48 protein-coding genes and 1 tRNA gene (2 of these 49 cut by a window edge) are annotated in these 56600 nt (G+C 70.3%); 21 read left to right on the forward strand and 28 right to left on the reverse strand.

Features of this window, described 5'->3' with window-relative positions; genetic code table 11:
* From AACH11_RS01125 to AACH11_RS01165, 9 genes are all read right to left on the reverse strand, one after another.
* Positions 1 to 1293, reverse strand: partial view of an efflux RND transporter permease subunit gene (locus tag AACH11_RS01125; protein WP_341372348.1) — the 5' portion only. Its footprint begins 1878 nt before the window's first position; only the first 1293 of its 3171 coding nucleotides appear in the window; the start codon lies at positions 1291 to 1293; the stop codon falls past the left edge of the window.
* Positions 1290 to 2942 carry an efflux RND transporter periplasmic adaptor subunit gene (locus AACH11_RS01130; protein WP_341372349.1) on the reverse strand — a complete coding sequence of 551 codons (1653 nt, stop codon included), beginning with the start codon at positions 2940 to 2942 and terminating at the stop codon, positions 1290 to 1292. The genes AACH11_RS01125 and AACH11_RS01130 overlap by 4 nt, the downstream gene beginning before the upstream one ends.
* 10 nt (positions 2943 to 2952) lie before the next feature.
* Complete coding sequence (locus AACH11_RS01135) at positions 2953 to 4221, reverse strand: TolC family protein (protein WP_341372350.1); 1269 nt, start codon at positions 4219 to 4221, stop codon at positions 2953 to 2955.
* Between the two features lie 126 nt (positions 4222 to 4347).
* Positions 4348 to 4758, reverse strand: a complete 411-nt coding sequence (locus AACH11_RS01140) for a hypothetical protein (RefSeq protein ID WP_341372351.1) — start codon at positions 4756 to 4758, stop codon at positions 4348 to 4350.
* 89 nt (positions 4759 to 4847) lie between these two features.
* Complete coding sequence (locus AACH11_RS01145) at positions 4848 to 5918, reverse strand: ParB/RepB/Spo0J family partition protein (RefSeq protein WP_341372352.1); 1071 nt, start codon at positions 5916 to 5918, stop codon at positions 4848 to 4850.
* 145 nt (positions 5919 to 6063) lie between these two features.
* Positions 6064 to 6300, reverse strand: coding sequence for a hypothetical protein (locus AACH11_RS01150; RefSeq protein WP_341372353.1), 237 nt, complete (start codon positions 6298 to 6300; stop codon positions 6064 to 6066).
* Positions 6297 to 6941 (reverse strand): AAA family ATPase, encoded by a 645-nt coding sequence (locus AACH11_RS01155; protein ID WP_341372354.1) that lies wholly within the window; start codon positions 6939 to 6941, stop codon positions 6297 to 6299. Before AACH11_RS01155 ends, AACH11_RS01150 begins: the two co-directional genes overlap by 4 nt.
* 106 nt (positions 6942 to 7047) lie before the next feature.
* Entirely contained in the window at positions 7048 to 8028 is a 981-nt protein-coding gene (locus AACH11_RS01160; RefSeq protein ID WP_341372355.1) for a hypothetical protein, read from the reverse strand.
* A gap of 82 nt (positions 8029 to 8110) precedes the next feature.
* Positions 8111 to 9874, reverse strand: a complete 1764-nt coding sequence (locus tag AACH11_RS01165) for a tyrosine-type recombinase/integrase (RefSeq protein ID WP_341372356.1) — start codon at positions 9872 to 9874, stop codon at positions 8111 to 8113.
* Positions 9875 to 10042: 168 nt separating this feature from the next.
* On the opposite strand from AACH11_RS01165, the gene AACH11_RS01170 reads away from it, so the two are divergent.
* From AACH11_RS01170 to AACH11_RS24790, 4 genes are all read left to right on the forward strand, one after another.
* Positions 10043 to 10789, forward strand: a complete 747-nt coding sequence (locus AACH11_RS01170; protein WP_341372357.1) for a DUF6538 domain-containing protein — start codon at positions 10043 to 10045, stop codon at positions 10787 to 10789.
* A 1128-nt stretch (positions 10790 to 11917) separates the two neighbouring features.
* Positions 11918 to 12286 (forward strand): hypothetical protein, encoded by a 369-nt coding sequence (locus tag AACH11_RS01175; RefSeq protein ID WP_341372358.1) that lies wholly within the window; start codon positions 11918 to 11920, stop codon positions 12284 to 12286.
* A 139-nt stretch (positions 12287 to 12425) separates the two neighbouring features.
* On the forward strand, positions 12426 to 13064 hold the full coding sequence (locus tag AACH11_RS01180) for a recombinase family protein (protein ID WP_341372359.1): 639 nt from the start codon (positions 12426 to 12428) through the stop codon (positions 13062 to 13064).
* Between the two features lie 7 nt (positions 13065 to 13071).
* Positions 13072 to 13527, forward strand: a complete 456-nt coding sequence (locus tag AACH11_RS24790) for a BRO-N domain-containing protein (RefSeq protein ID WP_423228671.1) — start codon at positions 13072 to 13074, stop codon at positions 13525 to 13527.
* 587 nt (positions 13528 to 14114) lie between these two features.
* Here the strand turns inward: AACH11_RS24790 and AACH11_RS01185 are convergent.
* Positions 14115 to 14191, reverse strand: a tRNA-Met gene (locus AACH11_RS01185).
* A 215-nt stretch (positions 14192 to 14406) separates the two neighbouring features.
* Here AACH11_RS01185 and ftsY point away from each other — a divergent pair.
* On the forward strand, positions 14407 to 15798 hold the full coding sequence (gene ftsY / locus AACH11_RS01190; protein WP_341372360.1) for a signal recognition particle-docking protein FtsY: 1392 nt from the start codon (positions 14407 to 14409) through the stop codon (positions 15796 to 15798).
* 45 nt (positions 15799 to 15843) lie between these two features.
* Here the strand turns inward: ftsY and ffh are convergent, their stop codons facing one another.
* A complete protein-coding gene (gene ffh / locus AACH11_RS01195) occupies positions 15844 to 17241 on the reverse strand; it encodes a signal recognition particle protein (protein WP_341372361.1) in 1398 nt (465 codons plus the stop codon).
* 118 nt (positions 17242 to 17359) lie between these two features.
* Here ffh and AACH11_RS01200 point away from each other — a divergent pair, with 118 nt between their 5' ends.
* The 8 genes from AACH11_RS01200 (at position 17360) to AACH11_RS01235 (ending at position 27966) form a co-directional block, all read left to right on the forward strand.
* Positions 17360 to 18214 carry a cytochrome C assembly family protein gene (locus AACH11_RS01200; RefSeq protein WP_341372362.1) on the forward strand — a complete coding sequence of 285 codons (855 nt, stop codon included), beginning with the start codon at positions 17360 to 17362 and terminating at the stop codon, positions 18212 to 18214.
* 85 nt (positions 18215 to 18299) lie between these two features.
* A complete protein-coding gene (locus AACH11_RS01205; protein WP_341372363.1) occupies positions 18300 to 18554 on the forward strand; it encodes a PP0621 family protein in 255 nt (84 codons plus the stop codon).
* Positions 18551 to 20431 (forward strand): sensor histidine kinase, encoded by a 1881-nt coding sequence (locus AACH11_RS01210; RefSeq protein WP_341372364.1) that lies wholly within the window; start codon positions 18551 to 18553, stop codon positions 20429 to 20431. Before AACH11_RS01205 ends, AACH11_RS01210 begins: the two co-directional genes overlap by 4 nt.
* Complete coding sequence (locus AACH11_RS01215; protein ID WP_341372365.1) at positions 20428 to 21999, forward strand: sigma-54-dependent transcriptional regulator; 1572 nt, start codon at positions 20428 to 20430, stop codon at positions 21997 to 21999. Before AACH11_RS01210 ends, AACH11_RS01215 begins: the two co-directional genes overlap by 4 nt.
* On the forward strand, positions 21996 to 22595 hold the full coding sequence (ampD, locus tag AACH11_RS01220) for a 1,6-anhydro-N-acetylmuramyl-L-alanine amidase AmpD (protein WP_341372366.1): 600 nt from the start codon (positions 21996 to 21998) through the stop codon (positions 22593 to 22595). The genes AACH11_RS01215 and ampD overlap by 4 nt, the downstream gene beginning before the upstream one ends.
* A gap of 264 nt (positions 22596 to 22859) precedes the next feature.
* The gene (locus AACH11_RS01225; RefSeq protein WP_341372367.1) at positions 22860 to 25796 is read left to right on the forward strand and encodes a ribonucleoside-diphosphate reductase subunit alpha; all 2937 of its coding nucleotides are present in this window, start codon (positions 22860 to 22862) and stop codon (positions 25794 to 25796) included.
* Between the two features lie 200 nt (positions 25797 to 25996).
* Positions 25997 to 27232 carry a ribonucleotide-diphosphate reductase subunit beta gene (locus AACH11_RS01230; protein ID WP_341372368.1) on the forward strand — a complete coding sequence of 412 codons (1236 nt, stop codon included), beginning with the start codon at positions 25997 to 25999 and terminating at the stop codon, positions 27230 to 27232.
* 308 nt (positions 27233 to 27540) lie between these two features.
* Positions 27541 to 27966, forward strand: coding sequence for a hypothetical protein (locus tag AACH11_RS01235; protein WP_341372369.1), 426 nt, complete (start codon positions 27541 to 27543; stop codon positions 27964 to 27966).
* Positions 27967 to 27997: 31 nt separating this feature from the next.
* On the opposite strand, the gene AACH11_RS01240 is transcribed toward AACH11_RS01235, so the two are convergent.
* The 3 genes from AACH11_RS01240 to fba all read right to left on the reverse strand — a co-directional run bounded on the left by AACH11_RS01240 (position 27998) and on the right by fba (position 31412).
* Positions 27998 to 29152, reverse strand: coding sequence for a hypothetical protein (locus AACH11_RS01240; protein ID WP_341372370.1), 1155 nt, complete (start codon positions 29150 to 29152; stop codon positions 27998 to 28000).
* A 119-nt stretch (positions 29153 to 29271) separates the two neighbouring features.
* Positions 29272 to 30168, reverse strand: coding sequence for a phosphoribosylaminoimidazolesuccinocarboxamide synthase (locus AACH11_RS01245; RefSeq protein ID WP_341372371.1), 897 nt, complete (start codon positions 30166 to 30168; stop codon positions 29272 to 29274).
* A 179-nt stretch (positions 30169 to 30347) separates the two neighbouring features.
* Positions 30348 to 31412 carry a class II fructose-bisphosphate aldolase gene (gene fba / locus AACH11_RS01250; protein WP_341372372.1) on the reverse strand — a complete coding sequence of 355 codons (1065 nt, stop codon included), beginning with the start codon at positions 31410 to 31412 and terminating at the stop codon, positions 30348 to 30350.
* Between the two features lie 356 nt (positions 31413 to 31768).
* On the opposite strand from fba, the gene AACH11_RS01255 reads away from it, so the two are divergent.
* Positions 31769 to 32809, forward strand: coding sequence for an ATP-binding protein (locus AACH11_RS01255; RefSeq protein ID WP_341372373.1), 1041 nt, complete (start codon positions 31769 to 31771; stop codon positions 32807 to 32809).
* A 36-nt stretch (positions 32810 to 32845) separates the two neighbouring features.
* Here the strand turns inward: AACH11_RS01255 and pyk are convergent, their stop codons facing one another.
* From pyk to def, 9 genes are all read right to left on the reverse strand, one after another.
* Entirely contained in the window at positions 32846 to 34276 is a 1431-nt protein-coding gene (gene pyk, locus AACH11_RS01260) for a pyruvate kinase (protein WP_341372374.1), read from the reverse strand.
* A gap of 66 nt (positions 34277 to 34342) precedes the next feature.
* The gene (locus AACH11_RS01265; protein ID WP_341372375.1) at positions 34343 to 36673 is read right to left on the reverse strand and encodes an NADP-dependent malic enzyme; all 2331 of its coding nucleotides are present in this window, start codon (positions 36671 to 36673) and stop codon (positions 34343 to 34345) included.
* A gap of 204 nt (positions 36674 to 36877) precedes the next feature.
* Positions 36878 to 38074: a phosphoglycerate kinase gene (locus tag AACH11_RS01270; RefSeq protein ID WP_341372376.1), complete on the reverse strand. Its 1197-nt coding sequence runs from the start codon at positions 38072 to 38074 to the stop codon at positions 36878 to 36880.
* Positions 38075 to 38175: 101 nt separating this feature from the next.
* Positions 38176 to 38511 carry an AzlD domain-containing protein gene (locus tag AACH11_RS01275; protein ID WP_341372377.1) on the reverse strand — a complete coding sequence of 112 codons (336 nt, stop codon included), beginning with the start codon at positions 38509 to 38511 and terminating at the stop codon, positions 38176 to 38178.
* A gap of 19 nt (positions 38512 to 38530) precedes the next feature.
* On the reverse strand, positions 38531 to 39343 hold the full coding sequence (locus tag AACH11_RS01280) for an AzlC family ABC transporter permease (protein WP_341372378.1): 813 nt from the start codon (positions 39341 to 39343) through the stop codon (positions 38531 to 38533).
* A gap of 121 nt (positions 39344 to 39464) precedes the next feature.
* Complete coding sequence (locus AACH11_RS01285) at positions 39465 to 39989, reverse strand: hypothetical protein (protein WP_341372380.1); 525 nt, start codon at positions 39987 to 39989, stop codon at positions 39465 to 39467.
* A gap of 151 nt (positions 39990 to 40140) precedes the next feature.
* The gene (htpX, locus tag AACH11_RS01290) at positions 40141 to 40986 is read right to left on the reverse strand and encodes a zinc metalloprotease HtpX (RefSeq protein ID WP_341372381.1); all 846 of its coding nucleotides are present in this window, start codon (positions 40984 to 40986) and stop codon (positions 40141 to 40143) included.
* Between the two features lie 81 nt (positions 40987 to 41067).
* Positions 41068 to 42045, reverse strand: a complete 978-nt coding sequence (fmt, locus tag AACH11_RS01295; protein WP_341372382.1) for a methionyl-tRNA formyltransferase — start codon at positions 42043 to 42045, stop codon at positions 41068 to 41070.
* A gap of 19 nt (positions 42046 to 42064) precedes the next feature.
* Positions 42065 to 42601 (reverse strand): peptide deformylase, encoded by a 537-nt coding sequence (gene def, locus AACH11_RS01300; protein WP_341372383.1) that lies wholly within the window; start codon positions 42599 to 42601, stop codon positions 42065 to 42067.
* 335 nt (positions 42602 to 42936) lie between these two features.
* Here def and AACH11_RS01305 point away from each other — a divergent pair, with 335 nt between their 5' ends.
* From AACH11_RS01305 to AACH11_RS01315, 3 genes are all read left to right on the forward strand, one after another.
* The gene (locus AACH11_RS01305; RefSeq protein ID WP_341372384.1) at positions 42937 to 44136 is read left to right on the forward strand and encodes a LysM peptidoglycan-binding domain-containing protein; all 1200 of its coding nucleotides are present in this window, start codon (positions 42937 to 42939) and stop codon (positions 44134 to 44136) included.
* A gap of 31 nt (positions 44137 to 44167) precedes the next feature.
* Positions 44168 to 45454, forward strand: coding sequence for a DNA-processing protein DprA (gene dprA / locus AACH11_RS01310; RefSeq protein WP_341372385.1), 1287 nt, complete (start codon positions 44168 to 44170; stop codon positions 45452 to 45454).
* A gap of 157 nt (positions 45455 to 45611) precedes the next feature.
* Positions 45612 to 46064: a Smg family protein gene (locus AACH11_RS01315; RefSeq protein ID WP_341372386.1), complete on the forward strand. Its 453-nt coding sequence runs from the start codon at positions 45612 to 45614 to the stop codon at positions 46062 to 46064.
* A 72-nt stretch (positions 46065 to 46136) separates the two neighbouring features.
* Here AACH11_RS01315 and AACH11_RS01320 read toward each other — a convergent pair whose 3' ends face one another.
* The 5 genes from AACH11_RS01320 to AACH11_RS01340 all read right to left on the reverse strand — a co-directional run bounded on the left by AACH11_RS01320 (position 46137) and on the right by AACH11_RS01340 (position 53231).
* Complete coding sequence (locus AACH11_RS01320; protein ID WP_341372387.1) at positions 46137 to 48533, reverse strand: DUF1631 family protein; 2397 nt, start codon at positions 48531 to 48533, stop codon at positions 46137 to 46139.
* Between the two features lie 37 nt (positions 48534 to 48570).
* Positions 48571 to 49620, reverse strand: coding sequence for a protein translocase subunit SecF (gene secF / locus AACH11_RS01325; protein WP_341372388.1), 1050 nt, complete (start codon positions 49618 to 49620; stop codon positions 48571 to 48573).
* A gap of 31 nt (positions 49621 to 49651) precedes the next feature.
* A complete protein-coding gene (gene secD, locus AACH11_RS01330; RefSeq protein ID WP_341372389.1) occupies positions 49652 to 51562 on the reverse strand; it encodes a protein translocase subunit SecD in 1911 nt (636 codons plus the stop codon).
* 185 nt (positions 51563 to 51747) lie between these two features.
* Entirely contained in the window at positions 51748 to 52077 is a 330-nt protein-coding gene (yajC, locus tag AACH11_RS01335) for a preprotein translocase subunit YajC (protein ID WP_341372390.1), read from the reverse strand.
* Between the two features lie 212 nt (positions 52078 to 52289).
* A complete protein-coding gene (locus tag AACH11_RS01340; protein WP_341372391.1) occupies positions 52290 to 53231 on the reverse strand; it encodes a tetratricopeptide repeat protein in 942 nt (313 codons plus the stop codon).
* A gap of 135 nt (positions 53232 to 53366) precedes the next feature.
* Between AACH11_RS01340 and purE the strand changes: the two genes are divergently transcribed.
* The 4 genes in view from purE to AACH11_RS01360 are tightly spaced (at most 45 nt apart) and all read left to right on the forward strand, a layout consistent with a single transcriptional unit that may run on beyond the window.
* Entirely contained in the window at positions 53367 to 53921 is a 555-nt protein-coding gene (gene purE, locus AACH11_RS01345) for a 5-(carboxyamino)imidazole ribonucleotide mutase (protein WP_341372392.1), read from the forward strand.
* The gene (locus tag AACH11_RS01350; protein WP_341372393.1) at positions 53918 to 55099 is read left to right on the forward strand and encodes a 5-(carboxyamino)imidazole ribonucleotide synthase; all 1182 of its coding nucleotides are present in this window, start codon (positions 53918 to 53920) and stop codon (positions 55097 to 55099) included. Before purE ends, AACH11_RS01350 begins: the two co-directional genes overlap by 4 nt.
* A gap of 31 nt (positions 55100 to 55130) precedes the next feature.
* Positions 55131 to 56153, forward strand: a complete 1023-nt coding sequence (locus AACH11_RS01355) for an L-threonylcarbamoyladenylate synthase (RefSeq protein ID WP_341372394.1) — start codon at positions 55131 to 55133, stop codon at positions 56151 to 56153.
* Between the two features lie 45 nt (positions 56154 to 56198).
* On the forward strand, positions 56199 to 56600 hold the 5' portion of the coding sequence (locus AACH11_RS01360) for an SGNH/GDSL hydrolase family protein (RefSeq protein WP_341372395.1). The gene runs 669 nt beyond the window's last position; 402 of the gene's 1071 nt are visible here — the first part of the coding sequence; its start codon is at positions 56199 to 56201; its stop codon lies off the right edge, out of view.

A 56600-nucleotide genomic window follows, 5' to 3' on the forward strand; every position in this document is an offset into this window, starting at 1 on the left:
GTCGAGCTTCTGGCCGGGGTGGTTGTGGCTCCAGCGCTCCAGGTGCTTGTGCGCGTTCTCGATCATCACCACGGCCGCGTCGACCATGGCGCCGATGGCGATCGCGATGCCGCCCAGCGACATGATGTTGGCGTTGACGCCCTGGTGCTGCATCACGATGAAGGCCATCAAGATGCCCAGCGGCAGGCTGACGATGGCGACGAAGGCCGAGCGCAGGTGGAACAGGAAGGCGAAGCACACCAGTGCGACCACGATGAATTCTTCGAGCAGCTTGAAGCCGAGGTTCTTCACCGCACGCTCGATCAGCCCGGAGCGGTCATAGACCGGCACGATCTCCACGCCCTTGGGCAGGCTGCCCTGCAGCTGCTGGAGCTTGGCCTTCACCGCGGCGATGGTCTCCAGTGCGTTCTTGCCCGAGCGCATCACGACCACGCCGCCGGTGGCCTCGCCCTCGCCATCCAGTTCACCGATGCCGCGCCGCATCTCGGGCCCGACCTGGATGCGCGCCACGTCACCGAGCCGCACCGTCACGCCAGCCGCCGTGGTCACCAGTGGCACCTGGCGGAAGTCGTCCAGCCCCTGCAGGTAGCCGGAGGCCCGCACCATGTACTCGGCCTCGCCCAGCTCGAGCACCGAGCCACCGGCTTCCTGGTTGGCCTTCTGCAGCGCTGCCACCACCGTGGTGTGTGCGATGTTGTAGGCGGCCAGCTTGTCGGGATCGAGCACCACCTGGTACTGGCGCACCATGCCGCCGATGGACGCGACCTCGGCCACGTTGGGCACGGTCTTCAGCTCGTACTTCAGAAACCAGTCCTGCAGCGCACGCAACTGGGCCGCGTCTTGCGTGCCGCCCCGGTCGACCAAGGCGTACTGGTAGATCCAGCCGACACCGGTGGCATCCGGCCCCAGCGAAGCCTTGGCCGCGGCCGGCAGGCGGGACTGCACCTGGTTCAGGTACTCCAGCACGCGCGAGCGGGCCCAGTACAGGTCGGTGCCATCCTCGAACAGCACGTAGACGAAGCTGTCGCCGAAGAACGAGTAGCCACGCACCGTCTTCGCGCCCGGCACCGACAGCATCGTCGTCGTCAGCGGGTAGGTGATCTGGTTCTCGACGATGCGTGGCGCCTGGCCGGGGTAGGTGGTGCGGATGATGACCTGCACGTCCGACAGGTCGGGCAGCGCGTCCAGCGGCGTTCTGAGCAACGAGTACACGCCCCAGGCGCTGAGCATCAGCGTGGCCAGCAGCACCAGGAAGCGGTGGCCAATCGACCAGCGGATCAACGCGGCGATCACGGCTTGCTCCCGGGCTTGGCGGCGGAGGCCGCGGCCTGGTTGGCGGGGGCCAGCACCGTCACCGCCGTCAGCTGCGGCAGGCCCTGCGTGTCCATGTAGAACTCGAAGCCGACCTTGTCGCCGACGCCCAGGCCACGTGGCAGGCCTTTTGGCGGCGGCTTGAAGTCCATGGTCATCGCGCCCCACTTGAGTGACGGAATGGGCCCATGCGACAGCGTCATGGCATCGCGGCCGAGGCTGTCGACCGTGGCCTCGCCCTGATGGCGCGGTGCGGTGTTGGCGGCATCGGGCCGGGGCTCCTGGTTCAGTCGGGCCCCCACACCCTTCAGGCTGGCCTCCGAATCGATCAGGAACTGCGACGACACCACCACGCGCTGCCCGGCCTGCAGCCCGCGTTTGACTTCGGTCTGCCCCCCGGTTTCGATGCCGATCTCTACATCGACCGGACGGAAGCGACCGTTGCTGTTGCCTTGCTCCGCCAGCATCACCACCGTGCGCTTGCCGGTCTGGATCACGGCCTCGGTCGGAATCAGCAGCGCCTTTTCGGCGCGCATGTCCATGAACTGCATCTGCACGAACATGCCCGGCACCAGACGTGCGCCGGGGTTGGCCAGTTCGAGCCGCGCCTTCAGCGTGCGCGTGGCTGTGTTGACCTCCGGCAGGATGGCCTGCACCTTGCCGTCGAAGGCCATGCCCGGCACGGCAGGGCTCCTGGCCTGCACCTTGGCGCCAGGGCGCAGCAGCGCCGCCTGGCTTTCCGGCACCTCGGCGTTGGCCCACACGGTGCCGGTGCCATTGATGCGGAACAGCGTGGCGCCGGCGATCACGGTCATGCCCTCGCGCGCCAGCAGCTCGGTGAGCACGCCGCCGATGGGGGCCAACAGCGTGAAGCGCGGCTGGGTGCGGCCGCTGCTCTCGACTGCGTTGATCTGCGCCTCGCTCATGCCCACCTGGCGCATGCGCTGGCGTGCGCCGTCGACGAGCGATGCGAGGTCGCTGCCTTGCATGCGCCGCACCGACAGGAACTCTTCCTGCGCGGCAATCCACTCGGGCACGTACAGCTCGGCCAGTGGCTGGCCCTGAGCCACGCGGTCGAGCGTGGCGCGCACATGCAGCCGTTCGACAAAGCCGGTGGCGCGTGCCTGCACGATGACCTGGTCGCGCTCGTTCCAGGCGATGCTGCCCACGGCGGCCACCTGGGGCGACAAGCGGCCTTCCGTGACCTCGGCGGTGCGCACGCCCAGGTTCTGCTGCACACGCGGGCTGACCGTGACCTGGCTGCCATCGCCGCCACCGCTGCCGGCATAGACCGGCACCAGCATCATGTCCATGAACGGCGACTTGGCCGGCTTGTCGAACTTGTTCCCCGGCACCATGGGGTCGTGGTAGTACAAGATTTTCTGGCCCGTCGCAGGGTCGAGATCACCCGCCTTCAAGCCGGCGCGCACGTGCCGGCGCGTGGCCTCTTCGCCTTCTGCAATGCTCTGCGGCAACTTGCCGGGAGCCGCCGTCTGCGCCGGGCCGGTGGCTGGCGCTGCGGGTGTCGCCACGTCCATGCCACGCTGTATGCCGGCCCGGTAGATGCCGTAGCCACCAGCGCCGAGGGTGGCCAGTGCGGCCAGCGTGATCACAAGGGGTTTGAGTGTCATGGTCCTGGCCTCAGCGGGTGGGGGTGGCCGGGGCGGTGTCCGCCGGCATCAGGTAGCGCAGCTCGGCCCACAGGCGGGCGGTTTCCATGTCCAAGCGCAGCTGGTCCATGCGGATGTCGAGCTCGGCGCGGCGGCAGTCCAGCACCGCCGTCAGCGGTGCACTCCCGCCCCGGTAAGCCGCCAGCGCAGCCTGGGTGCGGTCGGTGGCCAGTGGCAGCAGGTCGCGCTCGTAGCGTTGCAGCCGGGCCCGGTTGGCCTGCCATTGCTGCAGCGCGCCGCGGGCTTGCGCGGTGCGCGCGCGGGTTTCCTCCTCGCGCAGGGCGCGCATCTGTTCGACCACGGCGAGGCTGGCGGCCAGGTTCCGGTCTTGCCGGTTCTTCGGGTCCCAGGGCCAGGGGATCGACACGTTGACCGACACCATGTTCGAGTAGGCCGGCCCACGCTGGCTGAACATCAGCTCGACGCTCGGGTCGGGCCGGCGTGCGGCCCGCACCGCCTCGGCCTCGGCGGCGGCAGTTGCCTCCTGGCCGCGCATCAGCCTGAGTTGCGGATGCGCTTCCATTTGCCGCTCAAGCGTGTCTTCACGCAGCTGCGTGGCCAGCATGTCAGGCGGTGCAGCCAGTCCATCGTCCACCGTCTGGCCCACCCACCGGCTGAGCGCGGTGCCGGCCGCCGCGCTGTCGCGGTCTGCGGCAGCCAGCCGGTCGTCGATCTGCAGCACCGCAGCGCGGGCGGCCAGCACATCGGCCTGCGCACCGCGGCCGCCCCGATGGGCGGCTTCGGTGGCGTCCACCTGGAGCAGCGCTTCACCACGCTGGCGCTGCAACAGACCGCGCAGGCGTTGCTGGAAGTGGCGGTCCAGCCAGGCGATGGCGGTCTCGCGCTGCAGATCGGCCAACGCGGCCTGGCGGCCGGCTTCGGCCACCTCGGCCTCGTGCTCAAAACGCGCCGCACGTGCGGCCAGCGTGGCCGGCCGGGTCCACTCCTGCATGACGCCCACCGAGCGCATGGTCATGAAATCGCGGGTCAGGCTGAAGCGGTCCTGGCCGTCGATGGGCAGGTTGTTCAGGCCGATCTTGAGCACCGGGTCAGGGCGCTGCCCGGCGGCAACAGCACGCTGGCGCGCAGCTGCTGCGGCGGCCTCCTGGGCCGGGAGTTGATACGAACGCGCCTCGGCCAGGCGCAGGGCGTCGTCGAGGCTCAAGGGGGCGGCCTGCGCCACCAGCGCAGGCATGCCCAACAGCAGCGCGGCGGCTGCACGGCAAGGGGTGGGAAGCATGAAATCTCCAGACGGACCACAGCGGGGTCGTTGGCCTGTGGCTCCGCGGGTGCGGGGGACGCAAGCCGGCCAAGTAGCACAAGCAGCGGCGCTCAGGCTCGCTGCCCTGTGCCGGATGTCAGGAGATCAAATGCGAAAGACGCAGTGCAGGATTGCGTGTGGCGGCGGAGCGGCCGCACAGGCCACCCGGTCGGGCGGCCGTGGAGAGGCATGGCGCACCTGGGTCAGCGCGGCCACCTCGTACAGCAGCGCCAGCACCGGCGGCGCCACCATCGGTGCCGGGGTCACGTCACTGCTTTGCTGCCCCACCTTGCAGTGCTCGGCGCAGAGGTTGGGCGCTTGGCTGTCCATCTGCTCGCAGCCGCTGGGCATGTCGTCCGACATGTCGACCGTAGCGGCAGCCTCGTCCATCACGGCAGCCATCACCATCTGGCCTTGGCCCGGACAGGCGTAGGCCGATATCGCCAGTTGCGCGAACAGGAACACACCGATCAGCGCGCGGCAGATCAGTGTGTTCAGGGCGCGGGGCAGTGCCATGGCGGCATCTTAGGCCAAGCTCGGGCAGGGTGTCGATCTACCGCCGCTGCGCAGGCGGGGTGGGTGTGGGGCGCCATCTGGCGGCAAGTTCAGGCGGCCAGGTCCCGAACACCGTGCAGCGCTTGCACGAAGCGCTCGACGTGCTGCCTCAATGCCGCTTGCTCGGCGGCGTCGAGCCTGGCGTTCACCCGGAGCGTCAAGCCGTCCGATCCTGATCCCTGCACTTCGACGACGGGGCTGGTCGCGAGGCCGGTCATCGGCGACGACGCGGGAAGGGCGGTGATGGAGCCTCCATCAGCGCGGGGCCCGCTGTTCAGCGTCAGCCGGGCGATTGCCTGCTTGGCGGGCAACGGTCCTTCGGTGTCCAGCAGCACATGCGTTTGACGCTGCAGGCCTTGGGCATCCCGATTCCAGGCGGCGCGCAAGCGCTTGATGTCGTCGCAGCTGATCGCCAGCGGGTTCCCGAAGATCTGGAGGAAGTCGGCAGGCAAGGACGCCAGCCACACCTTCCGGTTGACGCCCGCCTGGTCGATCCCCAAGGCTTGGGCCAGCTTGCGTTCGCTGGCAAACAGCTGCGCCTGCAGGAGCTGCTTGTAGAAGCACCCGGCCTCAAAGGCCGACAAGGGCTCACGGGCCTGGTTCTCCGCATGAATTTTCGCTACCAGGTCCCCTTCGGAGAGCTCTTCGACGATGGCCCGCACGGGCAGGCCCAATTCAATGCAGGCCTGAAGGCGCCGATGGCCATAGGCCAGCTCGTACCGGGGTTCCGGCGTGGTTCTGCCGACCGCTCGCAATGGCCGAACGAGCACAGGGATCTGATTCTTGCCGTCATGCTGGATGCTCCTTTTGAGGTCTTGGAACGCAGCACCGAGAAAGCTATCCCGGTGTCGGCTCGACCAGCGCGACACGCTGATCTGTGCGGGGTTCAACAGCTGCACCGTCCGGGCTGCGGCGGTCTGCGGCGATCGTCGGGCAGCGCCCAAGGTGATCGTGGTCCGGATCTGGACCACCTTCTCGCCCTGCTTCATGGCCGACCGGGCCACACCACGAACCGCCTGATTCAGCCGCGCGCTGCCGCGCGTGCCGGCAGCGGCTGGCGGCGGAGGCGCTGAATCTGCCGCAGCAGCGGCAGCGAGGGCGGTTGACGGTGGATCGATCATGAATGGAAGGCCGGGTGCGACATGCAGGCAGTCTGCCCAGTCGTCGCCGATTTGTCGCGCCGACCCTCGGAGCGCAAGCAGCGCGCTGCCTGCGCTGCTGACATGGCAGCGTGGCGGCATGTCATTACGTCACCAAGCGGCAGCGTCAGTCGCCTGAGAGCGGGGGCAGCCCGCGCTGCCGCAGCAGTTCGCTGAGGCCTGCCACCAACAGCCGCTGCAGCGACGTCTGCTCGCGCAACGCCAGGTCGCTGGCCCGGTACCAGTCATCCGGGCTCAGGCGCACGGCGATGCCGACCCGCCTGTTCTTGCATCGCGTCTGCTTGAGCTTGTTGTCGGCGGGCGTGTTGTCTTCCGCGGCCGGCTTGACGGCGAACTTGCTCAAGCTGCTTGCTGGATTTGCCATTGTTCATTCCTGACTTTGTCGTACAACCAGTTCCAGTACCCGCTGATCTCCTGCGCGGCCTTTGAACTGGCACGTCCCGCTTCCGTGACCGCCAGGCCGTTGGTCAGCGCCCGCGCGTAGGCCCGTCTGTCGCCGATCACCACTGGCGACACCGGCCCGCCGGCGCTCAGAGCCTCGACGGCCTGCGCCACTTCTGGTGCGCGCGCGGGCGCCCGGTTGAGCACGAACGAGAAGGGTTTGCCGGTCGCACGGGCCAGGGCGACTGACCGTGCAGTGGCCGACATGTCGGGCATCGTCGGCTGGCAGGGAATCGAGATGTGATCCGCAACGCGGAGCAGGGCCGCAGTACCTGCAGCGACATGGGGCGGGCAGTCGATCACCGCCAGGTCAAAGCCCTCCGCCCGGCCGGCGGCCAGCACCTGTTCGATGGAAGACGGCTCGGCCCGAGCGACGAACGGCGCCGGTAGCGAGCGTTCGGCCGCCCACTTGGCGACCGTGGCTTGCGGGTCGGCGTCGATCAGCAGCACCTTCATCGACGCGCCCGCCGCGACGGCGAGGTGCACCGACACGGTGGACTTTCCAGACCCGCCCTTCTGCGTGAAGACTGCGATGGTCAGCATGGCTTCCTCCGTGGCACCACGGTGATGACGTGGCGGTGTGTCGCCATGTCACCACTGTTGTTGGGTGGTCGCATCTCGGCGTCTGGGACGGCGCGAAGGCGGTGGGTCATGGGGCGTCCTTCAGGCCGGGGAGAAGGCGATTTGCGTCGCGTGCACGCAGCACGGCGGCGATGTCGGCCGGTGACGGTTCGGCATCCAGCGGCCGGCCGCCTCGGGCGTGGCGGGAGTGGGCGTAGTTCCGGCCGGCGGTCAGCGTGCTGGCATGCCCCATGAGCGCGGCCACGCCTTCACGGCTGTGGGTTGCCTTGGCACGTGCGGCGAAGCTGTGGCGGGCGGTGTAGAGCGATGGGTGACGATCACGGCCAGGGAACGTGGTGCGTGCCGTCAGGCGGATGAGGTCACGCACGCCGTCGTAGGCGGCCTTGTAGCCCTGGTCATCGAGCTGGCTCACCCAGGCGGCGAAGGATGCCACCAGGGCTCGGTCTTCCTTGACGCACCGGGCCAGGCCGATGGTCCGGGTTTCGGAATGCGACCGGCCATTGGTCGCCTTGGCGTTCACCACGACGAGCGAGGTGCCGACCACCTTGGCCCGGCGCCACTCACAGGGCCGCAGGCCGGCGATCAGGGTGGCGACGATCCACTGCTGGGCAGCCCGGGCCCACGGGTTGTGGGAGGCTTCCAGCGCCGCGGTCAGCCGTGCCCACTCCGCCATCGGCAGCCACTTCGCCTTCTGCTGGGCACCTCGCAGCGTGACCAGGTTCACCTTGCGCTGCTGGGCCAGCTCGTCCAGCCGGGCGGACTCAGCCGCACACGGCTCCGGGTCGATGAGGGCCTCTGCATCCCAGTCCCGGATGCCGGGTTCGTGTGTGATGGCGTGGCGCACGGCCGCCCGGTACAACCTGGCCGAGGCCGCCGTGATCGTGGGCTCCAGGTCGCGGTAGGCGATGGCAATGCGCACATTCCTGTCGTCGATCACCGCCATCTCGCCAGTCTCGACCAGCCGCGTGGCATGGCGTTCAAGCCGCGCCACGATGCGCAGGTAGAAGCTTTGGGTCGCCTGCGTTTGGGTGGGCTGGTCGGGTCGCATTTCTGGGTCTTCCTCTGGTCGTTAATGCGGTGCTGCGCTGGCGTTGAAATGCGACGGCTTCGTTGGGCTTGAAATGCGGCGTTCAGCCCGCAGCGGGCAGCGCGGCCGGGCTGGTCGGACGATCAGGCGCCTGGCTCGGAACTGCGGCGACCCTGGCCAGCATCTCTTTCGCGAGCACCCGGTTGTTGGTGTGCCAGCCGGACGAGAAGCTGCCATCCGGTTTCTTGATGGTCAGCTCCTGAACGATCTGTGCGGCCTCCTTCAACCGGGCGACGTCGAGCGGGTAGTGCAAGCTGCTTTCGAGGTGGGCCTTCAGGCGCTGGTACAGCGATTCCTGGCCATAGCCCGCCGCGTTGACGTAGGTCTTCAGGTGGGTCGACGACTTGCCGCCGAAGCTGCCGGAGGCGTTGCTCAGGCGCATGTGGACGTCCTGGGCGGCATGGCCGACGATCAGCTCGGCATCGCCCACGGGGGTGCCATGCACATGCAGTCGGGTGATGACCGTGTGTCGGAACGAGTGAAAAACTTTGTCTGGTGAGCTGATGCCGACATCGTCGAGGTGCGCGCCGAAGACGCGGCTGACGTGCTTCGACGGATCGTCGCGCCGGGTGTCGTTGAGCTCGCGGTGCGGGAACAGCGCGGTGGCGCCCAGCGCCTTCACATGGTCGGCGTAGGCGATCAGGCCCAGGTCGATCAGCGCTTGCGGGATGGGCACACGGCGGATGGCGTTGTTGTTCTTGCCACCCTTGATGGCCAGCACGTGCACGCCTTGTTCCGCGTCGAACTGGATGTCAGAGGCCTTGCGCGTCACCACTTCTGCCAGCCGCACCCCCAGATAGGCCGCGATCAGCGGCGACCAGAAGTCATCGGCCGCACGAAGGTTGCCAAGGTAGCGGACGGGGTCGAAGATCAAGCGCAGCTCGGCGTCGCTGAAGCCTTCGTAGCCGTTGTTGCGCTTGGCGCTGGCGGCCTTCTTGCGCAGACCCGCCGTCGATTCGTGGAAGGCGTTGTCCAGCGGGCTGGCGGCCACCCAGTTCCTGCCGAGCGCGAAGGTGTAGAAATTGTCGAGATGACTGATGGCCTTCAGGATCGTGCGCGCGGACAGCGTCTCGGCGCTTTCGCTCGCGCGGCCCTTCGGCTTCGATGCTTCGCCGTCGTTGCCCGCCTTGGCCGGCCGCTGGGCGTAGTCGGACACGAAACCGATCAGTTCGTCGCGGCGCAGGTCGTGCACATGGGTGGTGTCGGCCGGCCGGCCGTTGGCCACCAGGTAGGCTTGCAGCAGGTCCATGGTCCTGCGCTTTTCGCCGGCGGTGCTGCGGCGGTTGCTGTCCAGCGTGCCGCGCGACTGTTCATAGAGGTCGATGGCGGTTTTCAGCAGCATCGGGTTGGCGACGGCCGTAACCGCCGTCGTGGCCGTCTTGACCTGCTGCACCAGCGCGGCCATGGCTTCGGCAGGCGCGACGCCGGAGCGCACGGACTGCAGCAGGGCCTGCCGGATGTCGGGGTTGTCGCGCATCAGCTGGTCGAACAGTCGGCGGTCGTTGTCGTCCCGGATGTCCCACTTCGTCTCGCCGATGGTGACCGTCAGCGGCGTGACGCCGGCGTGGGGGTGTTTTTCTCGTGTCATCGCACGCACGCGCTCGAGCGCCAAGTTGAACTCGAGGGCCAGGATACGTGCGGTGGACGGGTCGGTCGTGCGCAGCGAGAAGCGGATCTCGCGTGGCGAGCCGTCCGCGCGCATGCCGGCAGGCACGATCCACCTGAGGCAGTAGGTGCCGTGTCTGTTCTTGGTCAGGCGGGAGGGCTTGGCGGACAAAGTGGATACCCAAGGTGGATACCCGGCCAAGAAAAAAAGCCTCGCAAGTCTTTGACTGGCGAGGCTTTTTTAGATTTTGGTGGCGCTTCAGGGAGACTAATCCCCGGCGAGCCCGCGCACAGGGAACGCCAGTATAGCAGGGACGGTTCGTCCTTCAGGTGGTTCCAAGGGTGGTTCCAAGCTCGCTATCATGACCCCATGGTCTTCAAGAAAACGCCGTCCCACCTGTGGGCCAATCGCACGGGCCTGTGGCACTTCAAGCTAGGCATCCCGGTTGCCCTTCGCCAGCACTTCCCCGCGGAGGAGGCCGGCAAGTCCCGCAGTCATGTTGTCGTGTCACTGGGCACGCACAACCGGGCGGAGGCCTTGCGCCTGAAGGTGCCCCATGAGGCGAAGTGGCGGGCGGAGTTCCGGCGCCTGGAGGGCCGGGCCCAGCTTCCGACCCCGCGCCCTGCGCAAGCCCTGGTCTCTCAGGTGCGCGCCGCCCTGGCGGAGGTGCAGGCCGAGCAGGAGCGCGCCGCCGCCGCCACCGATGAGGAGGCCGACAACCTGCAGTCCGTGGCGATGGCCCTTCACGACCAAGCGGAGGATGTCCTGGCGCGGGTGCAGCGGGAGGAGGGCGGGCGAGCGGCGGCCCTGGCCCTGCGCAAGCTGAAGGCCCCGGCCGTGCCGACCCTGCTGGAGGGCCTGGAGGCCTTGCAGCGGGACGCCAGTGTTACCGAGCAGTACCGGCAGGCCTACGCGCTCGCAGTGCGTGAGCTGCTGTCCTTCCTGGAGGCGCCCGACGCACTCCCGCAGGAGGTGACGGACCGGAAGACCTACAGCGGCGGCGCGGGCATCAAGAAGCTGCAAGGCATCGTGGCCGGTCTTCGCTACCCTGAAGCGGTGGAGCGTGCCCTTCTGCTGGCGGTGTCTTCGGAGGAGGATCCCCGGGAAGGGGCCTAGAAGGCCGCAGGAGCGCCGTTCAGGGGTCGGGTAGGGCTTGGCTAGCGGGGCGCCCTTCCGGAGGCTCCTAGCGCAGGAGTCGCACGCTCGGCCCCTTAACGGCCCACATAGAAGGGGACCCCTTGCAGGCCCACCCGCAGGCCCGGGAAGGGGCGCCTGCCCGGCGGTCCGGAGCGGCTGACCACACGGGAGGAGGAACCCGTTTGCTGACAAGGACTTGGAGCCGGAATCGCCTCTAAACCGACAGCCTAGCCCGGAAGATTCCCCTCCCCTCTAAGGTTCCCTTTAAGGAGCACATGCGCGAGGACAGACCATGACCGGAGTCCAGGACACAGACCACACCAAGGAAGGGAGTCCTGCAGGATGTCCTTCAGGTGTCCTGTCACTGCTGGTCCTGGAGCGCCTGAGCCTGTGGTCCTGGTCCTGGTCATTGGTCCCGTTGTCCTGGTCCTTCCTGAAGGGCATCCTGCAGGACACCGGACAGCCCCCCGGAAGGCTGCACCCGGAAGGGGTCCCCCGCTGGTCTCCCTCCCCCGGAATCTGTGGGGAAAATTTGGGAGAGGGCATCGGATGCGCCCGGCCTGCGCTTATCCCCCCGTACCCCCTCCCCGCCTCCTACAGCACCGCGGCAGGCTGCAACGGTAGCCCCCGAGGGCGGCCCGGCCGGCTGGCCTGCAGGACGGGAGGTCAGCGGCCAGCACCAGCACAGCGGCAAGACCAGCACCAGCACCAGCACAGCGAGAGCGGCAGCGGTAGGACAGCCCTGGCAGCCTGGAGGCTGGGCCCCTGCCGGCTGGCCCTGCTGCTGCCTTGCGGGTGTCCTGCTGCAGCCCTGCAGGCTGGCCCTTCGCTGGGCGTGGTGCGTGAGCTGTGGTCCATGCCATCCCCTGCGGTGGTGCTGTAGGGGACCCCTGGACCTGGAGCCTTTCTCAGGGGGTCCCCTAGCCTCTAGCGTCCCGGTCAAGCGACCGTCCACAGGCAGGGATAACGGGTTTCATGCGTGGAAGGATTGGACCACAGTCCAGCCCGCACCATCCCATCGGCGGGAGGTGGTCAGCCCTGGTCCTGGCGGGCACAGTCCGGCCCCTGCCGCCACCTTCCGGCGGTCCTCAAGGGAGCCCCCGCAACATGACCAGCGACCACAGCACCAGCGACCACGACAGCAGCACCAGCGCCAGCACCGACACCCGCGACCCGCTCACCCTGCGCCTGATGACCCGCCTTGCCGATGCCCTGGCCTGGGCCGTTGGTCTGCACCGGGACATCACCCGGGTCCCGCTCACGGATGAGGAGGCGGAGGAGCTGGGGCTTCCTGAAGGGGCATCGGTCCCGGCGGTCTACGCTTCCCCGCTGGGCGGCCTGTCCTGGTGGGTGTTGGATGCCTGGACCGACGAAGGCGACGGCAAGCCCGGTGACCAGTGCCTGAACGTCTACGCCCTGGGCGTCTGGGTCCGGGTCTTCAGTGAAGCCCGCAGGCCCCGGGAGGTGACGGCCTGAGCATCCACCCCGCGGGATCAGAAGTTGTACCTTGCGGGCCACCCTCCCGGAGACCTCCCAGACGGATCACAAGATAGTTGACTGACCATGTGAGCCCGGATCACAATGGGCTCCTACCATCTGATCCCTTCTGCAGGCCATGGCTCACATCGCGTACTTCCGTGTCTCCACCGCTGACCAGTCCACCGAATCGCAGCGCGCCGCCTTGCTCCCCCCGGGGGCTCAGCGCTTCGACCGTGAGTTCTCGGACGAGGGCGTGAGCGGGGCCGTACAGGCCAGCCAGCGGCCCGGCTTCAGGGCGCTGCTGCAGTTCGTCCGGGAGGGCGACACCGTCCACGTCTACGCTGTGGACCGCCTGGGACGGGATGCCATCGACGTGCAAGCCACCGTGCAGGACCTGCAGACCAAGGGCGTGCGGGTGGTGGTCCGTGGACTGGGTGACCTCGGTTCGGAGGCTGGTCCTCTGATCCTGGCCGTCCTGGCGCAGGTCGCAGCGATGGAGCGCCGCCGCATCACCGAGCGCACCGCAGCGGGCCGGGCTGTGGCTAAGGCCAGCCTGCAGGCCACCGGCAAGACGCACAAGGGGGCCGCAAGCCTGGGCCGTGTCCGTGGTCGAGTGGCTGGCGGGACCGTGGATCCTGCGGAGGTGGTCGCCTGGAGGGCCGCTCAACGGGCCAGCATTCAGGCCACCGCTGACAAGTTCGGCATCGGCACTGCCACGGTGAAGCGGTACGTGAGCCAGCACCTGAAGGGCCAGCCTGCGGGCGCCCCGGACTGATGCGGGCGTGAGGCCTGCGGGGCGGTCCTTCAGGTCCGTCTTCCAATCCCCCCTCGGCTCTCAACTCCGCGCAGTCACCATCGACGGCGCCCCGTGGTTCCTCGCAAAGGACGTCTGTAACGCCCTGGGAATCGCGGACACGAACAACATCCGCCGGGGCATGGCCCCCGACGAGGTGGAATCCTTCAAGGTGAAGGAAATGCGCGGAAGGCCCCCGCTCATCCTCAATGAGGCAGGCCTCTACCGCCTGACGATGCGCTCCAACAAGCCCGCCGCCCGGCCCTTCCAGGACTGGGTGGTGAAGGATGTCCTCCCGGCTCTCCGCAAGGACGGGAGGTCAAATCAATGGAGTCCATGGGTTTACCGGACCGCTCCCCGCTCAAGGCTGGCCCGTGGCCGTGCGCCTGTCTGTCAGGGCAAGCCCCCCGTCCGTCTGGCCTGGGACATCCCCGCAGGCCGCTGAAGGCACACCCGCAGGAAGGCCCTCAGGAGGCCGCAGGAGCGCCGTTCAGGGGCTGGTCCTGGCATGGGTGGCGGGATGCCCTTCCGGAGGTTCCTAGCGCAAGGGCCGGGGGATGGCACAGCAGCGACAGCGGACAGCGGCAGTGACCAGCGACAGCGGACAGCGGACAGCGCGCCGCCAGCGAAGGGGACCGGTCTAGGGGACCCCTAGAGCTGCCGCAAGGGGAGGACCGCACAGGAGGCGGGACCTGTCCTCATTCGCTGGAGTCATCCCGCATTGTGGGATGGCGGAAGGGTCGGACTGTCCTGTCCTGATTTTTTGCTCAGGCCTCCCCCGGAAGGGCGAACCTAGGGGACCCCTGCAGATCCCCCCGGAAGGGCGACCCAGTGCCGGCCCCCCGGCCCGTCCTGCAGGCATCCGGAGCAGGAAAGCGAAAGGCCCCGGGCGGTGAAGCTGCGGGGCCTTGCGGGTGGTGCCAAGGTGGTTCCATCCCTGGTTCCAAGAGTGGTGCCAACGTCAGTGGCTACTCTCGGCTAAGTTACTGTCAGACAAGGACTTTTCCTGTTGACATCACCCTGAAATGGGAATGGTGGCGCTTCAGGGATTCGAACCCCGGACCTGCGGATTATGATTCCGTCGCTCTAACCGGCTGAGCTAAAGCGCCATCAAGCCTTGAACTATAGCATGGAGATTTGGCTTGTAAAGCGTTTTTTTGCGTGCGGTCGACCTCGCGGTCAATCCGCCGACAATCGGGGCGTGCCGGAGACTGGGCCGCATCGCGTCTGTACGCGGGGCGCGCCACCCGCACGTTCCGTTTTCCAGGCGCCCGATCCGGGTGCTCGTCCGGGGCCCGGGTCGCCGTGGCCCCCACCTCACGCCATGTTCAGTTTCTTCAAGAAGAAGTCGGCGCCGCCCGATGCGCCCGCGCCGGGCGCCGTTCCTGCCCCCGTCGCGGCACCTGCGGCCGAGCCGTCGGCCGCCGCGCCGGCGCCCGCGTCCTGGTGGCAGCGCCTGACCGGCGGGGCCAAGACCGCCGAGCAGGCCCCCGAGGGCGCCGTGCCGCCGGCGCCGGCCGCGCCTGCCACCCCGCCGGCCGTGCCGCCCGCGCTGCCGGCCACGCCCGTTGCGTCGCCGCCGGTGGCCGCCCCCGCTCCGGCTGTGGGCGCGCCGGCCGCCGGCCGCGGCGCCATGCCGGCGCCTGTGTCCGCCGCGACGCCGTCGGCGGGTGCCGCGCCACCGCTTGCCCCTGCGCATGTGCCGCCGGCACCGCCTTCCGTGCCCGCGGTGATCGCCCCAGCGGTCGCCCCCGTGGTCGCCGTGCCCCAGCCCTCACCGGCGCCCGCGCCCGCCCCGGCGCGCGCCGGCTGGCTCGACCGGCTGAAGAACGGCCTGCGCAAGACCGGCTCCAGCATCGCCCAGGTCTTCACCGGCACGCGCATCGATGATGCGCTGTACGAGGAGCTCGAAGCGGCGCTGCTGATGGCCGATGCCGGCGTCAAGGCCTCCGAGCACCTGTTGGCCGACCTCAAGCGCCGCGTCAAGGACAGCAAGGCCACCGAGCCAGCAGCCGTGCGGGGCCTGCTGGCCGATGCGCTGGCCGAGCTGTTGCGGCCGCTCGAACGCGGGCTGGAGATCGGCCGCCACGAGCCGACCGTGATGATGGTCGTCGGCGTCAACGGTGCCGGCAAGACCACCAGCATCGGCAAGCTGACCAAGCACCTGGCCGATGCCGACCAGCGCGTGCTGCTGGCCGCCGCCGACACCTTCCGCGCCGCGGCGCGTGAGCAACTGGGCATCTGGGCCGACCGCAACAAGGTCGAGATCGTCAGCCAGGAAGGCGCCGATCCGGCCGCCGTCACCTTCGACGCGGTGACCGCTGCCAAGGCCCGCGGCCGCGACGTGGTGATCGCCGACACCGCCGGCCGGCTGCCGACCCAGCTCCACCTGATGGAGGAGCTCAAGAAGATCAAGCGCGTGATCGCCAAGGCCGACGGCTCGGCGCCGCACGAGGTGCTGCTGGTGGTCGATGGCAATACCGGGCAGAACGCGCTGGCCCAGGTCAAGTCCTTCGACGAGGCGCTGGGATTGACCGGCCTGATCGTGACCAAGCTCGACGGCACCGCCAAGGGCGGCGTGCTGGCGGCCATCGCGCTGTGGGCGCGCGAGCGTGCGGCCGGTGCGGTGCCGGTCTACTTCATCGGTGTCGGCGAGAAGCTGGAGGATCTGCAGACCTTCAGCGCGCGCGAGTTCGCGCAGGCGCTGCTGGAGTGATCCGGTCGTGACGGCGGGGGAGGCCCCCGCCGCCCAGGCTCAGGCTCAGGCGCCCGGGAAGCCCGGCGGCATCATGCCCTTGAGGCCCTTCATGCCGCCCATGCGCTTCATCATCTTCATCAGGCCGCCGCCCTTCATCTTCTTCATCATCCCCTGCATCTGGTCGAACTGGTTGAGCAGGCGGTTGACTTCCTGGATCTGCACGCCAGCGCCGGCGGCGATGCGGCGCTTGCGGCTGGCCTTGGTCTTGCCGTCCATCAGCAGGGCCGGGTGGGCGCGCTCCTTGGCGGTCATCGCGTTGAGGATGCCCTCCATGCGCTTCATGTCCTTCTCGGCCTTGTCCATGTCGGCCTGACCGGCCTTGGCCGCCAGCTGCGTGGGCAGCTTGTCCATCAGGCTGGAGAGGCCGCCCATCTTCTTCATCTGGCTGATCTGGGCCAGGAAGTCGTTGAGGTCGAAGCCGTCACCCGACTTGACCTTCTCGGCCAGCTTCTGGGCGGCGGCCAGGTCCACGCCCTTGGTGACCTCCTCGACCAGGGCCACGATGTCGCCCATGCCCAGCACGCGGCCGGCGTGGCGGTCGGCGTCGAAGACCTCCAGGCCGTCGATCTTCTCGGACACGCCGGCGAACTTGATCGGCGCGCCGGTGATCTGCCGCACCGACAACGCGGCGCCGCCGCGCGAATCGCCGTCCATCTTGGTCAGCACGATGCCGGTCAGTGGCAGGGCCGCCTTGAAGGCCTTGGCGGTGTTGACCGCGTCCTGGCCCTGCATGGCATCGACGACGAACAGCGTCTCGACCGGGTTCAGCGCCGCGTGCAGGTCGCGGATCTCGGCCATCAGCGCTTCGTCGATCGCCAGCCGGCCGGCGGTGTCGACCAGCAGCGCGTCGAAGTAGTGGCGGCGGGCGTGGTCGATCGCGGCGCGGGCGATGTCCAGCGGCTTCTGCTCGGGCGTCGACGGGAACCACTCGGCGCCGGCCTGCTTCGTCACCGTCTCCAGCTGCTTGATCGCGGCCGGGCGGTAGACGTCGGCCGAGACGGTCAGCACCTTCTTCTTGCGGCGCTCGATCAGGTGCTTGGCCAGCTTGGCGGTGGTGGTGGTCTTGCCGGCGCCCTGCAGGCCCGCCATCAGGATGATGGCCGGCGGCTGGGTGGCCAGGTTCAGGTCGGCCACGCCCTCGCCCATGGTGGCGGCGAGTTCCTTGTGCACGATGCCGACCAGGGCCTGGCCCGGGTTCAGCGAGCCGACGACCTCGTGGCCCAGCGCCTTGTCCTTGACCCGGGCGATGAAGTCGCGCACCACCGGCAAGGCCACGTCGGCCTCCAGCAGCGCCATGCGCACCTCGCGCAGCATGTCGGCGACGTTGCTCTCGGTGATGCGGGCCTGCCCGCGCATCGTCTTGACGAGGTGGGACAGGCGGTCGGTCAGCGTGGAGGCCATCGTGGGGCGGATCGAGGGGGAGGGGTGGCCGGGGCGCGGCGGCCGGGCGGTCGCCGGAGGGTCCGGCCGGGAGCCGGAGGCTGTCGCGCAGGCGTCCCGCCTGCGTACACTGGGCACGATGATTCTACCGTTGAGCTCCGAGCCGACCCTGGGTGCGGCGGCGCTGCCCCTGGCGCTGGCGGCCGCCTGTGCCTACGGTCTGGCCCTGTGGCCGGGCGACGCCGCGCAGCGGCTGCGCGGCCCCGCGCTGATCGGCGGCTGGTTGCTGCACGCGCTGCTGCTGGTGCTGGACATCGGCGGCTGGGGCCGGGCCGAGGCCGGCGCCCGCCTGGGTTTCGGGCCGGTCACCTCGCTGACGGTCTGGCTGGTGCTGGCCGTGCACACCGTCGAGAGCCGTCTGCTGCCGCTGCCGGCCGTGCGCCGGGTGCTGGCGGCGGCGGCGGCCGTCTCGGTGCTGCTGGCCTGGGCCTTTCCGGGCGAGCCGCGGGTGCTGGCCTCGGCCTGGTCGTCCTGGCACTGGGTGCTGGGGGTGGGCGCCTATGCGCTGTTCGGCGCGGCCGTGCTGCATGCGTCGATGCTGGATGCGGCCGAGCGCCGCCTGCGGCGCCATGGCCCGCAGTTGCAGCGGGCGACGCCGCAGGGCACGGCCGGTGGCGCCGGTCCGATGGGGCTGCCGCTGCTGCGGCTCGAACGCCTGACCTTCCGCTTCGTCGAGGCCGGCTTCGCCGCGCTGACGCTGGCGCTGCTGCTGGGCTGGGCGACGGCCGCGCAGTGGCGCTGGGACCACAAGACCGTGTTCTCCTGCCTCGGCTGGGCGGTCTACGCCGCGCTGCTGATCGGCCGTCACGGCCGTGGCTGGCGCGGGCGGCGCGCCACGCGCTGGCTCTATGTCGGCGCCGTGCTGCTGCTGCTGGCCTATGTCGGCTCGCGCTTCGTGCTCGAGGTGCTGCTGGGGCGCGGCGCACCGGTCTGAGCGCGTCCGATCGGTCGGTCGTCCGTTCTCCGGCCTGCCGCGACCGGCCCGGGTGCGGGCCGTGCCTCCTGCCTGCTTTCTCGTCATGGCCTTGAAGTACCTGATCCTGCTGCTCGTCGTCGTGCTGGTCTTCTGGTGGCTGGGCCGTCGGCGGGCGGATGCAGGGGCCGATGCGCCCCGTCCGTCTCCGCCGCGCCCCGATGCCGCGGCCCGCACCATGGTCGCCTGTGCACACTGCGGGCTGTTGCTGCCGCGGGGTGAGGCCGTGCAGGCGGGCGCCGCGCTCTATTGCGGCCCGGCGCACCGGGCGCTCGGGCCGCGGCCGCCGGAGGGGGCGTGAAGTCGGCCCTGCCGCCGGCTGCGGTCGGCTGGACGCCTGATCCGGCCGCCGCCCTGGCGCCCGGGGATTCCGGCTTCAGCCTCTGGGGCGACACGGTCAGTCCGGCCGGGCCGGCGCTGGGTGTCGCGGGCGCCGAGGTGGCGCCTGCCGGCAGTGCCGGTCTGGCCGGTGCCGCCTTGCCGCGGGTCCTGCGCACCTACGTGATCGCCCGCGCGGCACTCGGGCTGGGCCTGCTGGCCGCGCCGATCATGTTGTTGCTGGCCGGTACGCGCATCGCCTGGCCGGTCGTGGCGCTGTCGGCGGTCTACGCGGTGCAGGCGGTGCTGCTGTCGGTGTGGCCGCAGTTGCGTGGACCGGCCGCGCCGGCGTCGCCTGCCCGCCACTGGCTGGCCACCGTCGGCGTCGATCTGCTGGTGTTCTCGTTGCTGCGGCTGCTGGAGCCGTCCGATCAGCTGAACTATGCGGCGCTGCTGGTGCTGCCCACGTTGATGGCGGGCGTGCTGATGCCGCGCCGGCTGGCGCTGGGGGTGGCCGCGCTGGTGGTCCTGCTGCTGCTCGGGTCGGTGCTCTCCGTCGGCGGCCTGCAGGCCAACACGATGGCGTCGCTGAGCCAGGCCGGTCTGGCGGGCGCCGGCTTCTTCGCGATCGCCCTGCTGGCCAGCGAGCTCGCGCAGCGGCTGGCCGGCGAGGAGGCCAGCGCGCGGTCGCACCTGGCGCTGGCGCGGCAGCAGACGCTCCTCAACCAGGTCGTCATCGAGGAGATGAGCGAGGGCGTGCTGGTGGTCGATCGCCAGGGCGTGCTGCGGGCGATCAATCCGGCCGCCGAGCGCCTGCTCGGCCTGGTCTCGGCGCAGGCCCTGCTGCAGCCCATGTCGGCCCAGGCCCCGCTGCGCGGGCTGCAGGTGGTGCTCGGCCAGGCCTTCGCCGCAGGCCACTGGCCCGAGTCGGCGCGGGAGCTGGCCGTGCTGCTGCCGGACGGAAGCCCGCGCACGCTGGTGCTCCGGGCGCGGTTCACGCGCCGCGTCGGGCTGGCCTCCGATGGCGCGGTGGCCCAGGAGATCGGCGTGATCTTCCTGGAGGACGCACGGGCGGTGCAGGCGCGTGCGCGCCAGGACAAGCTGGCGGCGATGGGCCGCATGTCGGCGGGTATCGCGCACGAGATCCGCAACCCGCTGGCGGCCATCTCCCAGGCCAATGCGCTGTTGCTGGAAGACGAGCTGCTGGTGGGCACGCCCCAGCGCCTGGCCCGCATCGTCGCCGACAACGCGCAGCGCCTGCGCCGCATCGTCGACGACGTGCTGACCACGGCCAGCCTGCCGCTGCAGCCGCCCTCGGCCATCGACCTGGGCCGGCTGCTGCCCCTGTGGTGCGAGGAGTGGTGCCAGGCCGCCGATGACCCGGCCCGGGCGCGCCAGCGGCTGTCGCTGCAGATGCCGTCCGCGGACGCGGCGCTGACCGCCCTGTTCGATGCCGAGCACCTGCGCCGCGTGCTGGTCAACCTGCTGGACAACGCCGGCCGGCATGCCAGCCAGGACCCGGCGGCCGTGCAGGTGCAGCTGCGGCTGCATCCTCAACGTCGGCGTCTGGCGCTCAGCGTGGCCAGCGATGGCGAACGCATCGACGCCGACACCGAGCGCCATCTGTTCGAGCCCTTCTTCTCGACCCGCAGCCGCGGCACCGGACTGGGCCTGTACATTTGCCGCGAGCTGTGTGCGCGCCACGGCGCGACCATCGACTATCTGCCGGCGACCGTCGCCAGCCGCCATCCGAACCTGTTCCGCATCGTGCTGCGGCAGCCGCCCGACGATGCGCCGACCGACCCGTCGCCGGCCGCGGCCCGGTCGCCGACCGAAGCCCCGCGCTCCGCCCGCCGATGAATACCCCTGCCGCATCTCCGCGCCTGCTGGTCGTCGATGACGAGCCCGATCTGCGCACCCTCTACGAACTGACGCTGCTGCGCGAGGGCTATGTCGTCGACAGCGCGGGCACGCTGTCCGAGGCGGAGGCCTTGCTGCAGGAGCACGTCTTCCAGCTCGTGATCACCGACATCCGGTTGCCCGACGGCAGCGGGCTCGACCTGCTGCAGCGGCTGGAGTCCGGCGGGCGCCCGGAGCGCACCATCGTCATCACCGCCTACGGCTCGGCTGAGAACGCGGTCGAGGCGCTGAAGTCCGGCGCCTTCGACTACCTGACCAAGCCGGTCGACCTGCGCCAGTTCCGCTCCGTCGTGGCCTCGGCCCTGGGGCGTGCGCCGGCCATCGTGGCCGTGCCGCCGCCCGCTCCCGCCCGCGGGCGGGGCCTGCCCGACTCCGCGCGCACCGCACCGCTGGCGCGCACGCCGCAGCCCGCCGACGCGCTGCGGCGTCTGGTCGGTGGCAGCCTCGCGATGCAGCAGCTGCGCACGTTGATCGAGCGTGTGGCTCGCGGCATGGCGCCGGTGATGGTCAACGGCGAATCGGGCACCGGCAAGGAGCTGGTCGCGCGCGCGATCCATGGCGTCAGTCCGCGCCACGCCCAGCCCTTCGTCGCCGTCAACTGCGGGGCGATTCCCGAGCAGCTGCTGGAGGCTGAGTTCTTCGGTTATCGCAAGGGGGCCTTCACGGGGGCGCAGGAGGACCGCCAGGGGTTCTTCCAGGCGGCCCAGGGCGGCACGCTGTTCCTCGACGAGATCGGCGACCTGCCGCTGCTGATGCAGAGCAAGCTGCTGCGCGCGATCCAGGAGCGCTCCGTGCGGCCGCTCGGCTCGGTCAGCGAGACGGCGGTCAACGTGCGCATCGTCAGCGCCACCCACAAGGACCTCGCGCAGGAGGTGCAGGCCGGCCGTTTCCGCCAGGACCTGTTCTACCGCCTGAACGTCATCCAGCTGCGCCTGCCGCCGCTGCGCGAGCGCATGGACGACCTGCCGGCCCTGTGCGAGGCCGTCCTGGTGGGCATCGCGCGCGATGCGGGCGTCAGCCCGCCGCCACGGCTGTCGGCCGATGCCTTGTCCGCGCTGTCGGGCCATGCCTTTCCCGGCAATGTCCGCGAGCTGGAGAACCTGCTGCACCGCGCGGTGGCGATGGCCCGGCACGACGTGCTCGAAGCGGTCGACCTGGGCCTGGACGGACTTGACGCGGGGGTGGACGACGGTGTCGACGGCATCGATGACGGCACCGTCTGGTCGCCGCCGTCCGGCCCTGCGGCCGGCGACGTCACCGCTGCGGCCGGGCAGGGCGCGGTCGCGGAAGGCGACGAGGCGGCGGTGGCGCTGCCGGTCGATCTGGTCGCCCATCTGGATGCAGTCGAGCGGGCCATCCTGGTCCGCGCGCTCGAGCTGCATCGCAACAACCGCACTGCGGCCGGCGTCAGCCTCGGGCTGTCGCTGCGCCAGATCCGCTACCGGATGGCGCGGCTGGGCATCGCGGTCGGGGATGCCGGCGGCGAGGCGGCCGGAGGCGGCGCGTGATCGGCTGGCAGGCGGGCTGGTGGTCCGTCGCGCAGGCCTGCCCGTCGCCGAACCATGGGCCGCGCCCGGCCGGTGTCGAGCCATCGCTGGTGGTGCTGCACTCGATCAGCCTGCCGCCGGGGCAGTACGGCGGGCCGGAGATCGCGCAGTTGTTCTGCAACACGCTGGACGGTGACGCGCACCCTTATTTCGACCGTCTGCGGGGGCTCGAGGTCTCGGCGCATTTCCTGGTCCGGCGCGATGGCCGGGTGCTGCAGTTCGTCGATACCGGCCGCCGGGCATGGCATGCCGGACGGTCCGCCTGGCGTGGGCGGGACAACTGCAACGACTGGTCGGTGGGCATCGAACTCGAGGGCCTGGAGGGCGAGCGCTTCGAGCCGGCCCAGTACGCGGCCACCGCTGTGCTGCTGCGTGCGCTGGTCGATCGGCATCCGGCGCTTGCCGAGATCGTCGGCCATGAGCACGTCGCGCCGGGGCGCAAGGCCGACCCCGGTGCGGGGTTCGACTGGGCTGCCTTGGCGGCCTGGCCGGGCTTCCCGGCCGGCCTGGCGGTGGCGCCGTTGTCGGGAGACCTGGACACTAGCCCTAGTGTCTGAATGATGGGGGCGGCGCTAGATCTAGTGCGCCGCGTGATATGCTCCGCCCACTGATCGCTGCCTGGGGCTGATTGCAGCCCGGCCGGTCCGATCCCCTCCCGCCCGCCGCCACGGCCGGGTGTCGCCAGAAGGTGCGACGTCCGGTCGGGGCCGCTGCATGGCGGGCCGCGGCATGCCGTGGTGTCGGAGGGGGCGGGCAGCGAACGGTCCTGATGACGATGCCCGCGACGACCCGCCCCGGTCGCCGATGAACGAGGGGAACCCATGCACACTGCCACCGACACCACCACCGTCCTGCCGTCCACACCCCTGGCGGAAGGCCATGCCGTCAGCGGCGCGCCCGCCTACGCCGGCTACCACATCATCCGCCGCAACGGCTCGGTCGTCGCCTTCGAGCCGAACAAGATCGCCGTGGCCCTGATGAAGGCCTTCCTGGCCGTGCGCGGCACCCAGGGCGCGGCCTCGGCCAGCGTGCGCGAGACCGTCGATGCGCTGACCGAGAGCGTGGTGCGTGCGCTGATGCGCAGCCGTCCGGGTGGCGGCACCTTCCACATCGAGGACGTGCAGGATCAGGCCGAGCTGGGCCTGATGCGCGGTGGCCACCATGAGGTCGCACGGGCCTATGTGCTCTACCGCGAGCGCCGTTCGCAGGAGCGTGCCCGCGCCGGCCAGCCGGCAGCCGATGCCGTGGCGTCGCAGCTGCACGTGGTCGACCGTGGCCTGCGGGTGCCGCTGGACACCGCCGCGCTGACCGGGCTGATCGAGTCCGCCTGTGCGGATCTGGGGGCGGACGTGCGGCCCGAGCCCATCCTGGCCGAGACCCGCCGCAACCTGTATGACGGTGTTCCGATGGAAGAGGTGCACAAGGCCGCCATCCTGGCTGCCCGCACCCTGATCGAGAAGGAGCCGGCCTACACCCGCGCCACGGCCCGCCTGCTGCTGCACACCATCCGCAAGGAAGTGCTCGGCGAGGAGGTCGCGCAGGCGCAGATGGCCACCCGCTACGCGGATTATTTCCCGCAGTTCATCAAGCAGGGCGTCGAGGCCGAGCTGCTGGATCCGAAGCTGGCGCAGTTCGATCTGGCCCGTCTGGGTGCGGCGCTGCAGCCCGAGCGCGACCTGCAGTTCGACTACCTCGGCCTGCAGACGCTCTTCGATCGTTACTTCCTGCACATCCGCGACCGTCGCATCGAGATGCCGCAGGCCTTCTTCATGCGCGTGGCCATGGGCCTGTCGCTCAACGAGATCGACCGCGAGGCCCGAGCCATCGAGTTCTACGACGTGCTGTCGTCGTTCGACTTCATGAGCTCGACGCCCACGCTGTTCAACTCGGGCTCGCTGCGCAGCCAGCTCTCCAGCTGCTACCTGACGACCGTGGCCGACGATCTCGACGGCATCTACGAGGCGCTCAAGGAGAACGCGCTGCTGTCGAAGTTCGCCGGCGGTCTGGGCAACGACTGGACCCGTGTGCGCGCGCTGGGCTCCTACATCAAGGGCACCAACGGCAAGAGCCAGGGTGTCGTGCCCTTCCTGAAGGTGGTCAACGACACCGCGGTGGCGGTCAACCAGGGCGGCAAGCGCAAGGGCGCGGTCTGCGCCTATCTGGAGACCTGGCATCTGGACATCGAGGAGTTCCTCGAGCTGCGCAAGAACACCGGTGACGACCGTCGGCGCACGCACGACATGAACACCGCCAACTGGATCCCCGACCTGTTCATGAAGCGGGTTCTCGAGGGCGGGCCGTGGACCTTGTTCAGCCCCAGCAACTGCCCGGATCTGCACGACAAGTTCGGTACCGATTTCGAGGTGGCCTACACCGCCTACGAGGCGGCGGCGGATCGCGGCGAGATCAAGCTGTTCAAGCGCATGGCCGCCAAGGACCTGTGGCGCAAGATGCTCTCGATGCTGTTCGAGACCGGCCATCCCTGGGTCACCTTCAAGGATCCGTGCAACATCCGCAGCCCGCAGCAGCACGTGGGCGTCGTGCACTCGTCCAACCTGTGCACCGAGATCACGCTGAACACCTCGGACAGCGAAATCGCGGTGTGCAACCTGGGCTCCGTCAACCTGGTCCAGCATCTGGTGGCCGGCGCCGACGGTGCGCTGGTCATCGACCAGGTCAAGCTGAAGAAGACGGTGTCGACGGCCATGCGCATGCTCGACAACGTCATCGACATCAACTACTACGCGGTCAAGAAGGCGCGCGACAGCAACCTGCGTCACCGCCCGGTCGGCCTCGGCCTGATGGGCTTCCAGGATGCCCTGTACACGCTGCGCGTGCCCTATGGCTCGCCGGCCGCGGTGGAGTTCGCCGACCGCTCGATGGAGGCGATCTGCTATCACGCCTACTGGGCCTCGACCGAGCTGGCCGCCGAGCGTGGCCGCTACTCGAGCTACCGCGGCAGCCTGTGGGACCGCGGCATCCTGCCGCAGGACTCGCTGCGTCTGCTGGCCGACGCCCGTGGCGAGCAGTACGTGCAGGTGGACGGCAGCTCGACCATGGACTGGGCCGCCCTGCGCCAGCGCATCGCCGACCACGGCATGCGCAACAGCAACTGCGTGGCCATCGCCCCGACGGCGACCATCTCCAACATCATCGGCGTGGACGCCTCGATCGAGCCCTGCTTCGGCAATCTGTCGGTCAAGAGCAACCTTTCGGGCGAGTTCACCGTCATCAACGAGTACCTGGTGCGTGACCTCAAGCGCCTGGGCCTGTGGGACGACGTGATGGTCATGGACCTCAAGCACTTCGACGGTTCGCTGCGCCGCATCGACCGCGTGCCTGAAGAACTCAAGGCCCTGTACGCCACCGCCTTCGAGGTCGATTCGACCTGGCTGATCGAGGCCGCCTCGCGCCGTCAGAAGTGGATCGACCAGGCCCAGAGTCTGAACATCTACATTGCCGGCGCCTCGGGCAAGAAGCTCGACGAGACCTACAAGCTGGCCTGGCTGCGGGGCCTGAAGACGACCTACTACCTGCGCACCATGGGCGCCACCCATGCCGAGAAGTCGACCGTCACGGCCGGCGCACTCAACGCGGTGTCTTCGTCGGTGCAGGGCGCAGGCCATGCACCGCAGATGCAGCAGATGAGCGCCCTCGACGCGGCCGCTGCACAGGCCCAGGCGATGATGGAGGCGGCTCCGGCCACCGACATCAAGTTCTGCTCGATCGACAACCCGGACTGCGAAGCCTGCCAGTGAGTCCGCGGTCGCGGTGGCATCGTCCCTGACTCGCAAAGTACGCGGACCCGATGCCCCGCGTCACGCCCGGATCAGCCCCGGGCGTGACCGATCCCCGCATTCCGAGGCCCCAGGGCCACACCGTGATCGGCATCTTGTCAAGAAGTGCTTGGTGTTTGATCACAACACTCCGATAATTCACTTCTACAGGAAGCACATCCATGCTGGTCTGGGAAGACGACGTCTCTCTCCCTTCGACGACTCCCGCTCAAGCCAAGCCGGCTGAACCCGCTCTCGCGGTCCAGGCCCCGGCTTCGGCCCAGCCGTCCCCGCCACAGGCCGGGTCCGGTCTGCAGGCCGCCGCTGCGGCCTACCCGGCGACCCAAGCGTCCTCCGCCAGCGCACCGCTGGCCGCACGCAGTGCCCAATCCGCCGATGCGCGCCGTGTCACCGCCGCTGACAAGCGCATCATCAACGGCCAGACCGACGTCAACCAGCTGGTGCCGTTCAAGTACAAGTGGGCTTGGGAAAAGTACCTCGCCACCTGTGCGAACCACTGGATGCCGCAAGAGGTCAACATGTCGCGCGACATCGCCCTCTGGAAGGACCCCAACGGTCTGACCGAGGACGAGCGCCGCGTCATCAAGCGCAACCTCGGCTTCTTCGTCACCGCGGATTCGCTGGCGGCCAACAACATCACGTTGGGCACCTACCGCCACATCACCGCGCCCGAATGCCGCCAGTTCCTGCTGCGCCAGGCGTTTGAGGAGGCGATCCATACCCACGCCTATCAGTACATCGTCGAGTCGCTGGGGCTGGACGAAGGCGAGATCTTCAACGCCTACCATGAGGTGTCGTCGATCCGTGAGAAGGACGAGTTCCTGATCCCGTTCATCGACGCGATCATGGATCCCAACTTCAAGACCGGCACGCCCGAGGCGGATCAGACGCTGCTGCGTTCGATCATCGTCTTCGCCTGCCTGATGGAAGGTCTGTTCTTCTACGTCGGCTTCACGCAGATCCTGGCGCTGGGTCGTCAGAACAAGATGACGGGTGCTGCCGAGCAGTACCAGTACATCCTGCGAGACGAGTCGATGCACTGCAACTTCGGCATCGACCTGATCAACCAGCTCAAGCTCGAGAACCCGCATCTGTGGACGGCCGAGTTCAAGGACGAGATCAATGGTCTGTTCCTGAAGGCGGTGGACCTCGAGTACCGCTACGCCGAGGACACGATGCCGCGCGGTGTCCTGGGCCTGAACGCCAGCATGTTCAAGGGCTACCTGCGCTACATCGCCAACCGGCGTGCCACGCAGATCGGCCTCGACCCGCTCTTCCCGAACGAGGAGAACCCGTTCCCCTGGATGAGCGAGATGATCGACCTGAAGAAGGAGCGCAATTTCTTCGAGACCCGCGTCATCGAATACCAGTCCGGTGGCGCGCTGAGCTGGGACTGAAGCGGCTGGCGCCCGCGTCGTCCGGACCGCTGCGGTCCTGCCGACACGGGTACTGACCTCTCCGGACCTGGCAGCCCTGTCGTCTGTCGGTTGTTGTCCAAGGAGCCCGCCGCCTGAGGCGGGCCGGGCCGACCGGCGACTCCGTTCATCCTGCCGCCCGGCGCGCCAGTGCAGTGCGCCGGCTGGACGGATGAAGGCCCGACGGCCCGAGCCGGTCGGGTCTGTTCTGCAACTTGATCTAGGAGAGTGTCATGGCAACTGCGAAAAAGGCTGCGGCCAAGAAGGCGGCACCGGCGAAGAAGCCGTCGGTGAAGAAGGTGGCTGCGGCCGCCCCGGTGGCAGAAGCCGTTCCGGCCAAGAAGGTCGCTGCCAAGAAGGCGGCTGCAGCGCCGGCCAAGAAGGCCGCGGCAAAGAAGGCTGTTGCCGCTCCGGCCAAGAAGGCTGCGGTGAAGGCTGCAGCCACGAAGAAGGCTGCCGCGCCTGCCGTCAAGAAGGCTGCTCCGGCCAAGAAGGCGGCGGCTGCGCCTGCGAAGAAGGCGGCCGCTCCGGCTGCAAAGAAGGCTGCGCCGGCCAAGAAGGCCGCCGCCGCACCCAAGAAGGCAGCAGCTCCCGTTGCCAAGAAGGCGCCGGCCAAGAAGGCCTCGGCCAAGAAGGCGACCACGTCTTCCGCTTCTGCGAAGACCGCGCTGAGCCCTGCTGCCGCTTGGCCGTTCCCGACCGGCAGCAAGCCGTGATCGTCCGTTGACGAAAGCAAAAGCGCCCGGGTCAGTCCGGGCGTTTTTCTTTGTGGAGTATCGGGCGGGCGCGGATGGACGCCAAACTCAGGATCATGTTCGCGCGGGTCTTCATGTGCGCTTCGCGGGCCTGTTGAGCGCTTGACTGGAGTCGCGATGCGAGCGCTTCGTGCCCAGGTGTCGCGCGGAAGATGGCCGCCAGCCGTGCATTCACATACGCCTGATCATCGGTATCCACCAAGCGGTCCATGCACCTCAGTGCTTCGGCCGCCAGCGCGAGGGACTGCGCTGTTTCGCCCAACGCGTGCATGCACCATGCACTGTCCGTCTTCACCAGCGCCTCGGTGTTGTTGTGGTTGAACGCTGGAATGTCCACCAGCTGAAACTGCTCCAGCGCCAGTCCGTACTTGCGCTCTGATACGTACAGCTGCCCCAGCATCAGGTACCTCATCGACGGGTGGACCGTGTTGTGCGTTGCAAAGTCGTACGTCGCCGATCCCTGAGCTTCGATCGATGCCCGATCCAGTTCGGTCGTGTTCAGTTCGCCGAACGCGTCATCGAAGCGCACGTTGGCCAATCTGAATGTGGCCATGTTGTGCAGCATGGCGCCCCAGGTGTTCTCGTCGCCCACTGCGACGGCATGGAGCCTCGTTTCCTCATACCAAGGGCGAGCTGCCGTGAAATCTCCGGCGTAGTGATAGGCGGTGGCGATGACCAGCGCCGCCCGTGCCCTCGCCAGGTGGTCATCGCTCCGTGCGTGCTCGAAGACCTCGGTCAGGTGCAGGGCCATGCGGTCGTACTGGCTGGCATTGAACTCCAGCAAGGCCATCCAGGCGGCGCAGGAGGCCGCTGAATCCGCGCCCATGGACATGGCCAGCGCATGGGCACCCCGCATCCGCGCGTAGCCATGGCTGGCGTCGAACAGGCACCACTGCAGGATGCCCTCGGACAGGATCAGCCAGCAGGCGGTTTCCGGGTTCACGCCGGGACCGTAGGCCTCGCGCACCAGCCCCAGCGACACCGGCGCTTCATCCAGCATGCCGGCGCGTGCCTGGTGGGCTGCCGCCAGGCAGACGGCGCGCGCCCAGACCTGCTGGTCCTGGGCCGTGCCGGCCTCCTGGATGAGGTGCTGCAGCAGCCGCGATGGCGGTGGTGCGGCGGGATTGGTGGCGGCATCGTGACCCATGCGCGGCTCCTCCTGGGCGGCCTGTCTGTACGCAGGCTCAGCCGCCGGAGGATACCGGGATGGGTGTGTGTCGGCCTATCCGGGAGAGTGCGGGCGCTGCCGCGCGGTGCCGGCGGCTCTCAGCCGCGCAGGGCGGTCAGCGCGGCGCGGTAACGGTCGGCGCTGGCCTCGGCCACGCTGGCCGGCATGGCCGGCGCCGGCGCGCACTTGTTCCAGGGCTGGCCGTCGACCTGCACGCTTTCCAGCCAGTCGCGCAGGTACTGCTTGTCGAAGCTGGCCGGGTTCTCGCCGACGCGGTAGCTGTCCAGCGGCCAGAAGCGCGAGCTGTCGGGCGTCAGGATCTCGTCCATCAGCGTCAGCGTGCCCTGCTCGTCGAGGCCGAACTCGAACTTGGTGTCGGCGATGATGATGCCGCGGGTCAGCGCATAGGCGGCGGCCTCGCTGTAGAGGCGGATGGCGGTCGTGCGCACCTGCTCGGCCAGCGGGCGGCCGATGATCTCGACCATGCGCTCGAAGCTGATGTTCTCGTCGTGCTCGCCCATTTCGGCCTTGGTGGCCGGGGTGAAGATGGGCTCGGGCAGCGGGCTGGCGTTCTGCAGGCCGGCGGGCAGCGGCACGCCGCAGACCTGGCCGTTGGTCTGGTACTCCTTCCAGCCCGAGCCAGCCAGATAGCCGCGCACCACCGCCTCGACCGGCAGCGGCTTCAGGCGCTTGACCAGCATCGAGCGGCCACGCACCTGCTCGACCTCGTCGGCGGCGACCACGCTGACCGGATCGTCGCCGGTCAGGTGGTGGGGCACCACGTGGCCGAGCTTGTCGAACCAGAACAGCGCCATCTGCGTCAGCAGCTCGCCCTTGCCCGGGATCGGCTCGCCCATCACGACGTCGAAGGCCGAGATGCGGTCCGAGGCCACCATCAGGATGCGGTCCTCGCCCACGGCATAGTTGTCGCGCACCTTGCCGCGCGCGAGCAGCGGCAGCGAGTGCAGACGGGATTCGAGCAGGGCTTGGCTCATGGCGTTGGATCCGGGTCGGGCAGAAGTCGAAGGGCGGTATTGTGCCTGCTGGGCATCGGCGGGCCGGTGCTGGCGCAGGCCCGCCGGAATGCGCGAGGGGCCGCGCGGGCCCCTCGTCATCCGGTCTCAGGTGCGGGCCCCGGTCGGCGGCATGGCCGCTGCCCGGGGCCGGCCACGCGTCAGAGCACGCGCTGCGCCAGCGCGCCCGAGGCGTACTGCTGGGCGATCACGTCCAGGCCCATGGCCTTGATCTTGGCGCCCTGGCCTTCGCAGCCGAACTCCAGGTAGCGCTGCTTGCAGATCGCCTTGGCGGCTTCGCGGGCCGGCTTCAGCCATTCGCGGGCGTCGAACTTCTCGGGGTTCTCGGCCAGGAACTTGCGCACCGCACCGGTCATCGCCATGCGGATGTCGGTGTCGATGTTGATCTTGCGCACACCGTACTTGATGGCTTCCTGGATCTCGGAGACCGGCACGCCGTAGGTCTCCTTCATCGCGCCGCCGTACTGGTTGATGATCGCGCGCAGGTCCTGCGGCACCGACGACGAACCGTGCATCACCAGATGGGTGTTGGGGATGCGGGCGTGGATTTCCTTCACGCGGCTGATCGCCAGGATGTCGCCGGTGGGCGGGCGGCTGAACTTGTAGGCGCCGTGGCTGGTGCCGATGGCGATCGCCAGCGCATCGAGCTGGGTGGCCTTGACGAACTGGGCGGCCTCCTCGGGGTCGGTCAGCATCTGGCTGTGGTCCAGCTTGCCAACGGCTCCGATGCCGTCTTCCTCGCCGGCATCACCGGTTTCCAGGTTGCCCAGGCAGCCCAGTTCACCTTCGACGGTGACGCCGACCTTGTGCGCCATCTCGACCACGGCGCGCGTGACCTCGACGTTGTAGTCGAAGGACGACGGGGTCTTGCCGTCTTCCTTCAGCGAGCCGTCCATCATCACCGAGCCGAAGCCCAGGTCGATCGCGCCAGCGCAGATCTTGGGGCTGGTGCCGTGGTCCTGGTGCATGACCAGCGGGATGTGCGGATACATCTCGGCGGCGGCCTGGATCAGGTGCTTGATGAAGGGCTCGCCGGCGTACTTGCGGGCGCCTGCGCTGGCCTGCAGGATGACCGGTGCGCCGACCTCGTCGGCCGCGGCCATCACGGCCTGGACCTGTTCGAGGTTGTTGACGTTGAAGGCCGGGATGCCGTAGCCGTTTTCGGCGGCATGGTCCAGCAGTTGGCGCATCGAGACGAGAGGCATGGCGAGTCCTGCAGCAGGAGTTGGAGAAATCAGTCGGGCCGTCGGGGCTGGCGGATGGCGTGGCGGTGGGCGGCAGCGTGCCTCGACGCAGGAGTGCGGTGGCGGTGTGCTGCCGGCGGCCTGGGGGTCAGCCCCGGCTCTCGTAACCCTGCCGTAACTGCGCAAGATTGTATCGGCGCGGTGCTGCCCCAGCACCCGCAGCCCTGGGGGGGCGGGTGTGCATCCTGCCCGCCCCGGGCTGCGCATGCGCAGGGGACTGACCGGCCGTAGCGGCGGTATTCCGGTGCTCGGTCGCGCTGCGCCGGGCGCAGACTGCCGCTTGCCCGTGGCCGCTGCGGCCGTGGGGGAGACTGCGCATGCGCCGACATCTGCTCAACGAGGCGACCACCTGGATCACCGAGGCCGCGCTCGCCGATCCCTGCCTGCTGCGGGCCCATCTGGCGCGCCGGCTGCAGCTGGGCCAGCGCGCAGCGGCGGCCGTGCTGGCCCAGCTCGAACAGGCGCAGTGGCTGTGCAACGACGGCACGGCGCGGCGGCCGCTGTACCGGCCGGGCGCGATGCGTCAGGTGGTGCGCCAGTACCCGCTGGCCGGGCTGCAGGAGGACCTGCCCTGGCTGCGCGACTTCCTGCCCTGCTTCGCCTTCGGTGACGCGCTGGCCGCCGCGGTCCAGCATGTGTTCAGCGAACTGCTGAACAACGCGGTCGATCACAGCGGCGGCTCGCGGGTGACGGTGTCGCTGCGCCAGACCCCGCTGCAGGTGCAGCTGCTGGTCTCGGACGACGGCTGCGGCCTGTTCGAGGCGGTCGGCCGGGCCCACGGCATCGACGATCCGCTGCTGGCCATGCTGGAGCTGTCCAAGGGCAAGCTGACCAGCGCGCCGGAGCGCCACAGCGGGCGCGGCCTGTTCTTCGCGTCGCGCCTGGCCGATGTCTTCGAGCTGCATGCGAATGGCCGCAGCTTCCAGCACCGGCACTGGCAGCCCTGTCTGTGGCGGCCGGGCTCGCGGCCGGTCGGTGCGGCGGGCAGTTCGGTCTACGCGGCCTTCGGTGCCGCGCAGCCGCGCAGCGTCGACGCGCTGCTGCGCGAGCACAGCCTGGACGGCCAGGGCTACGGCTTCGAACGCACCGTGGTGCCGGTGGGCCTGCTGCAGGCGCCCGGTGTCGGCCTGGTCTCGCGGGCCCAGGCGCGGCGCGTGGCCGCGCGTCTGCAGGACTTCCGCGAGGTGGTGCTGGACTTCGCCGGCCTCGACGAGGTCGGTCATGCCTTCGTCGACGAGCTGTTCCGGGTCACGCGACCGATGGCCGATGCCGCGGGCCGCGCGCCGGTGCTCGTCCCCGCCAACATGGCGCCGCGGGTGGCGGCGCTGGTCGGCGCGGTGCGCGAGGGGCGTGGCTGAGGCCGTCCCGCGCTCCTGTCGCGTCGTCTGCGCGGCTCAGTGCACGCGGCAGATCTTGAGCATGTTGGTGCCGCCCGGATAGCCCATCGGTTCACCGCAGGTGATCGCATAGGTGTCGCCCGGACGCAGCACGCCGCGCGCCACCAGCAGGCGCTCGGCCTCGGCCAGCGCGCTGTCGCGGTCGCTCATCGCCGGCATCAGCATCGGGCGCACGTTGCGGTAGAGCGCCATGCGCGACTGCGACGTCGCCTGGCTGGTCAGGCCGAAGATGGGCACGCGGATGTTGTGGCGGCTCATCCACAGCGCGGTCGAGCCCGACTCGGTCAGCGCGATGATGGCCTTGCAACCGAGGTGATGGGCGGTGAAGAGCGCGCCCATCGCGATCGACTGGTCGATGCGGCCGAAGTGCTTGCTGGTGAAGTCGGCGTCCAGCTGCACGTCCTCGGCGCGCTCGGCCTCCAGCGCGATGGTGGCCATCTGCTCGACCGTCTCCACCGGGTACTTGCCGGCGGCGGTCTCGGCGCTGAGCATCACCGCATCGCTGCCGTCGAGCACCGCGTTGGCGACGTCGGAGACCTCGGCGCGGGTGGGCACCGGGTTGACGATCATGCTCTCCATCATCTGCGTGGCGGTGATGGTCAGCTTGTCCATCTCGCGCGCCATGCGGATCATCTTCTTCTGCAGCGCCGGCACGGCGGCGTTGCCGACCTCGACCGCCAGGTCACCGCGGGCGACCATGATGCCGTCGGAGGCCTTGAGGATGGCCTCCAGCTGCGGAATCGCCTCGGTGCGCTCGATCTTGGCGATCATGCAGGGCTTGTGGCGATACGGCTCACCGGCGACGTTGGCCAGCTGGCGCGCCATCTCCATGTCGGTGGCGTTCTTGGGGAAGCTCACCGCCAGGTAGTCGCACTGGAAGGACATCGCGGTCTTGATGTCCTCCATGTCCTTGGCGGTCAGGGCCGGGGCGGTCAGGCCGCCGCCCTGCTTGTTGATGCCCTTGTTGTTGGACAGCTCGCCGCCGATCTTGACGCGCGTGTGGACCTGGTTGCCCTGCACCGAATCGACGGTCAGCACCAGCAGGCCGTCGTTGAGCAGCAGCGTGTCGCCGGGCTTCACGTCGCGCGGCAGTTCCTTGTAGTCCAGGCCCACGCACAGGTCGTCGCCCGGCTCGGTGCGCGAGGCGTCGAGGATGAAGGGCGCGCCGGGCACCAGCATCGTCTTGCCTTCGGCGAACTTGCCGACGCGGATCTTCGGGCCCTGCAGGTCGGCCATCAGCGCGACCGTCTTGCCGATCTTGGCGGCGACGCTGCGCACGAGGGTGGCGCGGTCGATGTGGTCCTGCGCCTTGCCGTGGCTGAAGTTCAGGCGCACGACATCGACGCCGGCCCGCAGCAGCCGCTCCAGCACGTCCGGATCGCTGGAGGCGGGGCCGAGGGTGGCGACGATCTTGGTGGCGCGGGGCATGGGGCTTGTCTCTCGTGCATGTGAGGGGGGTGGCCGGCATTATCCGGCCCCCCCGGGCCCCGCGGGTTACTTCCCCGTTTCTTTCGCGGCGGCCACGTCGGCCACCGCCAGCGCCGTCATGTTGACGATGCGGCGCATCGTCGCCGACGGCGTCAGGATGTGCGCCGGCCTGGCCGCGCCCAGCAGCATCGGGCCGACGGTCACGCCTTGGCCGCCGGTCATCTTCAGCACGTTGAACAGCACGTTGGCGGCGTCGATGTTGGGCAGCAGCAGCAGGTTGGCGCTGCCGTTCAGACCGTTGCCCGGCAGGTAGCTGGCCCGGATGTCCTCGGACAGCGCGGCGTCGCCCTGCAGCTCGCCTTCGCTCTCGATGTCGGGCGCCAGCTGCTGGAACAGCGCATGGGCCGCGCGCATGCGGCGGGCCGACTCGCGCTGCGAGCTGCCGTAGGTCGAGTGGCAGACGAAGGCGACCTTGGGCGGCAGGCCGAAGCGGCGCATCTCCTGCGCGGCCATCAGCGCGATGTCGGCCAGCTCCTCGGCCGTGGGCTGCTCGTTGATCTGGGTGTCGGCGATGAACAGCGTGTGCTGGTCCAGCAGCAGCGCGTTCATCGCGGCCAGGGTGCGCACGCCCTCGCGCGGGCCGATCAGGCGGCGCACGTGTTCCAGGTGCTGGTCGTAGCGGCCGACCAGGCCGCACAGCATCGCGTCGGCCTCGCCGCGCTGCAGCATCAGCGTCGAGAACAGCGTCTTGCTGCGGCGCACCGCCGCCTCGGCGATGGCCGGCGACACGCCATCGCGCGCCATCTCCCGGTGGTACTGGCGGGCGTAGTCGGCCAGCCGCGGGTCATGCTCGGGATCGATCAGCTCGAAGTCGCGACCGGGCTGCAGACGCAGGCCCGCACGCTCGATCTGTGCGCTCACCACCGCCGGCCGGCCGATCAGCACCGGGCTGGCCAGGCGCTCGTCGAGCACCACCTGCACCGCGCGCAGCACGCGCTCGTCCTCGCCCTCGGCATAGACCACGCGGACCGGACGTTGGGCCTGCGCCGCCTTGGCGGTGGCGAAGACCGGGCGCATCACCATGCCCGTCTGGTAGACGTAGTGGGTCAGGCTGTCGCGGTAGGCATCGAGGTCGGCGATCGGGCGCGTGGCCACGCCGGACTCGGCCGCCGCCTGCGCCACGGCCGGCGCGATGCGCAGGATCAGCCGCGCGTCGAAGGGCTTGGGGATGATGTAGTCGGGGCCGAACTTCAGCTCCTGGCCGGCATAGGCGGCGGCCACCTCGTCCGAGGTCTCGGCCTTGGCCAGCGCGGCGATCTCGCGCACGCAGGCCAGCTTCATCGCTTCGTTGATCGTCGTCGCGCCGCAGTCGAGCGCGCCACGGAAGATGTACGGGAAGCACAGGACGTTGTTGACCTGGTTCGGATAATCCGAACGGCCCGTGGCCACGATGGCGTCCGGCCGCGCGGCCTTGGCCAGCTCGGGGCGGATCTCGGGCTCGGGGTTGGCCAGCGCCAGGATGATGGGCTGGCGGCCCATCGTGCCCACCATGTCGGGCGTCAGCACGCCGGCGGCCGAGCAGCCGAGGAACACGTCGGCACCGACGATGGCCTCGGCCAGCGTCTTCGCCTCGGTGTGCTGGCAGTAGCGCTGCTTGCTCTCGTCGAGCTTGCCGGCCTCGACGTCGGCGCGGCCGACGCGGATCACGCCCTTGCTGTCGATGACGGTGATGTTGGCCGTCTTCACGCCCAGGCCGACCATCAGGTCCAGGCAGGCGATGGCGGCGGCGCCGGCGCCCGAGGCCACCAGCTTGACCTCGCCGATAGGCTTGCCCACCAGCTCCAGCGCGTTCAGCAGCGCGGCCGAGCTGATGATGGCCGTGCCGTGCTGGTCATCGTGGAAGACGGGGATCTGCAGCCGGTCGCGCAGCGCGCGCTCGATCTGGAAGCACTCGGGGGCCTTGATGTCCTCGAGGTTGATGCCGCCGAGCGTGGGCTCCAGCGCGGCGATGATCTCGATGAGCTTCTCGGGATCCTTCTCGGCCAGCTCGATGTCGAAGACGTCGATGCCGGCGAACTTCTTGAACAGGCAGCCCTTGCCCTCCATCACCGGCTTGCCGGCCAGCGGGCCGATGTCGCCCAGGCCCAGCACGGCGGTGCCGTTGGTGATCACGCCGACCAGATTGCCGCGGCTGGTGTATTCGGCGGCCAGCGTCGGGTCGTGCTCGATGGCGGTGCAGGCGTAGGCCACGCCGGGCGAATAGGCCAGGCTCAGGTCACGCTGGTTGACCAGCGGCTTGGTCGGCGTGACGGCGATCTTGCCGCGCGTCGGCGCGCGGTGGTATTCGAGGGCGGCGTCGCGCAGGGCCTGTTCGGCCGGGGTCAGGTCGTGGGGCATGGGCGAGGGAGACGCGGGCGGCGGGCCCGTCTGTTCCAGAAAGGGAGGCGCAGATTACTGCGCCCGTCCCCCCGTCACATGCGTGTTGTCCGCAGCCACGGCCTGCGAAACGCGGGGTCATGCAGGCCCTGTGCAGCATCCATGCACAAGTGGCATGACCCCGAAAGGCCGCGGCAGCAGAACGCGCGCGGCCGGCGCGCGCGGTCAGCCCGCCGCGCGCTTCGTCAGGATCTCGAAGGCCGGCAGGGTCTTGCCTTCCAGCACCTCCAGGAAGGCGCCGCCGCCGGTGGAGATGTAGCCCACGTCCTTCTCGATGCCGTACTTGGCGATCGCGGCCAGCGTGTCGCCACCGCCGGCGATGCTGAAGGCGCTGCTCTCGGCGATGGCCCGGGCCACGACCTGGGTGCCGTTGGCGAAGGCGTCGAACTCGAACACGCCGACCGGGCCGTTCCAGACGATGGTGCCGGCGGCCTTGAGCTTGTCGGCCAGGATGGCGGCGGTCTTGGGGCCGATGTCCAGGATCAGGTCGTCGTCGGCCACGTCGGTGGCGGCCTTGACGGTGGCCGGCGCATCGGCGGCGAAGGCCTTGGCCGTCACCACGTCGACGGGGATGGGCACCTCGGCGCCACGGGCCTTCATGGCCTCGATCACGGCGGTGGCCTCGGCCAGCAGATCGGGCTCGGCCAGGCTCTTGCCGATCTTCAGGCCGGCGGCCAGCATGAAGGTGTTGGCGATGCCGCCGCCGACGATCAGGCCGTCCACATTGGCCGACAGCGACTTCAGGATGGTCAGCTTGGTCGACACCTTGGAGCCGGCGACGATGGCCACCAGCGGGCGCTTCGGCTGGGCCAGCGCCTTGCTGATGGCGTCGATCTCGGCGGCCAGCAGCGGGCCGGCGCAGGCGACCTTGGCGAACTGGGCGATGCCGTAGGTCGTGCCCTCGGCGCGGTGGGCGGTGCCGAAGGCGTCGTTGACGTAGATGTCGCACAGCGCGGCCATCTTCTTCGCCAGGTCTTCGCTGTTCTTCTTCTCGCCCTTGTTCAGGCGGCAGTTCTCCAGCATCACCAGCTGGCCGGGGGCGACGTCGACGCCGTTCTCGACCCAGTTGGCCACCACCGGCACCTCACGGCCCAGCAGCTCGCCCAGGCGGCGGGCGACGGGGGCCAGCGAATCCTCGGGCTTGAACTCGCCCTCGGTCGGGCGGCCCAGGTGGCTGGTGACCATCACCGCGGCGCCGGCCTTCAGCGCCAGCTCGATGGCGGGCACCGACGCGCGGATGCGGGTGTCTTCGGTGATGTTCCCGGCATCGTCCTGCGGCACGTTCAGGTCGGCGCGGATGAACACGCGCTGGCCCTGGACCTTGCCCTGCTGGACCAGTTCGTCGAGACGGAGGATCTTCATGGTGTTGCCCCTGTGGGGTGGCGGTGGGTTGGAAGGCGGCAGCGGGCGCGCGGCCCGGACAACCCGCGAGTTTGGCACGCCCGCCCTGGCGGCAGCCTGAATCACCACCCCAGAACGAGGCGGCACAGCAGCATCACCGATGTGCCCGCGACGATGGTCCCCAGCATCTCCCGCCGCCAGTGCAACCACGCCAGCGCGGCCGCCGCGCCGGCCAGCCGCGGATCCTGCCAGGTGCGGATGAACTGGCCGTCCAGCGTCAGCAGCTCGGGCAGCAGCACGGCCAGCAGCGCGCCGATCGGTGCATAGCGCAGGCCCTGGCGCAGGCGCTCGGGCAAGGGCAGGCTGCGCCGCGGCAGGACGAAGAAGCCGCGCGTGGCCACCGAGACCACGGCCAGTCCGGCGATCGCCAGGGCGGCTTCGAGCGCATCCATTCTCATCGGGGGCTCCGGTGGCCGCTCACGGCCGTTGTCCTGCGTCGAGCGTGCGCCGCGTGCCGGCCGGCATGGCATCGACGGCCAGGCCGACGGCCACGGCCACCGTCATCGCCACCAGCAGGTGCAGGCGCAGCGGCAGGCCGAGCGCCAGCAGCGCGGCCGAGCCCGACAGCAGCGCCGGCAGCCAGGTGCGTCGTTCGGCCAGCAGGCCCCAGGTCATGCCCAGCAGGGCGACCGTGCCGGCGAAGCCCAGGCCCCAGTGCTCGGGGATCTGGTGCGAGGCGGCGATGCCCAGCAGCGAGCCCAGGTGCCAGGAGCCGGCGTTGACCACCACGCCGCCCCAGAAGTACGGCAGCTGGCCGGGCGCGGCCACCGGGTCCGGCCAGCGGCGCATGAAGTACAGGTAGTTCCAGTCGGCGGCCCAGTAGCTGGCCCAGGCGCGCTGGCGCCGCGGCAGGTGCTGCAGGAACGGCCGCCACTGCGTGCTGTAGACGACGAAGCGCAGGTTCAGGCACAGCGCGGTCAGCCAGACCATCCAGACCGGTGCGCCGCTGGCGAACATCGGTGCGGTGGCCAGCTGGGCCGTGCCCGAGAACACCAGCAGCGAGCAGGCCAGCGCCGCCAGCGTGCCCATGCCGCTGTTGACCATGGCCACGCCGGTGACCAGACCCCAGGCGAAGATGCCGAGCGCCATGCCGCGCATCTCGTGTGCGCCTTCGCGGAACTGCGGGTGGCGCCACAGGGCGCTGCCCCGGCGGCGCATCCCCTGCGGGCGCGGCGGCCGCCGGACGTGGGCGGGCGGGGCGATCGGGGCGCGGGTCGGGGCGTCGGCCATGGGCGATTGTGGCCGCCGCCCCTGCCGCCTGGCCGTCCGGCGGCTCTGCGTGGTCGCGTGCGCCGACTGCAGTGCTGCGGGGAGCCCGTCGGCCCGCACGCGCGGTAGACGCGGCGGCGACTCAGTGCGCGGCCTTGCCGCCGCTCTTGGCCGGCGCGGACTCGGTGTCTTCCTCGTCCTCGCCGTTCTCCTCGGCTTCGGCCTTCTTGCGTGCGGCCTCCTTGCGGGCCTTGGCCTCGGCGGCCTTGGCGGCGCGAGCGGCCGACGCCTTCTCCTCGGCGGCCGCGGCTTTTTCTTCCTCGGTCGGCTCCGGCGGGGGCGGGGGCACGACGGGGCTGATCGGTTCGATCTTGTTCTCCGTCATGTACTCGTTCATCTCGCGCCAGCCGGTGTAGATGGCGGCGCGGTCGAGCCGCGGATTCAGGCTGTAGCAGTCCTCGATCGCGCGGCCGGCGTGCCGGCAGGCGGCGCCGGTGGCCTTGGCGTCGGCCTCGCGCTTGGCGGCGTTCAGGCCGGGGGTCTGGATGCCGAGCTGCGTGCCGACCTGGTCACAGCCGCCCAGGCCCAGCAGCAGCGGCAGCAGCCAGGGCAGCACCCGGACGGACGCGGCGGCGGATGAGGGGGCAGGGCGGGGGCGGACGGACATGCCCCGTTGTCGGTCGTGCCCGCATCCGACTTGAGCGGCGCGTGGGCCGTCGATCGGTGAATCAGCGGCCGTGCCGCCGGTCCGGGATCCACGTCGCTGGCCTGTTCGCGGTGTGACGGCGGGCGCGGCCCCGTCCGTCCTCGTCGTCGGCTCAGCCGCGGGCCATCGCCATCAGGCGGGCGATCCGCTCCTCGGTCGCCGGGTGGGTGGAGAACAGGCCTGCCAGCCCGCCGCCCGACAGCGGATTCATGATCATCATCTGCGCCGTCTCGGGATGGGCCTGGGCCGGGGGCAGCGGGATGCCCTGCGCATGGCGGTGGATCTTGTCGAGCGCCGACGCCAGCGCGGCCGGATCGCCGGAGATCTCCGCCCCGCCGCGGTCGGCCTCGAACTCGCGCGCACGGCTGATCGCCATCTGGATCAGGCTCGCCGCCAGCGGGGCCAGCAGGGCGACCAGCAACCCGGCGATCGGGTTGGTGGGGCGGCCCTCGCTGTCGCGCGGGCTGAACATCATGCCGAAGTTGGCCAGCATCGAGATCGCGCCGGCCATCGTCGCGCTGACGGTCGAGATCAGGATGTCGCGGTGCCGGACGTGGGCCAGCTCGTGGGCCATCACGCCGCGCAGCTCGCGTTCGCTGAGCACGCGCAGGATGCCGGTGGTCGCCGCCACGGCCGCGTTCTCGGGGTTGCGCCCGGTGGCGAAGGCATTCGGCGCGTCCTCCTGGATCAGGTAGACGCGCGGCATCGGCAGCTGGGCGCGCTGCGCCAGTTCGGCGACCATCCGGTAGAACTGCGGCGCGGTGGTCTCGTCGACCTCCTGTGCGTTGTACATGCGCAGCACCATGCGGTCGCTGAACCAGTAGCTGAAGAAGTTCATCCCCAGCGCGACCGCCAGCGCCAGCATCATGCCGGCGCGGCCGCCCAGCCACTGGCCGATGGCCATGAACAGCGCGGTGATGGCCGCCATCAGCACGGCCGTCTTCAACAGATTGAACATGGGCGACAGGCCGGTCCCGGCAGCGACGGCCCGCATCCCGGGCCTGGATGCCGCGTCAGATCGGGGCCGGCGGCCGGAAGTTCAAGCCGATCCGTCCGCGACCAGCCGCTGGCCGGCCAGATCGGGCTGCGCCTGCTGCCAGGCCGCCACCGGCTGGCGCCGGCCGCCCGGGCGCTGGACCGTCAGCACGGCCAGGCGCGAGCCGTCGCCGCAGGCCACACAGACCTGGTCCGGCGTGGCGTCCAGCACCGTGCCCGGCTCGGCCGCGGCACGCGCGCGGTCCGCCGGCAGCGCCTGCGCCGACCAGACCTTGATGGTCTCGCCGGCGGCGGTGCTGAAGCTGGCCCCGGGGAAGGGGTCGAAGGCGCGCACGCGGCGCGCGATCGCCTCGGCCGGCTGGCGCCAGTCGATCGCCGATTCGGCCTTCTCGATCTTGTGCGCGTAGCAGACGCCCGCTTCGGGCTGCGCGATCGCCGTCGGCCAGGGGGCGCCGGCCAGCAGCTCCACGCACAGACGGCCGCCGAGCACGGCCAGCCGGTCGTGCAGCGTGGCCGTTGTGTCGTCCGGCTGGATCGGTTCCTCGGCCACGCTCAGCATCGCACCGGTGTCCAGGCCCTCGTCCATCTGCATCAGCGTGATGCCGGTCCGGGCATCGCCGGCCTCGATCGCGCGGTGGATCGGCGCCGCCCCACGCCAGCGCGGCAGCAGCGAGGCATGGATGTTGATGCAGCCGCGCGGCGGCAGCGCCAGCGTCCAGCGCGGCAGGATCAGCCCGTAGGCCGCGACCACCATCAGCTCGGCGCCACAGGCGGCGAGGCGGCGCTGGGCGTCGGCCGCGTCCTCCGGCCAGCGGCCGTCCAGACGCAGACTGCGCGGCTGGGCCACCTCCAGCCCGTGGGCCAGGGCCAGCTGCTTGACCGGCGAGGCCTGCAGCTTCATGCCGCGGCCCGCGGGGCGGTCGGGCTGGGTCAGCACCAGCGGCACCTCATGGCCGGCGGCCAGCAGGGCGCGCAGGGCTTCGGCGGCGAACTCGGGCGTGCCGGCGTAGATGATGCGCATCGTCGTGACGCCGATGGCCTCAGAAGCCGCGCCGCGGCGCCGGCCGTGCGGCCTGCTCGTCGCGGGTGCGCTTGAGCATCTTGGTCTTGATGCGTTCGCGCTTGAGCGGGCTCAGGTATTCGACGAAGACCTTGCCCAGCAGATGGTCCATCTCGTGCTGGACGCAGACCGATTCCAGCCCCTCGGCCGAGAACTCCCAGGGCTGGCCGTCGCGGTCGAGCGCCCGCACGGTCACGCGCGCATGGCGCTGGACCTGGTCGTAGATCTGGGGCACCGACAGGCAGCCCTCGTCGCCGGTCTTGAGTTCGGCGCTGGCGCTGACGATCTCGGGGTTGATCAGCACCTTGGGCTGGTCACGGGACTCGGAGGTGTCGATCACGATCACCCGCTCGTGCACGTCGACCTGGGTCGCGGCCAGGCCGACGCCCTCGGCCTCGTACATGGTCTCGAGCATGTCGTCGACCAGGCGGCGGATGCGGTCATCGACCTGGGTCACCGGACGGGCGACGGTGTGCAGGCGGGGATCGGGAAAGCGCAGGATGGAAAGCAGGGCCATGGTGGCAGAGGCGGATGCGGAAAGAGGGGCGTCGTCGGCAGGCGTCTTCACCCGCGGTGACCGCACGGGCGGGCTCACCGCCGGGGCGCCCGTTTCATTGCGGCATCAAGGGTTTATCGGCAGAATCTACCGCACAGCATGAGCATGCGGTGCCGGCGACGGCGGCCCGCCGCGTCCGTTTCCGGCCGCAACGGCAGGCCGCGTCGGGCGTGGAGTCACCGCGATGCCCGCGGACGCGGGCCGAGGCGGGGCCCTCCGCGGCCCGTCGTCACACCGCGTGCACGGTGCACGCATGATCCAATTGTCGCACCGGCCCCTCCCTGGAGATCGAGAACATGGTTACACGCGCGCGCCGTGCGCCGTCTGAGTCCACCGGCAGCCCGCGCGAACGCCCTGCGGCCGATCGGCGTGGAGGTCTGGCCGCGGTCGTGGCCGGCGCCCTGCTGTCGGCCGCACTGCCGGCCTTCGCCGCCTTGCCGGTGCTGCCCCAGCAGCGGGCCACCGCCCAGCAAGTCGCCCAGGCCGGTGTGCCGCTGTCCGAACTGGCGCCCGATGCGCCCGACAGCTACACGGTCAAGCGGGGTGACACGCTGTGGGACATCTCCCGACTGTTCCTGCGCTCGCCCTGGCGGTGGCCCGAGCTGTGGGGCATGAATCTGCAGCAGATCCGCAACCCGCACCTGATCTACCCGGGCCAGTTGCTGGAGCTGGAGCGGGTCGATGGCCGGGCGCGTCTGCGCATGGGCCGTCGCGACGGCGCCAGTGGACTGCCCACCGTGCGGCTGCAGCCCCGGGTGCGCAGCGCGCCGCTGGAGGATCCGGCGATCAGCGCGGTGTCGATGCAGGCCATCGCGCCCTTCCTCAACGAGGCCCAGGTGCTGACCCGCGAGCAGCTCGACGGCGCCCCGCGCATCGTCGCCACGCCCGACAGCCGCGTGCTGGTGACCGCCGGTCAGACCGCCTACGTGCGCGGCGATCTGCAGGGCGCCCGCGACTTCATGCTGTTCCGCGAGACACGACCGCTGGTCGATCCGCAGACCCGCGAGGTGCTGGGTTATGAGGCCGCCTTCGTCGGTACGGCCGAGTTCCAGCGGCCGGAGGACACGTCCGGCGCGCTGCCGGTGCCCGCCAGCTTCGTGCTGACCAGCGCCCGGCAGGAGGCCGGGGTCGGTGACCGCCTGGTGCCGCTGCCGCCCCGTGATTACGCGTCCTACGCGCCGCACGCGCCGCAAGCGCCCGTCGATGGCCGGGTGGTCTCGGTCTACGGCGAAGCCGTGGCGGGTGGCTCCAATCAGGTGGTGGCGATCAACCGCGGGACCCGTGACGGGCTGGAGCGTGGCCATGTGCTGGCCGTCTGGCGGGCAGGCAAGGCCGCGCGCGACACCACCCTCGCCGGTCCCGGTCAGGCGATCCAGCTGCCCGACGAGCGCAGCGGTCTGCTGTTCGTCTTCCGGACCTTCGATCGCGTGTCCTATGCGTTGATCGTCCAGGCGGTCGAGCCGGTGCGCGCGGGCGACCGTTTCAGCCAGCCCTGACGGCGCGGTGGCCGTGGACGCGTCTGACCCGATGCCCGCGGCCACCGTCGACGACGGGCTCGCCGACTGGTTGCGGCTGGCCCATTGCCCGGGTCTGTCGCGGGCCGCCGTGCGGCGCCTGCTGGCCCGCCACGGGCCGCCGGCCCAGGTGCTGCGTGCCGTGCTGCGCAGCCCGCACGGTGCCGACGAGACCGCGCGCGAGGCCTTGCTGGCGGCCCGCGAGGCCCACGCGGCCCGGTTGATCGAGGTCTCCCGCTGGCTCCAGGCCGATGCCCGTCATCGGGTGATGGCGCTGGACGACCCGGACTGGCCCGAGCCCTGGCTGCAGACCGCGGATCCGCCGCTGCTCGTCTATCTGGCCGGCGACGTCCGCTGTCTGGTGGCCCCGTCGGTGGCCATCGTCGGTTCGCGCCGGCCGACGCCGCAGGGGCGCGTGCACGCCCTCACGTTCGCCCGCGGCCTGGCCCGGCAGGGCTGGACGGTGGTGTCCGGTCTGGCCGCGGGCATCGACGCGGCGGCCCATGACGGCGCGCTTCAGGCCTTTGACGAGGCGTCCCCGTGCGCCGGGCGCACGATCGCCATCGTCGGGACCGGGCTGGACCAGGTCTATCCGCGGGCCCATCAGGCCTTGGCGCAGCGCATCACCGCGCACGGCCTGCTGGTCAGCGAGTACCCGCTGGGCACCCCCCCGCTGGCGCCGAATTTTCCGCGTCGCAACCGGCTGATCGCCGGGCTGAGCCGTGGCACGCTGGTGGTCGAGGCCGCGTTGCGCTCGGGCTCGCTGATCACCGCGCGGCTGGCGCTCGAAGCCGGTCGCGAGGTGATGGCGATCCCGGGCTCGGTGTTGGCCGAGCAGGCGGCCGGCTGCCACGCCTTGATCCGCGACGGTGCGGCCCTGGTCACCTCGGTCGAGGAGGTGGTCGCCGAACTCGGTCCGCTGGCGGGGCGCTGGGCCGCGGCGCCGCCCGCGTCGCCCGCGCTGTCGGCGTTGCCTGTTGCGCCTGACGCGGGGCCCGCTCCCTCGGCGGCCCGTGCGTCTCCCCGGCGCGCGGGGGCCACGGCGGCGCCGGCCGCTGTCGCACCGGAAGCGGCGGGCGATGCCGGCCGTGTGCCGGCCGCCGCGGTCGCGTCTGCGGCCGCCGACCTGCAGGACGCGGTGCTGCAGGCCCTCGGCCACGATCCGTTGGATCTCGACGCGCTGATCGACCGTTGCGGCTGGCCGGCCGCACGGCTGCAGGCCCACCTGATGACGCTGGAACTCGACGGCCGGGTGGCCCGCCTGCCCGGCGGGCTCTACCAGGCCCAGCGCCGCGCCTGAGTACGGGCGTCCTGAAACGTCCGCGATCGGGTGGGTTGCCGGATCCGGATCCAGGCGCGCCACCCCGCCACGGCAGGATGCGGTCCGTCCGGCGAGTGCCGCACAGGGCCTTGTTTCGTCGCCTTTCCCGGCCCGGGGGCTGGGTTATAGTGGTTTCATGTTCGAGGTGCTGGTCTACCTGTACGAAAACTACTGGCGTCCGGATGCCTGTCCGGAGCACGACCAGCTCACGCGCAAGTTGTCCGCGGTCGGCTTCGAGTCGGATGAGATCGAGGAGGCGCTGAGCTGGCTGGATGGTCTTGCGGCCAGCGCCGAGTCCTGCGAGTGGGCCCAGTCCAGCGACAGCCTGCGCGTCTACACCGCGGCCGAGATCGACCGCCTGGGTGAGGGCTCGATCGGCTTCATCAGCTTTCTTGAGTCGGCCGGCGTGCTGCCCCCCGCGATGCGGGAGGTGGTGATCGACCGTGCCACCGCCGTCGGTGAGTCGCCCCTGGCGCTCGAGGATCTGAAGGTCATCGTGCTGATGGTCTTCTGGAGTCTGGGCGAGGAGCCCGACGCGCTGATCCTCGACGAGCTCTTCGTCGACAGCGAAGACCGGTTGATCCACTGAGCCGAGCGGTGGCGCGCCTGGAACGGGCGGCCGCCACCGGGGTCGCGACGGCGCCTCTCCGGCCCCCTCGCGTCAGGACGCCATCAGCCGGGACGGGTCCGCGTCGAGCTTGGCCAGCGCCGTGCGCGTGGCCTTGACCGTCAGCGATTCTTCCTGGACCGGCAGCAGCAGCCCGGCCTGCAGGAACGCCGCCAGACGCTGTTGCTGGAACAGCACGCAGCGGCCCGAGGTGGTCACGAACAGCGAGAGCTGGCGGCGCAGTCCGGTCCAGGCCAGCTGCACGTTCTCGGTCCGGTTGCGGTATTCCAGCTGGTACCAGCTGCCGACCAGCAGCTCGCGCGCCCAGGCGACCATCGGTGCCGTCGGGGCCGTGCCGCCTTCGGAGACCACCTCGAGTTCCGAGCTCTCGTGGCCGGACAGGTCCAGCACCAGGGATTCGTCGATCTGGATGTCCTCGGCGGCCGGCAGCAGCTCCTCCAGCGATTCCAGGCGTTCCTTGAGATCGCGCATGCGCTCGTTGGGGATGACGGCCGCCTTGGCGGTGAAGGCGGCGGCCAGCGCGGTGTTGACCGCCGTCAGGCGCTCGTCCTGCCGCTCCGGGCTCATGTTGGTCAGCACCATGCCGTCCTTCAGGCGCTTGAGCAGCAGCGGCAGGCGGCGGATGACCTCGGCGCGCTCCTCGCGCGTGACCTTGGCGCTGGCCGACCAGATCAGGTCGGCGGCCGCGCGCTTCATGTCCTTGGTCTCTTCGCTCTGCTTGCCGTAGCGCACGGCAGCGGTCGCCATCACGTCGGCCCAGACCTGGAACAGGAACTGGCGCACCCCCTCCTGCACCGGCACCTCGTTGAGCATGCGGCGCAACTCGATCGTGTACTGGATGGCCAGGGTCTCGCGCTGCTCAACCTGCTGGGCGAGCGACACGCCGCGCTTGCTGGGCTCGTGCTCGTTGCGGAAGAAGTGTTCGAGGAAGCGTTCGAACTCGACCAGCACGGTCTGGAACACGCGGTTGCCGGTGTCCGGATAGGCCTCGACGACCTGCACCACGCGCTTGATCTCCTTCTCGAGCGCGCTGCCGACCGCGCCGGCCGCCGAATCCAGACCCATGACGCAGGCGCCCATGCGGTCGATCAGGCGGCGTGCGGGATGGTCGAGGTTGGCGAAGAAGTCCGGCTCGCTGACGGCCACGCGCAAGACCGGCATCTGGAGACGGGCGAACCAGACGCGCACCGAGGCCGGGATGCGGTCCTCGGTCAGGATGCTCTGGAACATCATCGCGACGATCTCGATCGTCGCGCGCTCGCTCGGCGAATTGGCCGCGGCCTTCAGCGCCTGGTGCTCGCGGCGCAGGTCGTCGAGCACCGTCTGCACCGATGCCGAGCTGCCCAGGCCGCCGGTCGAGCCGGCACCGCGGACCTCGCCACCGGCGGGCACCACGCGGCGCTGGATCGAGCGCTGGGTGTTGCTGATGGCCGCGGCCAGTGCGGGCGAGACCGGGCGGGGGGCGTGGCTGGTCTTGGCGAAGCCGGGCACATGGCGCCCGACCAGCTGGTTCAGCCGGCCGACCACGGCCTCGGCCTGCTCGGGCCCGCGGGCCAGCGGCGCGGCGCGCGTCATCAGGCGCGTTTCGTCGCCGACCCCGGGCCAGGCGGCGTGGCCGGAGCGCGGACCTTGGCGGCCGGCGGTCAGTGGTGCCGTCGATCCGGTGTCGTCCCCCTGTCCGGGTGGGAACACGCTCGTGGTGCCTGGCAGCACCGACGTCGGACCCGTGACGTGCGGGGCGGTGGTGCCGCCGACGCCCGCGCCCCCTGCGTGGTTGTCCTGCCGGCGGATGAACGGGCGCAGGTCGATCTCCTGCAGGACCTTGTGGCCGGCCAGCCAGCGGTTGGCCTCGTGATAGGCCTCTTCGAGGAGGGCGGCGAACTCCTGGTGCAGCAGATGCTGGGCTTCGCGCCAGCCATCGGCGCTCAGGCCGGCGTTGCGCCAGGCGTCGAGCGCGACGCGCGCCAACGCGTGGGCGCGCAGCAGGTCATGGGTGTCGAGTTCGCCGCGCTGTTCGAGGTAGACGATGCGCGAGCGCAGATCGCTGAACTCCCAGGAGGCGCGGTCCATCATGGCCAGCGCCAGCCGCGACGTCAGGATCTCGCGTTCGATGGTGTCGTTGTCGACCAGGGAGAGCGAGGCCGACGGGTCCGGCAGGTCGATCGCCCGCCCGGGCTGGGCGTTGCCCTTCTCGTACAGGGCCTTCAGGCCCAGGCCCAGGCGCTTGTGCCACGCGGAAGCATGCTTGGCCAGATCGTCGACGAGATCGCGACGGCGCATCATGACCATGCGCTCGGCAGGCTTGTCCAGCATCGTGCGCGCACCGGTGCTGACGCGCATGACGAGCGGCGACAGTCCCTTGAGCAGCTGTTCGATGTAGGTGCGGCGGGCGCGACGGGCGAGTTGGGCGGGGGTGGCGGAAGACGCCATGTAGACCTGTTTCTGGTACGGCAGTACCCGTGTGACTCTATACCACCGCGCCCGCGTTGGGATCGTCCGGGTCCTGTGCCTTCTGCACGTTGGACTTGATCAGGTCCTCCCGCTTGACGCCGAGCCACATGGCGATGGCCGCAGCGACGAACACCGACGAATAGATGCCGAACAGGATGCCGATGGTCAGCGCGACGGCGAAATAGTGCAGCGTCGGGCCCCCGAAGAGCAACATCGCCAGCACCATCATCTGGGTGGAGCCATGGGTGATCACCGTGCGGCTCATCGTGCTGGTGATCGCGTGGTCGATCACTTCAGCGGTGGTCAGCTTGCGGTACTTGCGGAAGGCCTCGCGGATCCGGTCGAAGATCACCACCGACTCGTTGACCGAGTAGCCCAGCACCGCCAGCACCGCCGCCAGCACCGCCAGCGAGAACTCCCACTGGAAGAAGGCGAAGAAGCCCAGGATGATGATGACGTCGTGCAGGTTGGCGATGATCGCGGCCACCGCGAACTTCCATTCGAAGCGGATGGCCAGATAGATCATGATGCCGGCGACCACGAAAGCCAGGGCCTTGGCGCCATCGCTGGCCAGCTCCGAACCGACGGCCGGGCCGACGAACTCGGTGCGCGACAGGTGTACCGGCTCGGTCCCGCCGGCGGCGGTCATGCACGACGGGCGGCTGATCTGCTCCCCCTTGTCGGTGGTCTCGGTGCGCGTGGTCACGCTGCCGTTCTCGGCCTTGCACAAGGCCTCGAAGGCGCGGCTGGCGGTGGCGGCCTGATCGGCCGGCCGGGCCTCGCCACGCACCGGCAGGCGCACCAGCACGTCACGCGAGGTGCCGAAGTTCTGCACCTGGACCTCGCCGAGCTGCAGCGACTCGACGGCATGCCGGGTCTTCTCCAGATCGGCGGGCTGCGCGTACTGCACCTCCAGCACGGTGCCGCCGGTGAATTCGATCGACAGGTGCAGGCCCCGCGTGACCAGGAAGAAGACGGCCAGTGCGAAGGTGACGAAGCTGATGACGTTGAACACCAGCGCGTGCCGCATGAACGGGATATCGCGGCGGATGCGGAAGAACTCCATCGTGGGTCCTCGGTAGACGGCTGCGGGGGACTCAGGCCGGGGTCGACGGCGTATCGGCCGTCACCACGTCGGCTGCCGGGGGGGCGGCCGGCTTCCAGACCTGGCCGATCGACACGCCCTTGAGCTTCTTCTGGCGGCCATACCAGAGGTTGACCAGGCCGCGCGAGAACATCACCGCCGAGAACATCGACGTCAGGATGCCCAGGCAGTGGACGACCGCGAAGCCGCGCACGAAGCCCGAGCCGAAGGCCAGCAGTGCGACACCGGCGATCAGCGTCGTGATGTTGGAGTCCAGGATGGTCGCCCAGGCGCGCTCGTAGCCGGTGGCGATCGCGGTCTGCGGCGCCGCGCCGTTGCGCAGCTCCTCGCGGATGCGTTCGTTGATCAGCACGTTGGCGTCGATCGCCATGCCCAGGGTCAGGGCGATGGCGGCGATGCCCGGCAGCGTCAGCGTGGCCTGCAGCATCGACAGCACGCTCACCAGCAGCAGCAGGTTGAAGCCGAGCGCCAGCGTCGAGAACACGCCGAACATCAGGTAGTAGGTGCACATGAACACGGCGATGGCGGCAAAGCCGTAGGCCACCGACGAGAAGCCCATGCGGATGTTCTCGGCGCCCAGCGTCGGGCCGATGGTGCGCTCCTCGATGATCTCCATCGGCGCGGCCAGCGAGCCGGCGCGCAGCAGCAGCGCGGTGTCGCTGGCTTCCTGCGTCGTCATGCGGCCGCTGATCTGCACCCGGCCACCGGAGATCTCGCTGCGGATGACCGGCGCGGTCACGACCTCGCCCTTGCCCTTCTCGAACAGCAGGATGGCCATGCGCTTGTTGATGTTCTCGCGCGTGACGTCCCGGAAGATGCGCGCGCCCTTGGTGTCGAGCGTCAGGTGCACGGCCGGCTCGTTGCCGGCATTGCCGTCGAAGCCGGGCTGGGCGTCGGTCAGGTTCTCGCCGGTCAGGATGACCTGGCGGTAGACGATGATCGGCGTGCCGTCGCGCTCCAGGTAGCGTTCGCTGCCGAAAGGCACCGGGCCGCTGCCGCGCAGCGCGTCGAGGGCCTCGGCGCTGGCGTTGACCAGGCGCACCTCCAGCGTGGCGGTGCGGCCGATGATGTCCTTGGCGCGGGCCGTGTCCTGCACGCCCGGCAACTGCACGACCACGCGGTCGGCGCCCTGTTGCTGGATCACCGGCTCGGCGGTGCCGAGTTCGTTGACGCGGTTGTGCAGCGTGGTGATGTTCTGCTTGAGCGCGGCGTCCTGGATGCGCTTGGCGGCCTCGGGCTTGAGGCGGCCGGTCAGCTTCTGGCCTTCGGCGTCATCGGCCGGGGTCCAGGCCAGGTCGGGTTGCTGGGCTTCCAGCAGGCTGCGCGCCTGGGCGGCCAGGGCCGCATCGCGGAAGCGCACGACGACGTCGTTGCCCTCGCGGCTGATGCCCGCATGGCGCACCGACTTGTCGCGCAGCAGCTGGCGCACGTCGGCGGCGATCGAGTCGGCCTTGCGCGTCAGCGCGGCCTTCATGTCGACCTGCATCAGGAAGTGCACGCCACCGCGCAGGTCCAGGCCGAGGAACATCGGCAGCGCGTTGATGCGCTGCATCCAGGTCGGCGTGCGCGACAGCAGGTTCAACGCGACGATGTACGACGGGTCCTGGGCATCCGGATTCAGCGCCTTGACGATCGCGTCCTTGGCCTTGATCTGGTCGTCGGTGTTGCGGAAGCGGGCCTTGACCGTCGTGCCCTCGAATTGCACGAAGTCGGCCTGCAGGCCGGCGGCCGTCAGCGTCTGCTCGATGCGCGGCACGATGCCGGCGTCCAGCTTGAGCGTGGCCTTGGCACTGGAGACCTGGACGGCCGGCGCCTCGCCGTAGAGATTGGGCAGCGTGTAGAGGGCGCCGATCACCAGCGCCAGCGCCAGGATCAGGTACTTCCACCAGGGGTAGCGGTTCATCGTCGGGTCCTGGAGCAGGCGGGATCCACGCCTGCGGTGCGCCGGGCGCGGAGACGGGGTCGGCCGGGGCCGCCGTCGTGGCGACGGGCCGGCCTGCGCAGCGTGTGCAGGCCGGCCCGTCCGGGGTCTGAGCGTGCTTCCGGGCGGGCGGGCGTCAGGGCCGCCGGCCCGGCGGCGTCAGGCGGTCACTTGGACGCGCTGTAGGTGCCCTTGGGCAGCACCTGGATCACGGCGCTGCGCTGGATCTGCAGCTCGACACCGCCGGCCACTTCCACGTGCAGGATCGACTCGCCGATCTTGCTGATGCGGCCGACGACACCGCCGCCGGTCACCACCTCGTCGCCCTTGGCCAGGGCCTCGAGCATGGCCTTCATCTCCTTCTGCCGCTTCATCTGGGGGCGGATCATGATGAAGTACAGCACGACGAACATGGCCACCATGGGCAGCAGGCTCAGCAGGCTGTTCTCGCCACCGGTGGCACCGGCGGTCTGGGCGTAGGCATTGGAAATGAACATGTGGTCGTCAGTCTGTGTGCGCTTCGCCCGGGAAGGGGCGAACACGCGATTCTAGGCGGCGGGTGGTGCCGCGGTCGGCCGGCCACCCGCCGGTGCGGGCGGGGTTCGTCCGTGGTCGCGCCCCGCCATGCGAGCCGCCGGGTGGCGTGCGGGTTCCGTCCGGCCGCGGCGGGCCCGCGGCCTGCGGGCGTCCGCCCGGGCCGCAGGCAGGGTCAGAACAGCGCCATGCTGAGCTTGCGGCGGTACTGGTCGACCACCGGATCGCCGGCCGGCGCGGCCTGCTTGCCGGTCAGTTCCAGCGCGCCCTTGGCGGCGCCGGGCTCGGGCTTGGGCGGGGCCTTGGTGATCAGCTCCAGGATGGCGACGTAGGTCTTGCGGGCCAGCTGCCCGTTCCATTCCTTGTCGCGCATGATGATCTCGAGCAGCGCGTCCATCGCGTCGGTGAAACGGCCGACGGCCATCAGCAGCTGGGCCAGCTCGTGGCGGGCGTCGAAATCGCGGCGGTTGGCGTCGATGGCGGCCTGCAGGTCATGCGGACGGCGGCCGGTGGGCGCCTTCTCGCAGGCGTCCAGCCACAGGCCGAGGGCACTGATGCGCGGGTCGAAGGCGGCCTTGGAGGCCACCGGCAGCCAGGCCTGGCGGGCCTGGGCGACCTGGCCGGCCTCGATCAGCAGCTTGACGTAGTCGGTGCGCGCGGCGTCGTTGGCCGGATCGACGGCCACCGCCTCCTGCAGCTTGGCCAGGGCGCCGTCGACGTCGCCCTCGGCTTCCAGTGCTTCGGCCTGCTCGGTGTCGGCCGCGGCCTCGGCGGCGGCTTCGCTGGGCACATGGCGGTCGAGGAACTCGCGGATCTGGGCCTCGGGCAGGGCGCCGACGAAGCCGTCGACCGGCTGGCCCCGGCTGAACATCACGCAGAAGGGGATCGAGCGCACGCCGAAGGCCTGGCTGAGCTGGCCGGCGATCTCGGGCTGGTCATCGCTGTTGCACTTGGCCAGCTTGAAGCGGCCGCCGTAGTCGGCCTCCAGCTTCTCCAGCAGCGGGCCCAGGGCCTTGCAGGGGCCGCACCAGGGGGCCCAGATGTCCAGCAGCACCGGCTGCACCATCGAGGCCTGGATCAGCTCGGATTCGAAGTTCTGGATCGTGATGTCGGTCATGGGAGCACGCGTCGATGAGGGGGCACGGCGGTCGGGGCCGCGGCCCGCGCCGTGCGGCGGATGCCGCCAGATGCGGTCGACCACCTACAATTCAATGTTTTTCGTCAGCCGGCGGCCGCGGCCGCCCAGCCCACCATGCACGACAGCGCTTCCCCTTCCGCCCCCCGCTCCGATGCTGCTGCCGGCGTGCAGGTAGGCGTGCTGATGGGCTCGTCCAGCGACTGGGAGACGATGCGGCAGGCCGCCGAGATTCTGACCGAGTTTGGCATCGCCCATGAGTGCCGCGTCGTCTCGGCCCACCGCATGCCCGACGAGATGTTCGCCTATGCCGAGGCGGCGGCCGACCGCGGCCTGAAGGCCATCATCGCCGGCGCCGGCGGCGCCGCCCACCTGCCGGGCATGCTGGCGGCCAAGACCACCGTGCCGGTGCTGGGCGTGCCGGTGCAGAGCAAGGCGCTGTCCGGCGTCGATTCCCTGCACTCGATCGTGCAGATGCCCAAGGGCATTCCGGTGGGCACCTTCGCCATCGGTGCGGCCGGCGCGGCCAATGCCGCGCTGTTCGCGGTGGCGATGCTGGCCACCGGCGACGCCGCGCTGCGCGCGAAGCTGGAGGCCTTCCGCGCCCGCCAGACCGAGATCGCCCGCGCCATGACGGCCGAGCTGGTGCCGCCGGCACGGGTGGGCGCATGAGCGCGCTGTCCGAGGCCCGCAGCGTGCTGCTGCCCGGCGCGACGCTGGGCGTGATGGGCGGCGGCCAGCTGGGCCGCATGTTCGTCCATGCGGCGCAGTCCCTGGGTTATTTCACGGCCGTGCTCGATGCCGATCCGGTGTCGCCGGCCGGACTGGTCGCGCAGTACCACGTGCAGACCGGCTACCAGGACGAGCAGGGCCTGGCGCAGCTGATGCAGCGCTGCCAGGCCATCACCACCGAGTTCGAGAACGTGCCCGCCGGTGCCCTGCGCACCCTGGGCGCGCAACGGCCGGTCGCGCCCTCGGGCGATGCGGTGGCCGTCTGCCAGGACCGGGCGCTGGAGAAGGCGCATTTCGTGCGTTGTGGTGTGCCGTGCGCGCCGCACGCCCTGATCGAGGACGAGGCCGGTCTGGCCGCCATCGACGCCGCTGCGCTGCTGCCCGGCATCCTCAAGACCGCCCGCCTGGGCTATGACGGCAAGGGTCAGGTGCGGGTGCGCAGCGCCGACGAGCTGGCCGCCGCCTGGCGCGACCTGGGCGGCGTGGCCTGCGTGCTCGAACGCATGCTGCCGCTGGCGCTCGAACTCAGCGTGGTGGTCGCGCGCAACGCCCATGGTGAGGTGGTGACGCTGCCGGTGCAGCAGAACCTGCACCGCGACGGCATCCTGGCCGTGACCCAGGTGCCGGCACCCGACGCCACGCCCGCGCAGAGCGCCCAGGCCGTGGCCTGCGCCGCGCGCATCGCGGCCGAGCTGGGCTACGTCGGCGTGCTCTGCGTCGAGTTCTTCGTGCTGGCCGACGGCACGCTGGTGGCCAACGAGATGGCACCGCGGCCCCACAACTCCGGCCACTGGTCGATCGACGGCGCCGACATCAGCCAGTTCGAGCTGCAGGTGCGCACGCTGACCGGCCTGCCGCTGATCGCCCCGCGCCAGCACTCGCCGTCGGTGATGCTCAATCTGCTGGGTGACCTGTGGTTCGATGCCGCCGGCCAGCTGCGCGAGCCCGACTGGGCCGGCGTGCTGGCGCTGCCGGGCGTGCACCTGCACCTGTACGGCAAGACCGACGCCCGCGTCGGCCGCAAGATGGGCCACCTGACCGTCACCGCCGCCACCGCCGAGCAGGCCCGCGAGGTCGCGTTGCAGGTCTGCGCGCGGCTGGGTCTGGCCGCCTGCTGAGCGCGGACCCGCTCCGGCGTAGGGGATGACGATGGGCGTGCTGTCCGGCTCCGATCCCGTGGCGCTGGCGCAGGCCGCGCGTCGCCTGGCCGACGGTGGTCTGGTCGCCTTCCCGACCGAGACCGTCTACGGCCTGGGCGCGCGCGCCGACGACGATGCGGCGGTCGCCGGCATCTATGCCGCCAAGGGCCGGCCGGCCGACCATCCGCTGATCGTCCACGTCGCCGACTGGTCGGCCGCCCAGGCCTACACCGATGCGCCGAGCCCGCTCGCGCAGCGCCTGGTGCAGGCCTTCTGGCCCGGGCCGGTGACGCTGATCGCCCCGCGCCGGCCCGGCATCGGCACCGCCGCGGCCGGCGGCCAGGACAGCATCGGCCTGCGCTGTCCCGCCCATCCGGTGGCCCAGGCCCTGCTGCGCGCGGCGCTGGACCTCGGCGTGACCGGCGTGGCCGCACCGAGCGCCAACCGCTTCGGCCGCGTCAGCCCGACCTGTGCGGCCCATGTCGCCGGCGAGTTCGGGCCGCAGCTGCTGATCCTCGACGGCGGCGACTGCCCGGTGGGCATCGAGTCGACCATCATCGACACCCGGGGCACGCATCCGGTGCTGTTGCGTCCGGGGCTGCTCGACCGCCCCACGCTGGAGGCCGCGCTCGGCGACGCGCTGAGTGCGCCCGACCGCCACGCGCCGCGCGCCTCCGGCACGCTCGAGTCCCACTACGCACCGACGGCGCCGGTCTGGCTGGCCTCGCCGCAGGCCCTGCGCACGGCGGCGCCGGCCGGGGCGCTGTCCGTGGCCGAGGCCGCCGACAGGGCGCTCACCTCCGGGTCACCGACCCGACAAGGGCTGGCGGTATATTCCCGCGCTCGCCCTGCCTGGCCGCACCGGCTGTGGCGGCCGATGCCCGAAGACGCCGCGGCGCTGGCCCACGAACTGTTCGCCGTCCTGCGGACGCTCGACGAGGCCGCCGTGGCGGCCATCGTCGTCGAGCAGCCGCCCGCCCAGCCGGACTGGGAAGGCGTGAACGACCGTCTGCGCCGCGCGGCCACCCGCTGATGCGGCCGGGGCGCCCCCCCGGGCGCCATCCTGATCTGGAACCCCATGAGCCTGCTGAAGTCCCTGCGCGCAACCTCCCGAGCCGGCGAGGCGACCGCCGCCCGTCGGCGCCGCCCGCTGGCCGTCGCCCTCGCCGCGACCGCGGTGGTCGTCGGTGCCGCCGTGCTGGCCGCCTGTGGCGGCTCGGTCTCGCAGGCCACGGATTTCGAGCCCGGCCGCCTGATCGTGCTGGGCGACGAGCACAGCGTGCTCGACGACAGCACCTCGGCCGGCAATGCCCGCAAGTACGGCGTCAACGGACTGGACAGCAGCGGCAACCGCGACTGCACGGTGCTGCCCTCGGTCATCCAGTACGTGGCCAGCCGCTACGGTCTGGTCTTCGCCGCCTGCAATCCGTCGAATGCCACCGTCACGGCCTGGAACCGCGCGCGTGCCGGGGCCAAGGTC

Source organism: Pseudaquabacterium rugosum (genome assembly GCF_038066575.1).
Lineage (GTDB): Bacteria > Pseudomonadota > Gammaproteobacteria > Burkholderiales > Burkholderiaceae_C > Pseudaquabacterium > Pseudaquabacterium rugosum.

Coding starts and splice junctions, on each gene's coding strand:
- AACH11_RS01130 (WP_341372349.1), bottom strand. CDS start 2,942: ATGACACTCAAACCCCTTGTGATCACGCTGGCCGCACTGGCCACCCTC.
- AACH11_RS01135 (WP_341372350.1), bottom strand. CDS start 4,221: ATGCTTCCCACCCCTTGCCGTGCAGCCGCCGCGCTGCTGTTGGGCATG.
- AACH11_RS01140 (WP_341372351.1), bottom strand. CDS start 4,758: ATGGCACTGCCCCGCGCCCTGAACACACTGATCTGCCGCGCGCTGATC.
- AACH11_RS01145 (WP_341372352.1), bottom strand. CDS start 5,918: ATGATCGATCCACCGTCAACCGCCCTCGCTGCCGCTGCTGCGGCAGAT.
- AACH11_RS01155 (WP_341372354.1), bottom strand. CDS start 6,941: ATGCTGACCATCGCAGTCTTCACGCAGAAGGGCGGGTCTGGAAAGTCC.
- AACH11_RS01160 (WP_341372355.1), bottom strand. CDS start 8,028: ATGCGACCCGACCAGCCCACCCAAACGCAGGCGACCCAAAGCTTCTAC.
- AACH11_RS01170 (WP_341372357.1), top strand. CDS start 10,043: ATGGTCTTCAAGAAAACGCCGTCCCACCTGTGGGCCAATCGCACGGGC.
- AACH11_RS01175 (WP_341372358.1), top strand. CDS start 11,918: ATGACCAGCGACCACAGCACCAGCGACCACGACAGCAGCACCAGCGCC.
- AACH11_RS01180 (WP_341372359.1), top strand. CDS start 12,426: ATGGCTCACATCGCGTACTTCCGTGTCTCCACCGCTGACCAGTCCACC.
- ftsY (WP_341372360.1), top strand. CDS start 14,407: ATGTTCAGTTTCTTCAAGAAGAAGTCGGCGCCGCCCGATGCGCCCGCG.
- ffh (WP_341372361.1), bottom strand. CDS start 17,241: ATGGCCTCCACGCTGACCGACCGCCTGTCCCACCTCGTCAAGACGATG.
- AACH11_RS01200 (WP_341372362.1), top strand. CDS start 17,360: ATGATTCTACCGTTGAGCTCCGAGCCGACCCTGGGTGCGGCGGCGCTG.
- AACH11_RS01205 (WP_341372363.1), top strand. CDS start 18,300: ATGGCCTTGAAGTACCTGATCCTGCTGCTCGTCGTCGTGCTGGTCTTC.
- AACH11_RS01215 (WP_341372365.1), top strand. CDS start 20,428: ATGAATACCCCTGCCGCATCTCCGCGCCTGCTGGTCGTCGATGACGAG.
- AACH11_RS01225 (WP_341372367.1), top strand. CDS start 22,860: ATGCACACTGCCACCGACACCACCACCGTCCTGCCGTCCACACCCCTG.
- AACH11_RS01230 (WP_341372368.1), top strand. CDS start 25,997: ATGCTGGTCTGGGAAGACGACGTCTCTCTCCCTTCGACGACTCCCGCT.
- AACH11_RS01240 (WP_341372370.1), bottom strand. CDS start 29,152: ATGGGTCACGATGCCGCCACCAATCCCGCCGCACCACCGCCATCGCGG.
- AACH11_RS01245 (WP_341372371.1), bottom strand. CDS start 30,168: ATGAGCCAAGCCCTGCTCGAATCCCGTCTGCACTCGCTGCCGCTGCTC.
- fba (WP_341372372.1), bottom strand. CDS start 31,412: ATGCCTCTCGTCTCGATGCGCCAACTGCTGGACCATGCCGCCGAAAAC.
- AACH11_RS01255 (WP_341372373.1), top strand. CDS start 31,769: ATGCGCCGACATCTGCTCAACGAGGCGACCACCTGGATCACCGAGGCC.
- pyk (WP_341372374.1), bottom strand. CDS start 34,276: ATGCCCCGCGCCACCAAGATCGTCGCCACCCTCGGCCCCGCCTCCAGC.
- AACH11_RS01265 (WP_341372375.1), bottom strand. CDS start 36,673: ATGCCCCACGACCTGACCCCGGCCGAACAGGCCCTGCGCGACGCCGCC.
- AACH11_RS01270 (WP_341372376.1), bottom strand. CDS start 38,074: ATGAAGATCCTCCGTCTCGACGAACTGGTCCAGCAGGGCAAGGTCCAG.
- AACH11_RS01275 (WP_341372377.1), bottom strand. CDS start 38,511: ATGAGAATGGATGCGCTCGAAGCCGCCCTGGCGATCGCCGGACTGGCC.
- AACH11_RS01280 (WP_341372378.1), bottom strand. CDS start 39,343: ATGGCCGACGCCCCGACCCGCGCCCCGATCGCCCCGCCCGCCCACGTC.
- AACH11_RS01285 (WP_341372380.1), bottom strand. CDS start 39,989: ATGTCCGTCCGCCCCCGCCCTGCCCCCTCATCCGCCGCCGCGTCCGTC.
- htpX (WP_341372381.1), bottom strand. CDS start 40,986: ATGTTCAATCTGTTGAAGACGGCCGTGCTGATGGCGGCCATCACCGCG.
- fmt (WP_341372382.1), bottom strand. CDS start 42,045: ATGCGCATCATCTACGCCGGCACGCCCGAGTTCGCCGCCGAAGCCCTG.
- def (WP_341372383.1), bottom strand. CDS start 42,601: ATGGCCCTGCTTTCCATCCTGCGCTTTCCCGATCCCCGCCTGCACACC.
- AACH11_RS01305 (WP_341372384.1), top strand. CDS start 42,937: ATGGTTACACGCGCGCGCCGTGCGCCGTCTGAGTCCACCGGCAGCCCG.
- dprA (WP_341372385.1), top strand. CDS start 44,168: ATGCCCGCGGCCACCGTCGACGACGGGCTCGCCGACTGGTTGCGGCTG.
- AACH11_RS01315 (WP_341372386.1), top strand. CDS start 45,612: ATGTTCGAGGTGCTGGTCTACCTGTACGAAAACTACTGGCGTCCGGAT.
- AACH11_RS01320 (WP_341372387.1), bottom strand. CDS start 48,533: ATGGCGTCTTCCGCCACCCCCGCCCAACTCGCCCGTCGCGCCCGCCGC.
- secF (WP_341372388.1), bottom strand. CDS start 49,620: ATGGAGTTCTTCCGCATCCGCCGCGATATCCCGTTCATGCGGCACGCG.
- secD (WP_341372389.1), bottom strand. CDS start 51,562: ATGAACCGCTACCCCTGGTGGAAGTACCTGATCCTGGCGCTGGCGCTG.
- yajC (WP_341372390.1), bottom strand. CDS start 52,077: ATGTTCATTTCCAATGCCTACGCCCAGACCGCCGGTGCCACCGGTGGC.
- AACH11_RS01340 (WP_341372391.1), bottom strand. CDS start 53,231: ATGACCGACATCACGATCCAGAACTTCGAATCCGAGCTGATCCAGGCC.
- purE (WP_341372392.1), top strand. CDS start 53,367: ATGCACGACAGCGCTTCCCCTTCCGCCCCCCGCTCCGATGCTGCTGCC.
- AACH11_RS01350 (WP_341372393.1), top strand. CDS start 53,918: ATGAGCGCGCTGTCCGAGGCCCGCAGCGTGCTGCTGCCCGGCGCGACG.
- AACH11_RS01355 (WP_341372394.1), top strand. CDS start 55,131: ATGGGCGTGCTGTCCGGCTCCGATCCCGTGGCGCTGGCGCAGGCCGCG.